The 56529-nt window shown below is 72.8% G+C and carries 58 protein-coding genes and 1 pseudogene (2 of these 59 running past the window's edge); 12 read left to right on the forward strand and 47 right to left on the reverse strand.

Going from position 1 to position 56529, the window contains the following annotated elements:
- Positions 1 to 1168, reverse strand: partial view of a glutamate synthase large subunit gene (gene gltB / locus IF22_RS0120565; protein WP_030334414.1) — the beginning only. It extends 3545 nt beyond the left edge of the window; only the first 1168 of its 4713 coding nucleotides appear in the window; it begins with the start codon at positions 1166 to 1168; the stop codon falls past the left edge of the window.
- A 144-nt stretch (positions 1169 to 1312) separates the two neighbouring features.
- On the opposite strand from gltB, the gene IF22_RS0120570 reads away from it, so the two are divergent.
- On the forward strand, positions 1313 to 2158 hold the full coding sequence (locus tag IF22_RS0120570) for a GNAT family N-acetyltransferase (protein WP_030334416.1): 846 nt from the start codon (positions 1313 to 1315) through the stop codon (positions 2156 to 2158).
- Between the two features lie 36 nt (positions 2159 to 2194).
- Here the strand turns inward: IF22_RS0120570 and IF22_RS0120575 are convergent, their stop codons facing one another.
- Both IF22_RS0120575 and lgt read right to left on the reverse strand, forming a co-directional pair.
- On the reverse strand, positions 2195 to 3382 hold the full coding sequence (locus IF22_RS0120575) for an FAD-dependent oxidoreductase (RefSeq protein WP_030334418.1): 1188 nt from the start codon (positions 3380 to 3382) through the stop codon (positions 2195 to 2197).
- Positions 3383 to 3397: 15 nt separating this feature from the next.
- Positions 3398 to 4576 carry a prolipoprotein diacylglyceryl transferase gene (lgt, locus tag IF22_RS0120580; RefSeq protein WP_036411961.1) on the reverse strand — a complete coding sequence of 393 codons (1179 nt, stop codon included), beginning with the start codon at positions 4574 to 4576 and terminating at the stop codon, positions 3398 to 3400.
- A gap of 102 nt (positions 4577 to 4678) precedes the next feature.
- On the opposite strand from lgt, the gene IF22_RS33885 reads away from it, so the two are divergent.
- Positions 4679 to 5380, forward strand: a complete 702-nt coding sequence (locus IF22_RS33885) for an NUDIX hydrolase (RefSeq protein ID WP_051708663.1) — start codon at positions 4679 to 4681, stop codon at positions 5378 to 5380.
- A 138-nt stretch (positions 5381 to 5518) separates the two neighbouring features.
- Here IF22_RS33885 and trpA read toward each other — a convergent pair whose 3' ends face one another.
- The 3 genes from trpA to trpC are packed head-to-tail and all read right to left on the reverse strand — an operon-like array spanning position 5519 to position 8404.
- Positions 5519 to 6322: a tryptophan synthase subunit alpha gene (trpA, locus tag IF22_RS0120590; protein WP_030334424.1), complete on the reverse strand. Its 804-nt coding sequence runs from the start codon at positions 6320 to 6322 to the stop codon at positions 5519 to 5521.
- Between the two features lies 1 nt (position 6323).
- On the reverse strand, positions 6324 to 7562 hold the full coding sequence (gene trpB / locus IF22_RS0120595; protein ID WP_030334426.1) for a tryptophan synthase subunit beta: 1239 nt from the start codon (positions 7560 to 7562) through the stop codon (positions 6324 to 6326).
- Between the two features lie 38 nt (positions 7563 to 7600).
- Positions 7601 to 8404 (reverse strand): indole-3-glycerol phosphate synthase TrpC, encoded by an 804-nt coding sequence (trpC, locus tag IF22_RS0120600; protein WP_030334428.1) that lies wholly within the window; start codon positions 8402 to 8404, stop codon positions 7601 to 7603.
- Between the two features lie 485 nt (positions 8405 to 8889).
- Between trpC and IF22_RS0120605 the strand changes: the two genes are divergently transcribed.
- Complete coding sequence (locus IF22_RS0120605) at positions 8890 to 9159, forward strand: hypothetical protein (RefSeq protein ID WP_030334430.1); 270 nt, start codon at positions 8890 to 8892, stop codon at positions 9157 to 9159.
- Positions 9160 to 9186: 27 nt separating this feature from the next.
- On the opposite strand, the gene IF22_RS0120610 is transcribed toward IF22_RS0120605, so the two are convergent.
- From IF22_RS0120610 to IF22_RS35995, 4 genes and pseudogenes are all read right to left on the reverse strand, one after another.
- Complete coding sequence (locus tag IF22_RS0120610; RefSeq protein WP_030334432.1) at positions 9187 to 9774, reverse strand: Trp biosynthesis-associated membrane protein; 588 nt, start codon at positions 9772 to 9774, stop codon at positions 9187 to 9189.
- A 55-nt stretch (positions 9775 to 9829) separates the two neighbouring features.
- A complete protein-coding gene (locus tag IF22_RS0120615; RefSeq protein ID WP_030334434.1) occupies positions 9830 to 11383 on the reverse strand; it encodes an anthranilate synthase component I in 1554 nt (517 codons plus the stop codon).
- Positions 11380 to 11814, reverse strand: coding sequence for a phosphoribosyl-AMP cyclohydrolase (gene hisI / locus IF22_RS35990; protein WP_030334436.1), 435 nt, complete (start codon positions 11812 to 11814; stop codon positions 11380 to 11382). The genes IF22_RS0120615 and hisI overlap by 4 nt, the downstream gene beginning before the upstream one ends.
- Positions 11815 to 12045: 231 nt before the next feature.
- Positions 12046 to 12324: pseudogene (locus IF22_RS35995) on the reverse strand (phosphoribosyl-AMP cyclohydrolase); the annotation flags it as partial.
- 598 nt (positions 12325 to 12922) lie between these two features.
- Between IF22_RS35995 and IF22_RS0120625 the strand changes: the two are divergent.
- The 3 genes from IF22_RS0120625 to IF22_RS0120635 all read left to right on the forward strand — a co-directional run bounded on the left by IF22_RS0120625 (position 12923) and on the right by IF22_RS0120635 (position 15123).
- Positions 12923 to 13678, forward strand: a complete 756-nt coding sequence (locus IF22_RS0120625) for an ABC transporter ATP-binding protein (protein ID WP_030334438.1) — start codon at positions 12923 to 12925, stop codon at positions 13676 to 13678.
- Complete coding sequence (locus tag IF22_RS0120630) at positions 13675 to 14430, forward strand: ABC transporter permease (protein WP_030334440.1); 756 nt, start codon at positions 13675 to 13677, stop codon at positions 14428 to 14430. The genes IF22_RS0120625 and IF22_RS0120630 overlap by 4 nt, the downstream gene beginning before the upstream one ends.
- A gap of 96 nt (positions 14431 to 14526) precedes the next feature.
- The gene (locus IF22_RS0120635; RefSeq protein ID WP_030334442.1) at positions 14527 to 15123 is read left to right on the forward strand and encodes a TetR/AcrR family transcriptional regulator; all 597 of its coding nucleotides are present in this window, start codon (positions 14527 to 14529) and stop codon (positions 15121 to 15123) included.
- Between the two features lie 122 nt (positions 15124 to 15245).
- Here IF22_RS0120635 and IF22_RS0120640 read toward each other — a convergent pair whose 3' ends face one another.
- The 3 genes from IF22_RS0120640 to IF22_RS0120650 form a co-directional block, all read right to left on the reverse strand.
- A complete protein-coding gene (locus tag IF22_RS0120640) occupies positions 15246 to 15995 on the reverse strand; it encodes a DUF2470 domain-containing protein (RefSeq protein WP_030334444.1) in 750 nt (249 codons plus the stop codon).
- 84 nt (positions 15996 to 16079) lie between these two features.
- The gene (locus IF22_RS0120645; RefSeq protein WP_030334446.1) at positions 16080 to 17855 is read right to left on the reverse strand and encodes an ABC transporter ATP-binding protein; all 1776 of its coding nucleotides are present in this window, start codon (positions 17853 to 17855) and stop codon (positions 16080 to 16082) included.
- A gap of 115 nt (positions 17856 to 17970) precedes the next feature.
- Positions 17971 to 19854 (reverse strand): ABC transporter ATP-binding protein, encoded by a 1884-nt coding sequence (locus tag IF22_RS0120650; protein ID WP_030334448.1) that lies wholly within the window; start codon positions 19852 to 19854, stop codon positions 17971 to 17973.
- A gap of 171 nt (positions 19855 to 20025) precedes the next feature.
- On the opposite strand from IF22_RS0120650, the gene IF22_RS0120655 reads away from it, so the two are divergent.
- The 3 genes from IF22_RS0120655 (at position 20026) to IF22_RS0120665 (ending at position 23694) form a co-directional block, all read left to right on the forward strand.
- The gene (locus IF22_RS0120655; RefSeq protein ID WP_030334450.1) at positions 20026 to 20655 is read left to right on the forward strand and encodes a TIGR03085 family metal-binding protein; all 630 of its coding nucleotides are present in this window, start codon (positions 20026 to 20028) and stop codon (positions 20653 to 20655) included.
- A 199-nt stretch (positions 20656 to 20854) separates the two neighbouring features.
- Positions 20855 to 21730 carry a terpene synthase family protein gene (locus IF22_RS0120660; RefSeq protein ID WP_245233685.1) on the forward strand — a complete coding sequence of 292 codons (876 nt, stop codon included), beginning with the start codon at positions 20855 to 20857 and terminating at the stop codon, positions 21728 to 21730.
- 137 nt (positions 21731 to 21867) lie between these two features.
- On the forward strand, positions 21868 to 23694 hold the full coding sequence (locus IF22_RS0120665; protein ID WP_030334453.1) for an AMP-dependent synthetase/ligase: 1827 nt from the start codon (positions 21868 to 21870) through the stop codon (positions 23692 to 23694).
- Between the two features lie 45 nt (positions 23695 to 23739).
- On the opposite strand, the gene IF22_RS0120670 is transcribed toward IF22_RS0120665, so the two are convergent.
- Positions 23740 to 25176, reverse strand: coding sequence for a low temperature requirement protein A (locus tag IF22_RS0120670; RefSeq protein WP_425339852.1), 1437 nt, complete (start codon positions 25174 to 25176; stop codon positions 23740 to 23742).
- Positions 25133 to 26587 (reverse strand): MocR-like transcription factor YczR, encoded by a 1455-nt coding sequence (gene yczR / locus IF22_RS0120675; protein WP_030334455.1) that lies wholly within the window; start codon positions 26585 to 26587, stop codon positions 25133 to 25135. Before yczR ends, IF22_RS0120670 begins: the two co-directional genes overlap by 44 nt.
- Before the next feature lie 59 nt (positions 26588 to 26646).
- Between yczR and yczE the strand changes: the two genes are divergently transcribed.
- Positions 26647 to 27348 (forward strand): membrane protein YczE, encoded by a 702-nt coding sequence (gene yczE / locus IF22_RS0120680; RefSeq protein WP_030334456.1) that lies wholly within the window; start codon positions 26647 to 26649, stop codon positions 27346 to 27348.
- Between the two features lie 101 nt (positions 27349 to 27449).
- Positions 27450 to 27911 (forward strand): hypothetical protein, encoded by a 462-nt coding sequence (locus tag IF22_RS0120685; RefSeq protein ID WP_030334457.1) that lies wholly within the window; start codon positions 27450 to 27452, stop codon positions 27909 to 27911.
- Between the two features lie 5 nt (positions 27912 to 27916).
- Here the strand turns inward: IF22_RS0120685 and hisF are convergent, their stop codons facing one another.
- The 12 genes from hisF to hisD form a co-directional block, all read right to left on the reverse strand.
- The gene (gene hisF, locus IF22_RS0120690) at positions 27917 to 28684 is read right to left on the reverse strand and encodes an imidazole glycerol phosphate synthase subunit HisF (protein ID WP_030334459.1); all 768 of its coding nucleotides are present in this window, start codon (positions 28682 to 28684) and stop codon (positions 27917 to 27919) included.
- A gap of 73 nt (positions 28685 to 28757) precedes the next feature.
- Positions 28758 to 29756 carry an NADP-dependent oxidoreductase gene (locus IF22_RS0120700; protein WP_030334461.1) on the reverse strand — a complete coding sequence of 333 codons (999 nt, stop codon included), beginning with the start codon at positions 29754 to 29756 and terminating at the stop codon, positions 28758 to 28760.
- Positions 29757 to 29803: 47 nt separating this feature from the next.
- Entirely contained in the window at positions 29804 to 30235 is a 432-nt protein-coding gene (locus IF22_RS0120705) for an organic hydroperoxide resistance protein (RefSeq protein ID WP_030334464.1), read from the reverse strand.
- Positions 30236 to 30240: 5 nt separating this feature from the next.
- Entirely contained in the window at positions 30241 to 30687 is a 447-nt protein-coding gene (locus IF22_RS0120710; RefSeq protein WP_030334465.1) for a MarR family winged helix-turn-helix transcriptional regulator, read from the reverse strand.
- An 80-nt stretch (positions 30688 to 30767) separates the two neighbouring features.
- On the reverse strand, positions 30768 to 31157 hold the full coding sequence (locus tag IF22_RS0120715) for a RidA family protein (protein WP_030334468.1): 390 nt from the start codon (positions 31155 to 31157) through the stop codon (positions 30768 to 30770).
- Entirely contained in the window at positions 31154 to 31879 is a 726-nt protein-coding gene (priA, locus tag IF22_RS0120720; RefSeq protein WP_030334470.1) for a bifunctional 1-(5-phosphoribosyl)-5-((5-phosphoribosylamino)methylideneamino)imidazole-4-carboxamide isomerase/phosphoribosylanthranilate isomerase PriA, read from the reverse strand. Before priA ends, IF22_RS0120715 begins: the two co-directional genes overlap by 4 nt.
- A 14-nt stretch (positions 31880 to 31893) precedes the next feature.
- Positions 31894 to 32217, reverse strand: coding sequence for a hypothetical protein (locus IF22_RS0120725; RefSeq protein ID WP_030334472.1), 324 nt, complete (start codon positions 32215 to 32217; stop codon positions 31894 to 31896).
- Between the two features lie 36 nt (positions 32218 to 32253).
- Entirely contained in the window at positions 32254 to 32886 is a 633-nt protein-coding gene (hisH, locus tag IF22_RS0120730; RefSeq protein ID WP_030334473.1) for an imidazole glycerol phosphate synthase subunit HisH, read from the reverse strand.
- A 13-nt stretch (positions 32887 to 32899) separates the two neighbouring features.
- Positions 32900 to 33070 carry a hypothetical protein gene (locus IF22_RS35455; protein ID WP_167337319.1) on the reverse strand — a complete coding sequence of 57 codons (171 nt, stop codon included), beginning with the start codon at positions 33068 to 33070 and terminating at the stop codon, positions 32900 to 32902.
- Positions 33070 to 33681 carry an imidazoleglycerol-phosphate dehydratase HisB gene (gene hisB / locus IF22_RS0120740; RefSeq protein ID WP_030334475.1) on the reverse strand — a complete coding sequence of 204 codons (612 nt, stop codon included), beginning with the start codon at positions 33679 to 33681 and terminating at the stop codon, positions 33070 to 33072. The genes IF22_RS35455 and hisB overlap by 1 nt, the downstream gene beginning before the upstream one ends.
- Positions 33678 to 34751: a histidinol-phosphate transaminase gene (locus IF22_RS0120745; protein ID WP_030334477.1), complete on the reverse strand. Its 1074-nt coding sequence runs from the start codon at positions 34749 to 34751 to the stop codon at positions 33678 to 33680. The genes hisB and IF22_RS0120745 overlap by 4 nt, the downstream gene beginning before the upstream one ends.
- Positions 34748 to 36070, reverse strand: a complete 1323-nt coding sequence (hisD, locus tag IF22_RS0120750; RefSeq protein WP_030334478.1) for a histidinol dehydrogenase — start codon at positions 36068 to 36070, stop codon at positions 34748 to 34750. Before hisD ends, IF22_RS0120745 begins: the two co-directional genes overlap by 4 nt.
- A gap of 106 nt (positions 36071 to 36176) precedes the next feature.
- On the opposite strand from hisD, the gene IF22_RS0120755 reads away from it, so the two are divergent.
- Positions 36177 to 36881: an LON peptidase substrate-binding domain-containing protein gene (locus IF22_RS0120755; protein WP_030334480.1), complete on the forward strand. Its 705-nt coding sequence runs from the start codon at positions 36177 to 36179 to the stop codon at positions 36879 to 36881.
- On the opposite strand, the gene IF22_RS0120760 is transcribed toward IF22_RS0120755, so the two are convergent.
- The 20 genes from IF22_RS0120760 to IF22_RS0120855 all read right to left on the reverse strand — a co-directional run.
- Entirely contained in the window at positions 36796 to 37626 is an 831-nt protein-coding gene (locus IF22_RS0120760) for a DUF2567 domain-containing protein (protein ID WP_030334482.1), read from the reverse strand. The two genes, IF22_RS0120755 and IF22_RS0120760, sit on opposite strands and share 86 nt — an antisense overlap.
- A 56-nt stretch (positions 37627 to 37682) precedes the next feature.
- Positions 37683 to 39419, reverse strand: a complete 1737-nt coding sequence (locus IF22_RS0120765) for a MinD/ParA family ATP-binding protein (RefSeq protein WP_245233687.1) — start codon at positions 39417 to 39419, stop codon at positions 37683 to 37685.
- 74 nt (positions 39420 to 39493) lie between these two features.
- On the reverse strand, positions 39494 to 40525 hold the full coding sequence (locus tag IF22_RS0120770) for a hypothetical protein (RefSeq protein ID WP_030334486.1): 1032 nt from the start codon (positions 40523 to 40525) through the stop codon (positions 39494 to 39496).
- 42 nt (positions 40526 to 40567) lie between these two features.
- Positions 40568 to 41512 (reverse strand): RluA family pseudouridine synthase, encoded by a 945-nt coding sequence (locus IF22_RS0120775; protein ID WP_030334488.1) that lies wholly within the window; start codon positions 41510 to 41512, stop codon positions 40568 to 40570.
- The gene (gene lspA, locus IF22_RS0120780) at positions 41509 to 42123 is read right to left on the reverse strand and encodes a signal peptidase II (protein WP_030334490.1); all 615 of its coding nucleotides are present in this window, start codon (positions 42121 to 42123) and stop codon (positions 41509 to 41511) included. The genes IF22_RS0120775 and lspA overlap by 4 nt, the downstream gene beginning before the upstream one ends.
- A gap of 64 nt (positions 42124 to 42187) precedes the next feature.
- The gene (locus IF22_RS0120785) at positions 42188 to 42607 is read right to left on the reverse strand and encodes a TraR/DksA family transcriptional regulator (protein ID WP_030334492.1); all 420 of its coding nucleotides are present in this window, start codon (positions 42605 to 42607) and stop codon (positions 42188 to 42190) included.
- Between the two features lie 227 nt (positions 42608 to 42834).
- Positions 42835 to 44334 carry a potassium/proton antiporter gene (locus IF22_RS0120790; protein WP_030334494.1) on the reverse strand — a complete coding sequence of 500 codons (1500 nt, stop codon included), beginning with the start codon at positions 44332 to 44334 and terminating at the stop codon, positions 42835 to 42837.
- Positions 44335 to 44356: 22 nt separating this feature from the next.
- Positions 44357 to 44662: a DUF167 domain-containing protein gene (locus IF22_RS0120795; protein ID WP_051708665.1), complete on the reverse strand. Its 306-nt coding sequence runs from the start codon at positions 44660 to 44662 to the stop codon at positions 44357 to 44359.
- Between the two features lie 11 nt (positions 44663 to 44673).
- A complete protein-coding gene (locus IF22_RS0120800; RefSeq protein WP_030334498.1) occupies positions 44674 to 45417 on the reverse strand; it encodes a hypothetical protein in 744 nt (247 codons plus the stop codon).
- 80 nt (positions 45418 to 45497) lie between these two features.
- Complete coding sequence (locus IF22_RS0120805; protein ID WP_036411965.1) at positions 45498 to 46307, reverse strand: DivIVA domain-containing protein; 810 nt, start codon at positions 46305 to 46307, stop codon at positions 45498 to 45500.
- Positions 46308 to 46351: 44 nt separating this feature from the next.
- The gene (locus IF22_RS0120810) at positions 46352 to 46657 is read right to left on the reverse strand and encodes a YggT family protein (RefSeq protein ID WP_030334503.1); all 306 of its coding nucleotides are present in this window, start codon (positions 46655 to 46657) and stop codon (positions 46352 to 46354) included.
- A 30-nt stretch (positions 46658 to 46687) separates the two neighbouring features.
- On the reverse strand, positions 46688 to 47380 hold the full coding sequence (locus IF22_RS0120815) for a cell division protein SepF (protein WP_030334505.1): 693 nt from the start codon (positions 47378 to 47380) through the stop codon (positions 46688 to 46690).
- A gap of 191 nt (positions 47381 to 47571) precedes the next feature.
- Positions 47572 to 48315 carry a YggS family pyridoxal phosphate-dependent enzyme gene (locus tag IF22_RS0120820; RefSeq protein WP_030334507.1) on the reverse strand — a complete coding sequence of 248 codons (744 nt, stop codon included), beginning with the start codon at positions 48313 to 48315 and terminating at the stop codon, positions 47572 to 47574.
- A 9-nt stretch (positions 48316 to 48324) separates the two neighbouring features.
- Entirely contained in the window at positions 48325 to 49440 is a 1116-nt protein-coding gene (ftsZ, locus tag IF22_RS0120825) for a cell division protein FtsZ (protein WP_030334509.1), read from the reverse strand.
- 245 nt (positions 49441 to 49685) lie between these two features.
- Positions 49686 to 50504 (reverse strand): cell division protein FtsQ/DivIB, encoded by an 819-nt coding sequence (locus IF22_RS0120830; RefSeq protein WP_030334511.1) that lies wholly within the window; start codon positions 50502 to 50504, stop codon positions 49686 to 49688.
- A complete protein-coding gene (gene murC, locus IF22_RS0120835) occupies positions 50501 to 52066 on the reverse strand; it encodes a UDP-N-acetylmuramate--L-alanine ligase (protein ID WP_030334512.1) in 1566 nt (521 codons plus the stop codon). Before murC ends, IF22_RS0120830 begins: the two co-directional genes overlap by 4 nt.
- Positions 52063 to 53169, reverse strand: coding sequence for an undecaprenyldiphospho-muramoylpentapeptide beta-N-acetylglucosaminyltransferase (gene murG, locus IF22_RS0120840; RefSeq protein ID WP_030334514.1), 1107 nt, complete (start codon positions 53167 to 53169; stop codon positions 52063 to 52065). The genes murC and murG overlap by 4 nt, the downstream gene beginning before the upstream one ends.
- The gene (locus tag IF22_RS0120845; RefSeq protein ID WP_030334516.1) at positions 53169 to 54623 is read right to left on the reverse strand and encodes an FtsW/RodA/SpoVE family cell cycle protein; all 1455 of its coding nucleotides are present in this window, start codon (positions 54621 to 54623) and stop codon (positions 53169 to 53171) included. Before IF22_RS0120845 ends, murG begins: the two co-directional genes overlap by 1 nt.
- A gap of 357 nt (positions 54624 to 54980) precedes the next feature.
- Complete coding sequence (gene mraY / locus IF22_RS0120850; protein WP_030334519.1) at positions 54981 to 56105, reverse strand: phospho-N-acetylmuramoyl-pentapeptide-transferase; 1125 nt, start codon at positions 56103 to 56105, stop codon at positions 54981 to 54983.
- Positions 56102 to 56529: the end of a UDP-N-acetylmuramoyl-tripeptide--D-alanyl-D-alanine ligase gene (locus tag IF22_RS0120855; protein WP_030334521.1), read on the reverse strand. It continues 970 nt past the right edge of the window; the window shows 428 of its 1398 coding nt (coding positions 971-1398); the start codon falls outside the window, past its right edge — the gene reads right to left on this strand; its stop codon occupies positions 56102 to 56104. Before IF22_RS0120855 ends, mraY begins: the two co-directional genes overlap by 4 nt.

Consider the following 56529-nt stretch of genomic DNA (forward strand, 5'->3'; position numbering starts at 1 on the left):
CGCCGACGATCTCGCCGTCGGTGAACGCCACCGAGGCCGGACCGTCCCACGGCTCCATCAGGCTGGCGTGGAAGCGGTAGAAGGCACGCTTGGCCGGGTCCATCCCGGGGTCGTTCTCCCAGGCCTCCGGAATCATCATGAGCACCGCGTGCGGCAGGCTCCGCCCGGCCAGGTGCAGCAGCTCCAGGACCTCGTCGAAGTTCGCCGAGTCGGAGGCGGCGGGCGTGCAGACCGGGAAGATCCGCCGGATGTTGCCCGGCACGTTCGGCGAGCGCAGCAGCGCCTCACGGGCCTGCATCCAGTTGCGGTTGCCCCGGATCGTGTTGATCTCGCCGTTGTGGGCGATGAACCGGTACGGGTGCGCCAGCGGCCAGGACGGGAAGGTGTTGGTGGAGAAGCGGGAGTGCACCAGCGCGATGGCGCTCTCCACCCGCTCGTCGCGCAGGTCGGGATAGAACGCCGGCAACTGGTCCGGCGTGAGCATGCCCTTGTAGACCATGGTGCGGCTGGACAGCGACGGGAAGTACGCCGGAACGCCCCGCTCGGCGGTCTCCCGTTCGGCCTGCTTGCGCAGACAGAACGCCACCCGGTCCAGCTCGATGCCGCGCAGCGGGGAGCCGGCCGGCCCGCCGGGCGCGTCGGTCAGCCGGTGCGCGGCCAGGAAGATCTGCCGGACCCGGGGCATCGCCGCCAGGGCGGTCTCGCCCAGGTCACCCGCGTCGGTCGGCACGTCCCGCCAGCCGAGCAGATCGGCGCCCTCGACCAGCGCGTACTTCTCGACCACCCGCCGGGCACGCGCCTCGGCGGCATCGTCGTCGGGAAGGAACACCAGCCCGGTGGCGTACTCGCCCGCCGGGGGAAGCGCGACGTCGGCCACCGCGCGCAGGAACGCGTCGGGCACCTGGATCATGATGCCGGCGCCGTCGCCGGTGTTCGGTTCCGCGCCGCGGGCGCCCCGGTGGTCCAGCCGACAGAGCGCGCCGAGCCCGTTGGCGACGACCGAGTGGGAACGCCGGCCGTGCAGGTCCGCCACGAAGGCCACGCCGCAGGCATCGTGCTCCTGCGCTGGGTCGTAGAGGCCCTGGGCGGCCGGACGGGGGTGGGGCGTCGGGGACGCCTGCGGGCTGTGCGGGTGCGGCTGTGCTGTGTCCGCGTACGGCTGAGCCACCGGGCCTCCTGTCGTCACTCAGGTTGGATCATGATGGGGACGACGTCGGCCCGTGGGTCTATTGAGTCTACGTTAGGGCCGGGGTCGCACGGCCACCCGAGATTGATCACACCGTCCACTGGCTGGGACGTGTAGTCTCGCGCGGTGGATCCGCTACACAAGCACGTCTTCGACCGGTTGGAACGCTTCTACGACGCGGTGCCCCGCGACGCCGCCGGTGCGGAGGAGCATGGTGGGCTGGTGCTGTTCGTCCGCGATGGCGCCGGGTGGCCGTTCTACGCCCGCCCGCGCATCGACGCCACCGAGCCGCCGTCGCTCGCCGACGTGACGTCGGTCCGCGAGCGCCAGCGGAAGCTGGGTCTGCCGGAAGCCTTCGAGTGGGTGCACGAGACGACGCCCGAGCTGCTGGCGGTGGCCCGCTCGGCGGGGCTGAACGTGCTGGAGGCGCCGCTGATGGTGCTCGACCCCAGCGCGCTGCCCGACCCGGCGACGCTGTCCGACACGGCGGTGCGGGTGCTGGCGGCGGACTCCCCCGGCTTCGCCGCCGATGTCGCCGCCCGGCGTGCGGTGGCAGCGGTGTCGTTCGCCGCCGCCGGCACCGCGCGCGGTGAGGCCGGCCCGGCCGAGCGCGACGCCGCCGTCACCGAACTCGAACTGGCCGCGCTCGACGAGGAGCGCGCCCGGATCGCCGACGGCCGGCGGATCTCCGCGCTGGCCGGCACGCCGACCGAGGGCGCGCTGGCCAGCGGCATGGCGATGCGGGTGGACGACGTCGCGGAGATCGCCGGGGTGGCCACCCTGCCGTCCGCCCGGCGACGCGGGCTGGGCGCCGCGCTCACCGCCACCCTGGCCCGGGAACTGCTGACCGCCGGCACCGACCTGGTCTTCCTCTCCGCCGGCAGCGAGGAGATCGCGCGGGTCTACCTGCGGGTCGGCTTCCGCCGCATCGGCACCGCCTGCATCGCCGAACCCGCCGCCCTCATCTCCTGACCCGCCGCGCCCGCCTGCCCTGCCCGGCGACCGAGGTCAGGTCGGTGGGCGCCACTGCGCGGCGGAGGCGGCGGCGCTGGAGAGCAGCCGCGAGTTGATCGTGCCGAGGGCGGCGTCCCGGGCGCGCAGCGCCAGCCGGCCCCGGGTCTGCAGCACCGCCGACATCCGCCGGGTCTGCCGGACCACCGTCGCGGCCCGGGGACGGCGCACCCGGTCGTACGCCACGACGGCGTCGGGCAGCCGCGCCTCCCGCAGCAGCGAGGAGAGGGTGGCGGCGTCCTCGAACGCGAGGCAGGCGCCCTGTCCGAGGTGCGGCGGCATGGCGTGCGCCGCGTCGCCGAGCAGCACCACCCCACCGGGACCGACCGGAAAGCCGTACGCCCGGGGCAGCGGGCGCAGCTCGCGAACCTCCTGCTGGACCAGGTCGGCCGGGTTGGTGGCCTCGAGCAGCGCGCCGACCGGCGCCGGCCAGTCCGCGTACCAGCGGCGCAGCAGGGCGAGCTGGGTCTCCGGTGGTTCCGGGCGTGGCGCGCCGGCGGCGGTGGCCACCCAGTAGATGCCGCCACGGCTGGACCCGCCCGAGGAACCGCGCTCACCCAGCGACGCGGCCACGAACCGGTAACCCGCGCCGAGAATCTCACCGGCCAACGGCTGGTCGTCGGGGAGTCGAGGGGCCTGGTACCAGGGGATGACGGCCCGCCAGGCGGCGCACCCGGAGCTGACCACCCGGGACTCGGGTGCGAGTTGGCGGCGGATGCCGCTGTCCGTGCCGTCGGCGGCGACCACCAGATCGGCCTCGATGGTGTGCCGCCCGTCGCTGACGCCCGGTCGCTCGCCCGGCTCGACACGGACGTGGCGCACCGTCACCCCGGTCCGCAGCTCGACCCGGTCACCGAGGCCGGCGATCAACGCGTCGTGCAGGTCCTCCCGGTGCACCACCACCGGCATCCGGTCGGCCGGGATCGGCCGGGGCTGCACCAGCCAGTGCCCGTCCGGGCGACGGACGCCACCGTCGGGCAACGGGGTGGCGATGGCGGCCAGCCCGGCGCCGAGACCGAGGGCCTGCAGCGCGCGGACACCGTTGGGCCAGAGCACCACGGCGGTCGGCTCGGGGCGAACCCGTTCGGCGCGTTCCAACACTGTGACCTGCCAGCCGGAACGGGCCAGCGCGCCGGCCACCGCGAGGCCACCGACCCCTGCGCCGACCACCACCGCGCTTCGCATCGGTGCCGCCTCCGCTCAGCTGTCCCGGTCGGCGGGACGCGCGCCAGTGGCGTCGGCCCGCTCGGTGCGCTCTGCGGACGGCTCGTCCGTCGGCTCGTCGTCGCGCGACGCGACGTCGGCGGGAACCGTGTCGCCGGACGGCTCGCCGTCGTCCGGCCGGGCGTCGTCGGCGCTCGTCGGCGGTACGACGCCGGTGTCCCGCCAGGCGGCGTACTGCTCCTCGCTCACCACCCGGTACCCCTCCGGCGCGGCGGCCCGCGCGGGGGTCTCCCGCTCGGAGAGGTCGACCTGGGAGAGGTCGGAGGTGGGGGGCGGGGTCGTCGTCGCCGCGCCCAGCGGGATCAGGTAGTCCCGAGGGCCGCGCACCCGGACGAAGTAGATCAGGGCACCGAGGAAGACCAGGGCGGCGGTCCAGACGTTGAGGCGCACGCCGAGGATCTGGTTGGCCTCGTCGGTGCGCATCAGCTCGATCCAGAACCGGCCGGCGGTGTAACCCATCACGTAGAGCGCGAACGCCCGGCCCCGGCCCAGCTTGAGCCGGCGGTCGAGGATGAGCACCAGGGCCACCACGCCGAGGTTCCACAGCGCCTCGTAGAGGAAGGTGGGCTGGTAGAGGCCCGGTTCGAGGATGGGCTGCCCGGCGTCGTCACGCAGCGCGTGGCCGGGGTTGTCCGGGTCCATCCGATGGATCTCCAGACCCCACGGCAGTGTGGTCCGGGCACCGAAGAGTTCGTTGTTGAACCAGTTGCCGACCCGGCCGACCGCCTGGGCCAGCGGCAGCCCGGGGGCCAGCGCGTCGGCCACCACGCTGAACGGAATGCCGAGTTGCCGGGCGGCGATCCACGCGCCGACCGCCCCACCGGCGACAGCACCCCAGATGCCGAGACCGCCCTCCCAGATGGCGAACGCCTTCATCGGGTCCCCACCGGCGCCGAAGTACTTCTCGGGTGAGGTGATCACGTGGTAGATCCGGGCGCCGATGATGCCCGCGGGCACCGCCCAGACGGCGATGTCGAGCACCGCGCCGGGCGCGACGCCGCGTTGCCGCAGCCGACGCTCCGTCACCCAGCAGGCCAGCACGATGCCGGCGATGATGCAGAGCGCGTAGGCCCGGATCGGCACCGGCCCGAGCTGCCAGACCGCGGTGCTGGGACTGGGCAGGGCCGCCTGGGGAGAGAGCGAGGCGAGGGTCACGGGTGCACACGCTACCGCTGCACACCCCCGCAGCGGCACCCCGGGCGGCGGGAGCGCGCATCCCGATGACTTCTGGTTTGCACCGTCGTAGGCTCTTTGTCCATGAGCGCGCTCACCTGGGCGGTCGCCGCGGTCGTCACCGACGACACCGGTCGGGTGCTGCTCTGTCAGCAGGGCCGGGGCACCCGCCGCTACGCGTTGCCCGGCGGGCGGCTGCGTCCGGCCGAGGGCCCGGTGCGGGCCGCCCTCCGGGACATCCGCGCGGAGACCGGCTGGGACATCGAACTGGTCGACCTGGTCGGCGTCTACCACCTTGCCGGCCCGGCCGGGGTGGCCGCCGCCGGACGCGCCGGGCCGCTGCCGGACGTCCTCGCGCACGTGTTCCGGGCCCGCGCGGCCGGGGTCCGACCCGCCTGCGACCCACCGCCGGGCTGCCGGTTGTCCTGGCACTCCCCCGACGCGCTGCCCGCGGTGGTCACCCCACTCACCCGGGCCGCCGTCACCGACGCGACCGCCGGCCGCTCCGGGGTGCTCCGCGACGTCCCCTGGGCACCCGACACCGCCGACCCCGCGTCACTCCCGGCGGCTCGGCCCGCCGAGGAGGGCCGGCCGCCAGCCGACCAGGGCACGCAGCCGCCGCGGACCAGCCAGGACAGGCAGTCGCCCGGGACCAGCCAGGACGGGCAGCGGCCCGGCACCGGCCAGGACGGGCAGCGGCCCGGCACCGGCCAGGACGGGCAGCCGGGGGCGGGGCAGCCGCCGGAGCAACGCGGCGAGGCCGCGAACCCGTCCCTGCACCCCTGACAAGCAGCAACCGTTCCGAGCTTCGTCGCGTGCCCGCAGACACCTTCGCCGCCGCCTCATGCGAATGAGCGACAGGCAAAATGCCCCCACGCGGCGCGGACGGCCGCCGCGAGCGGCGAGGGGTCGTCGAGGGCGGGCTCAGCGGGTGGGGTTACGGACGCCCTCGGCCAGCTCGGCGCTGAGGGTACGCAGGGCGGCCAGCCCCTCCGCCTCGGTGGGCGCGTCGAGCAGGCACCGGATCAACGCGCTGCCCACGATCACCCCGTCGGCGTAACCGGCGACGGTGCCGGCCTGCGCGCCGGTGCCCACACCAAGGCCGACACCGACCGGCAGGTCGGTCACCGCGCGGGCCCGCGACACCAGCGTCGGGGCGGCGTCGGAGGTACGCGCCCGCGCACCGGTCACCCCCATCACGGCGGTCGCGTAGACGAAGCCGCGGCAGTGCCGCACCGTCATCGCCAGCCGGGCGTCAGTGGACGACGGCGAGATCAGGAACGTGCGGTCCAAACCGTGCGCGTCCGAGGCGGCCAGCCACTCGTCGGCCTCGTCGGGGATGAGGTCCGGGGTGACCAGGCCGGTGCCGCCGGCCGAGGCGAGGTCACGGGCGAAGACGTCCACGCCGTACCGCTCGACCGGGTTCCAGTAGGTCATGGTGACCACCGGGGCACCGGTCGCCGCCACCGCCTCGATGATGCGCATCGTGTCCGCGGTGCGTACGCCCCCGGCCAGCGCGATGTCACTGGCCCGCTGGATCACCGGACCGTCCATCACCGGGTCGGAGTAGGGGATCTCCACCTCGATGACGTCGACGCCGGCCTCGACCATGGCGGTCATCGCGGCGATGCTGCCCTCGACGGTCGGGAACCCGGCCGGCATGCAGCCGACCAGCAGTGCCCGTCCGTCGGCGCGGGCCTTGTCGAAGGCCACCCCGATCCGGCTCATCTCACCGCTCCTTGTCGAGGATGCCGAAGTAGTCGCCGGCGGTGTGCACGTCCTTGTCGCCCCGCCCGGACAGGTTGACCACGATGGTGGGCTCCCGGCCCAGCTCGGCGGCGAGCTTCGGGGCCAGCGCGACGGTGCCGGCGAGCGCGTGGGCGCTCTCGATCGCCGGGATGATGCCCTCGGTGCGGCAGAGGAGCTCGAAGGCGGCCATCGCCTCGTCGTCGGTGACCGGCAGGTAGCTCGCCCGGCCGGTGTCGTGCAGCCACGCGTGCTCCGGCCCGACACCGGGGTAGTCCAGGCCGGCGGAGATCGAATGCGACTCCAGGGTCTGCCCGTCGGCGTCCTGCAGCACGAAGGTGCGGGTGCCGTGCAGCACCCCGGCGGACCCGCCGGTGATGCTCGCCGCGTGCCGGCCGGTGGCCACCCCGTCGCCGCCGGCTTCGAAGCCGTACAGCCGCACCGCCTGATCACCCACGAACGCGTGGAAGATGCCGAGCGCGTTGGAGCCGCCGCCGACGCAGGCGGTGACGGCGTCCGGCAGCCCACCGGTGAGGTCCAGGCACTGCTGGCGGGCCTCGTCACCGATACCCCGGACGAAGTCGCGCACCATCGCCGGGAACGGGTGCGGGCCCGCGGCGGTGCCGATCAGGTAGTGCGTCTCGTCGACGTTGGCCACCCAGTCGCGCATCGCCTCGTTCATCGCGTCCTTGAGGGTGCGCGAACCATTGGTGACCGGAACGACCGTCGCGCCGAGCATCCGCATCCGGGCCACGTTGAGCGCCTGCCGCTCGGTGTCGACCTCGCCCATGTAGACCACGCACTCGAGGTCGAACAGGGCGGCGGCGGTCGCGGTGGCGACACCGTGCTGACCGGCACCGGTCTCCGCGATCACCCGGGTCTTGCCCATCCGCTTGGTGAGCAGCGCCTGGCCGAGCACGTTGCGCACCTTGTGCGCGCCCGTGTGGTTGAGGTCCTCGCGCTTGAGCAGCACCCGCGCGCCGACCTTCGCCGAGAACCGCCGGGCCTCGTAGAGCAGCGACGGTGTGCCGGCGTAGTCGCGCAGCAGCGCGCCGAACTCGGCCCGGAAGGACTCGTCCGCCATCGCCGTACGCCACGCCCCGTCGAGCTCGTCCAACGCGGCCACCAGGGCCTCGGGAACGAACCGGCCGCCGAAGCGGCCGAAGTGACCGGCGGAGTCGGGCTGCGGGCCGGCCACCGGGGCCAGCGCGTCGGCGCTCATCGGGAATCCTCTCGGTGGTACGTCAGGTCGGCGCGGGGTCAGCGCACCGGCCGGGGCGTTGCCGGGTGGTTGCCGGCGTTGACCAACTCGGCGACCGCCTCGCGGGGGCTCTTCTGAGTGACCAGGCCCTCGCCCACGAGGACCGCGTCGGCGCCCGCGGAGGCGTACCGGATCAGGTCGTGCGGGCCACGAACGCCGGATTCGGCGATCTTGACGACGCTGCTGGGCAGACCGGGCGCGATCCGCTCGAACACCGACCGGTCAACCTCCAGGGTACGCAGGTCACGGGCGTTGACCCCGATCACCTGCGCGCCGGCCTCCAGCGCGCGGTCGGCCTCCTCCTCGTCGTGCACCTCGACCAGAGCGGTCATGCCCAGCGACTCGATCCGCTCCAGCAGACCCATCAGGACGTTCTGCTCGAGTGCGGCGACGATCAGCAGGACCAGGTCGGCGCCGTGCGCGCGGGCCTCGTGGATCTGATAGCTGGAGACCACGAAGTCCTTGCGCAGCACCGGCACGGTGACCGCGGCACGGACCGCCGCCAGGTCGTCCAACGAACCGCCGAACCAGCGCCCCTCGGTCAGCACGCTGATCGCCCGCGCCCCACCGGCCGCGTAGTCGACGGCGAGATCGGCCGGATCGGCGATCTCGGCCAGCCGGCCCTTGGACGGCGACGAACGCTTCACCTCGGCGATCACGGCCACGCCGGGCTTACGCAGCGCCGCGTACGCGTCCATGGGCGGCGGCGCCGCCGCTGCCAGTTCACGGATCCGCTCCAGCGGAACCTGCTCCTGGCGTCGGGCGACGTCTTCACGCACGCCGGCCAGAATCTCGTCGAGCACGCTTACGGACGCTGCCTGGCCGGCCTCGTCCCCCTCCGCGTGCGCATGCTCAGCAGTCACGAACGGACTCCCCTCTCCGGGCGTCATGGGCCGATGCTAGGGGCAGCCGACCGACGCCGGACGCCGGGGGTATGGCGCTGCTCACGAAAAGGGCTGCGGCATAATGGCCGACCTGCCGTGAATGGGTTGTCACGCAGCGCCACCTCCGGTATCGACCACCGTCACGCGGTAGGGAGCCTGACGGCCGCAGTCGGACCGGGCCGATCCATCGATCATGCCACCAGTTGCCGCCCGCCGCCCGACGGCAACGATATCGATCGATGCTGTGAGCAAGCTCAAGGCCGAACGGCCGGTCCCAGGTCACGACCGAGGCGGGACAGTTGACCGGGCGGTCACCCCGGCGAAACGTCGACGGGCCAGCATCGTCCTCGGGCAGACTCGATGGCGCGCCTGCCCCACGCCACAACTCCTCGTGCGAGGTGACCATGAGCATTTCCGAACCGCACCCGACCATCGGACTGACCACCATCTCGCGGACGGTCGCGTCACTCGCCGTCGGGGTCGTGCACACCGTGGAACGGGCCGTGGTGGGCGAGGCACGGATGCGGACGGCACGGGGCAACGCCTGGGAGGCGGTCTGCGCCGACCGGGCCCGCGCCGACCAGCGCGCGGAACTCAACCGCCTGGTCGCCGAACTGACCGCCGCCCGCGCCGCGAGTCGCCGCGCCGAGTGGGAGCGCCAGCCGGTCGGCTGACAGCCGCCGACCGCCGCGCCCACCGCGTCAGTCGGCCGTCGGATCCTCGCCCCGGTCCAGCGCGTCCCACGCCTCGGTGGTCCGCCGCCCCGCCAACGGGGTCGACGACCCGGCCGGGTCACCCTGCGCCGACGCCGCCTGCGCAGTGGTCCGCGCCGGACGTTCGTACCGGGCGCCCATCGCCGGCCACTCACCGCCCCGCAACGCCGTCCACCAGCCGCCCACCGCGGCCAGCAGACCGCCCAGCAGGCAGAGCGCCGGCCACTGCCGGCTCACCGCGCCGCCCACGTCGGCCACCAGCCCGTACCCGCCGCCGGCCACCACGGCCAGGCCGAGCACGCCGAGCAGCACACCCAGTGCCCGCCGCAGGCGGCCCCGGGTGGCCAGCACCGCACCACCCCCGGCCAGGGTCACCAGCGCCAACGCCGGCAGCCAGGGCAGCAGACTCGCACCGCTGCGCGTGTCGCGCACCGGCGGCAGCGGCGCCGGACGTACCGACAACTCGACCGACCAACTCCGCGTGGCCGCCCACAGCGCCAGGCCCGCGCCGGCCAGGCAGAGCAGCACGGCGTACGTCAACGCCCGCCGGCCCACGACGGCCCGCTCCCCACTCACTGAGTCTGCCTTTCGTTCGCGACTGCGGGGCTCCGCTGCGCTGCACTCCTCGCGCTCACCGAGCGGGCCGGAGGGTCTCGGCGGCCGCGATCGCGGCCAGCACGGCCGCTGCCTTGTTCCGCGTCTCCTGATCCTCGGCGGCCGGGTCCGAGTCGGCGACCACACCCGCCCCGGCCTGCACGTAGGCGCGGCCGTCGCGGATCAGCGCGGTCCGGATGGCGATCGCCATGTCCAGGTCGCCGCCGAAGCCGAAATAGCCGACGGTGCCGCCGTAGAGACCACGACGAACCGGCTCCAACTCCTCGATGATCTCCATGGCGCGCACCTTGGGTGCCCCGGAGAGCGTGCCGGCCGGGAAGGTCGCCGCCAACGCGTCGAAGGCGCTCTGGTCGTCACGCAACGTGCCGGTGACGGTGGAGACGATGTGCATGACGTGGCTGTACCGCTCGATGGTCGCGAACTCGGGCACCTCCACGCTGCCGGGCTGGCAGACCCGCCCCAGATCGTTGCGGCCGAGGTCGACCAGCATCACGTGCTCGGCCCGTTCCTTCGGGTCCGCGAGCAGCTCGGCGGCGAGCGCCGCGTCGGCGGCGGGGGTGCCACCTCGTGGCCGGGTGCCGGCGATCGGGTGCAGCAACGCCCGGCGCCGCCCGTCCGCGCCGCCGGTGACCTTCAGGTGCGCCTCCGGAGACGAGCCGACGATGTCGAACCCGTCGAAGCGCAACAGGTACATGTACGGGCTGGGGTTGCTGGTGCGCAGCACCCGGTAGACGTCCAGCGGGTCGGCGTGGGTCGTCCGCTCGAAACGCTGGGAGAGCACGATCTGGAAGCACTCACCGGCCCGGATCGCCTCCTTGGCCGCCTCCACCGCCTTCGGGTAGCCGCCCTCCGGCGTACGGCAGAGCACCTCTCCGGCCGGCGGACGCTCGACGGTGGAGATCATCGGCGGGATGGGCCGGGACAACGCCGTGGTCATGGCGTCCAACCGGCCCACCGCGTGGTGGTAGGCGGCGGCGACCTGCGGGGCGCGGTCCGGGGCGTCCAACGGCGGCAGCACCGCGTTGGCGACCAGGATCGCCGAGCCGTCGTAGTGGTCGAGCACCACCAGGTCGGTGGCGAGCATCATGCCCACCATCGGAACGCCCAGGTCGTCCTCGGTCAGCTCGGGCAACCGCTCGAACCGCCGGATCAGGTCGTAGCCGAGGTAGCCGACCATGCCCCCGGTCAACGGCGGCAGACCGTCGGACGGGTCCCCGACCGGCCCGGCCAGCGCCGCGACCGTCTCCCGCAACATCCGCACCGGGTCACCCTCGGTGGGCAGCCCGCTCGGCGGCTGGCCGAGCCAGGTCGCCACGCCGTCGCGTTCGATCAGGGTGGCGCTGCTGCGTACCCCGATGAACGAGTACCGCGACCAGGCCATCCCGGCCGAACCGACGCCCTGCTCAGCCGATTCCAACAGGAACGTGCCCGGCCCACCGGCCAGCTTGCGGTAGACGCCGACCGGGGTCTCCGCGTCGGCCAGCAGCCGCCGGGTCACCGGCACCACCCGCCACTCGGCGGCCAACGCGGTGAAAGTGGCCAGGTCAGGGCTGAGCGAGCCGTCGGTCATGAGTGCGCCTCCGTCCCGGTGACGGGCAGCTCGGTGAAGAAGCAGGTCCGGTGGCCGGTGTGGCAGGCCGCGCCGACCTGGTCCACGCTCACCAGCAGCGCGTCCCCGTCGCAGTCCAGGGCGACCGACCGCACGTACTGGTGGTGCCCTGAGGTGGCGCCCTTGACCCAGTATTCGCGTCGGCTGCGCGACCAGTAGGTGGCCCGGCCGGTGGTCAGGGTGCGGTGCAAGGCCTCGTCGTCCATCCAGGCGACCATCAGCACCTCACCGGAGTCGTGCGCGCGCACCACGGCGGCGACCAGACCGTCGGCGGTGCGGCGCAGCTGGGCCGCGATGGCCGGGTCGAGCCGGGAGGGGCGCGCCGGCGCGGGCGCGGCCAGCTCGTTCGGGTCGCTGGGTACGCCGGTCACCGGCGGGTCAGGTACGGGCACAGTGAGCAATTCTCCCGCACGCGGCGCGGGCACCGCCGACCGCTCCCGCCAGGGCTGCGGCGAGGGCCCCGAGGGCCGGGTCTGCGGCGGGGACGAGGGCTGCGGCGCGGGCCCCGCCGGCCGGGCCAACTGGGCGACGTAGCGATCCAACCGGCCGTCGACCAGGGCGGCGGCCAGGTCCGCGCCAGCCGTGTCGGCGATCTCCTCGGCGTACGGCCGGATCAACGGCAGGGTGCCGGCGACCAACCGGACGGCGGCGGCCCAGAGCTGCCCGGTAGCGCCCGGGCGCAGCCCGAGGCAGAGCAGCATGTCCGACCGGTAGCCCGGTGGGGTCACCGGCAGTTCCAGGGCCGCCGCGAAGGCCGCCCGGCGGGAGTGGACCCGCACGGACGGGTTGGCCGGGCGGAGCACCGAGGGACAGAGCCGCGCCAGGTCGGCGACGGCGAGCCGGACCCCGAGGCGGTCGTTGGCCGCGCGGGCGGCGGCGGCCTTACCCAGCGTGGCGATCATCTCTTCCAGCCGGGGTGGCTCGGCGGGCTGGCACAGCACTGGCAGGTCGATCCGGGGCCGCCAGTGCGGGTCGGCCCAGAGCAGCCGCGCCGGCGCGGTGACCGGTAGCCCGAACGCCCAGTCGGCCGGTTCGCCGAGGCGGTGCACCCAGGACCGGACGTCACGGGCGGCCACCGAGACGTGGGTGAGCTGGCCTGCGGACTCGGCCAGGTAGGCCCGGCGGGCCGCGTACGGGGCGCCGCCGACCAGCACGTCCAGGTCGACGTCGCTGTGCGCGGTGGCGGCGCGGCGGGCGTGGCTGCCGCGCAACAGGATGCCGACGACCGGCCGCTCGGCGGCCTGCCGCAACCGCGCGGCCCAATCCTCGAGAAAACCGCTATCCGGTAACGGAGCGTGACCCACGGCGCCATCGTGCCGCACGTCCGATCGGTGCGCAATGCCCGTTGGCGGACTTCGTGTCCGGTCCGGAGCTTACTGCCCGTTCTCGCACTGGGCGCAACGGTCGGCGCCCAGTTGTCGATTCCGGGCCGTTGCGTGCGGCGCGGTATTTCATCTAGCGTTGAGTTCAACAGGTGATGAGTTTCTGTGGAGGTGTGCGATGGACGATGCGATAGCCGTCCGGGACCTGGTCGTCGACCGGGGTGGGCGGCGGGTGCTGGACGGCATCAGCTGCCGGGTGCCGCGCGGCGCGGTCACCGGGCTGCTCGGCCCCAGTGGCAGCGGCAAGACCACCTTCATGCGCGCGGTGGTCGGGGTGCAGGTGGTCGCCAGCGGGACGGTCACCGTGCTCGGCCAACCGGCGGGCACTCCCGCGCTGCGACACCGGGTGGGCTACCTGACCCAGGCGCCGAGCGTCTACGCCGACCTGACCGTCCGGGAGAACGCCCGCTACTTCGCGACCCTGTACGGGCGTGGGCGCGCCGAGGCCGATCGGGCGATCAGCGATGTCGGGCTGGCCGAGGCGGCCGGTCAGCTGGTCGGCACCCTCTCCGGCGGTCAACGCAGCCGAGCCTCGTTGGCGTGCGCCCTGGTCGGGGAGCCGGAGCTGGTCATCCTCGACGAGCCGACCGTCGGTCAGGACCCGGTGCTGCGCGCCGACCTGTGGGCCCGGTTCCACGCGATGGCCGCCGCCGGCACCACCCTGCTGGTGTCCAGCCACGTGATGGACGAGGCGGCCCGGTGCGACCGCCTGCTGCTGATCCGTCAGGGGCGGTTGATCGCCGACGACAGCCCGGCCGCGATCCGCGCCGCCGCCGGTGTGGACGACCTCGACGAGGCGTTCCTGCGGCTCATCCGGGCCGGCGAGGCCGCCTCCACCAGCACCGACGCGACCGCCGCACGGGAGACAGCATGAGCCCGCGAATCCTCGCCGCCACCACCGGCCGCATCCTTCGTCAGCTCCGGCACGACCGGCGGACCATCGCGCTGCTCGTGGTGGTGCCGGCCGTCCTGCTCACCCTGGTCTACTTCATGTACGCCGACCAGCCGACCCCGCCCGGTCAGCCGAGCACCTTCGACCGGATCGCGCTGGTGATGCTCGGCATCTTCCCCTTCGTGATCATGTTTCTGGTGACCAGCATCGCCATGCTGCGCGAACGCACCTCGGGCACGTTGGAGCGGCTGCTCACCACCCCGCTGGGCAAGCTCGACCTGCTCTTCGGGTACGGCATCGCGTTCGGGCTGGCCGCCGCCGTGCAGGCCGCCGTCGCCGCCGCCGTGGCGTACTGGATCTTCGGTCTGGAGACCGCCGGCAGCATCGGGCTGGTGATCGGGATCGCCGTGCTCGACGCGGTGCTCGGCGTCGCCCTCGGGCTGCTGTGCAGTGCCTTCGCCCGCACCGAGTTCCAGGCAGTACAGTTCCTGCCGGTCGTGGTGATCCCCCAACTGCTGCTCTGCGGGCTGTTCGTGGCCCGCGACCAGATGGCCGGCTGGCTCCAGGCGCTCAGTGACGCCTTCCCCCTGTCGTACGCCATCGAGGCTTTGCAGGAGGTCGGTGCCCACGCCGAACCGACCGGCCGGATGTGGCGGGATGTCGCGGTGGTGCTCGGCGCGGTGGTGCTGGCGCTGGTGCTCGCGGCGGCGACCCTGCGCCGACGCAGCGGCTGACCGCCGACGCCGGGGGCGGCGGCCGGCACGGCTGCTGACCCCGGCGTTGACCGGGCCGGCCCACCACGGGCCCAGGCGGACGAACGAAGGGCGGCGATGACGCGGCGAACCGGCCGGCGACCCGGCAAACCGGGCACCCGGGAGGCGATCCTCGACGCGGCGCGGGCGGCGTTCGCCGAACGGGGCTTCGACGCCGCCTCGATCCGGGCCATCGCCGGCACGGCTGAGGTCGATCCCGCCCTGGTGCACCACTACTTCGGCAGCAAGGACCAGCTCTTCCTGGCCGCGATGAACTTTCCGGTCGACCCCGGTCAGCTGGTGCCGAAAGTGCTCGCCGGTGACCGGGACGCCGTCGGCGAGCGGATGGTGCGTACGTTCCTCGGCGTCTGGGACTCCCCGGCCGGCAGCGCCGCGCAGGCACTGCTGCGCTCCGCGGTGAGCAACGAGTGGACGGCTCGACTGCTGCGGGAGTTCGTCACCACCCAGGTGCTGCGCCGGGTACTCGAAAACCTCGACGTCGATCCGGCCGAGCTGCCGCTGCGGGGCTCCCTGGTGGCCAGCCAGATGATCGGCCTGGCCATGATGCGGCACGTGGTACGCCTTGAGCCGGTCGCCTCGGCCGACCCGGAAACCCTGGCGGTCATGGTCGGCCCCACGATCCAGCGTTACCTCACCGGCCCCCTGCCCACCTAGCCCCCTCGACCCCAACCCCCTCCCGCGATCTTGCACTTTCTGCGCCGACATAAGGGATGCAAATCGCATATCGGCAACCGAAAGTGCAAGATCGGCGCGGCAGAGGGCCGGGGCCTGGGGGGTTAGTGGGGTGGGTGGGTGGCGGCAGTGAGTCGCAGTGGGGGGAGCAGACGGGGGAGGTCGGCCGGGTCGGCCAGCGGGTTCGGGAAGGTCAGCCGGACCCGACGTCGGGCACCGGGTCGACCGAGGGCGACCAGCAGCCCGTAGCGGTCGATGCGCACCACCCGGGGAGGTCCGTCCGGGGTCTGCCCGGTCAACCCGAGCTGCTGGCACAGGTACTCGGTCACCTGGGCGCCGTGGCACTCGGCGAGGTCGGCGAGCAGACGGGCCTCGACCGGGTGCACCGGGTCCGGCTCGGCCTCGGCGTACGCCACCGGGTCGATCCGGTGCACGACGCCGGCCCGCTCCCAACGGACCTCGACCACCTCGAAGCGGAACAACCGGAACCGGGTGCCCAGGTCGAGCAGGTCCCCGGTCGGCTCGACCGCGGCGAAGTCGACAGCGCCCTGGCGGGCCTCGTCGCCGCGCAGCTCGGCCGCCCAGCCGGACACCCAGGCCCGCCCCAGGCCGGGCGCACCGGCGGCGGGCGGCAGGTCGAGCACGTCGAGCACCACCGCGACGTCACCGCTGCCGGGCGCCGGTTGCAGGGCGGCGGCCAGGTGACTGGCCACCGGCACCAGCAACAGCACCCGCCCGTCCGAGTCGGTGACGTGCCGGGCGTGGTGCGGGCCCGGCCGGTGGGCCAGGTGCACCAGACCGGGCAGGCGGCCGGCGACGAGGGTACGGACGATCTCGGCGGAGTTGGGCCGCATGGGCGCGACCTCCTTAGAAGGTTAGGCTTACCTAACCCGGAGCCTAGAGCACCCGACCGTCGGCGTCCACCACACCGCAGCACCTCACCGGGTCTGCTCCAACCAGGAGGCGTAGAGCAGCCCGTACACCGAGTCGGCGTCGCGGACCAGCTCGTCGTGCGGGCCGCGCTGCACCACCCGACCCCGGTCCACCACGATCACCTCGTCGGCGGCCTGCGCCGTGGAGAGCCGGTGCGCGATCGCGAGGGTGGTCCGGCCCCGGGTGACCGCGTCCAGCGTGCGCTGCAACCGCACCTCCGTCGCCGGGTCCACCGCGCTGGTCGCCTCGTCGAGCACGAGCAGATCCGGGTCAGCCACGTACGCGCGGGCCAACGCGACAAGCTGACGCTCGCCGACGCTGAGCGCCTCGCCGCGCTCCCCGACGGGAGTGTCCAGGCCCGCCGGCAGACCCTCCAGCCAGTCCGACAGACCCAGCTCGGTGAAAGCGGTGCTCAGCTGCTCGTCGGTCAACTCCGGCCGAGCGAAACGGACGTTGTCCCCCACTGTCGCGTCGAACAGGAACCCGTCCTGCGGCACCATCACCACGCGCGAGCGCAGCGAATCGAACCGGACATCCGTCAACGGCACCCCGGACAGCAGCACCGCCCCGGCCGACGGGTCCATCAGCCGGGTCAGCAGCTTGGCGAACGTGGTCTTGCCGCTGCCGGTCTCACCGACCACCGCCACCCGACTCTTCGCCGCGATCTCCAGCTCGATGTCGTGCAACACCGGCGGCCCACCCGGATAGGCGAACCGCACCCCGGTGAACCGGATGTCCAGCGGCCCGCCCGGCAACTCCCGCCCCTGCTCCCCCGGGTCGGCCACGTCCGGGGCGACGTCCAGCACGTCCAACACCCGACGCCAGCCGGCAATCGCGTTCTGCGCCTCGTTGAGCACCTCGGTGGCGATCTGCACCGGCTGGATGAAGAGCGTCACCAGGAAGAGGAACGCGGTCAGCTGGCCGATCGACAGCGTGCCGTCCACCCCCAACACCACACCCAGCACCACCACGCCGGCCAGCGCCAGCCCCGCCGCCAACTCCCCGACCGAGCTGCCCACGATGCTGATCCGGATCGCCCGCTGCTGCGCCAGCCGCTGCTTGTCGATCGCCTCGTCCAGCCGCCGCTCCGTACGCCCGGCGATCCCGTACGCCCGGATCACCGGCGCGCCCACCACGCTCTCGCCGATCGCGCCGAGCAGCGTCCCGGTGCGCTGGCGCACCGTCGCGTACGCCGAGCCGAGGCGACGTTGCAACTGCCGGATGACGAACACCGCCGGCAGGAACGCGGCCAGCACCACCAGTGTCAACTGCCAGGAGTACGCCAGCATGACGGCGGTGGTGACCACCAGCTGACCCAGGTTGACCAGCAGGATCACCCCGCCCCACTGGAGGAACTGGGTGATCTGGTCGACGTCGCTGGTCACCCGCGAGACCAGCGAACCCCGCCGCTCCGACTGCTGGTGCAACATCGACAGGTCGTGCACGTGCCGGAACGCCCGCGTCCGGACATTGGCCAGCGCCGTCTCGCTGACCGTGAACAGCCGGCGCATCATCAGGTAGCCGCAGATCGTGGTGATCGTCAGGATCGCCGCGGTGATCGCCACCACCGTCCAGACCACGGTCAGATTCAGACCGCCGACGAGGCCCCGGTCGATGCCCTGCTGCACCGCCACCGGCACGGCGACCCGACCGACCATGTAGACCAACGCCAGGCCCAACGTGCCGGCCAGCCCGATCCGTAGCTCCGGCGAGAGCGCCAGGCCCCGACGCAGGGTCTGCCAGGTCGTCTCCTCCCGCTGCCCGCGCTCCTCGACACTCACCGGGTCACGCCTTTCGTTCGCGACTGCGGGGCTCCGCTTCGCTGCACTCCTCGCGCTCACCGGGCCCGCCTTCCGTTCGCGACTGCGGGGCTCCGCTTCGCTGCACTCCTCGCGCTCACCGGTCCACCTCGATTTCCAGGCCCGACGGCAGCGGCGCCACGTCGTCGCCGTACGAACTCTCCTGCGCGCGCTCGACCTCGGCCTGCTCGTAGGCGGTGACCAGGTCGACGTACCCGGGCACGGTGGCCAACAACTCGCTGTGGGTGCCCCGGGCGACCACCCGTCCCTGCTCCACGTAGATGACCTCGTCGGCGAGCGCGATGGTGGCCCGCCGGTACGCCACCACCAGGATCGACGCGGCCGGAACGCCCGCCGCCGCGGTCGACGACCGCAGCCCCGCCAGGATGGCCGCCTCCACTCGAGGATCGACAGCGCTCGTCGCGTCGTCGAGCACCAACAGGCGCGGTCGGCCGGCCAGCGCGCGGGCCAGGGTGAGCCGTTGGCGCTGACCGCCGGAGAGCGAGGTGCCCCGCTCGCCGACCATGGTGTCCAGACCGTCGGGCAGCGCGGCGACGAACCCGTCCGCCTCGGCCAGCCGCAGCGCCGCCCACACCACCTCGTCGTCGACGCCGGGCCGGTCGAGGGCGATGTTGGCGCGGACCGTGTCGTCGAAGATGAACGGCACCTGGGCGACCAGGGCCACCGTGCCGGCCAGCGAGGCGGAGGTCAGCTCGCGCACGTCCACGCCGTCCAGGCTCACCGTGCCGGAGTCCGGGTCGACGAGCCGCACCGCCAGCGAGGCGATGGTGGACTTGCCGGCGCCGGTGGGCCCGACCAGGGCCACCGTCCGACCGGACGGCACCGTGAAGCCGACCTCGCCGAGGACCTGCGCGCCGGGCGGGTGTGCTTCGGCGGGCGGGTAGGAGTAGTGCACGTCGTGGAAGGTGAGGGTGGCCGGCGCGGTCTCGTTCGGGTCGAGCACCCGCTGCCCGTACGGCATCTCGCCGGTGGCGTCGAGCACCCGGCGGACCCGGTCCCAGCCGGCGACGCTGCGCGGCAGCTCGGCCAGCACCCAACCGATGGCCCGCACCGGAAACGCCAGCACGGTGAAGAGGAAGGCCACGCTGACCAGCTCGGTCACGCTGATCGCGCCCTGGCGCAGCCGGAACGCCCCGACCACCAGCACGGCGAGGGTGCCGAGGCTGGGCAGGGTCTCCAACAGCGGGTCGAAGATGCCGCGCAGCCGACCGACCGCGATCAACGAATCGCGCAGCTCACCGGCTCGGCCCGCGAACCGGGCGGTCTCCTGGGCCTCGCGACCCATCGTCTTGACCACCAGGGCCCCGTCGAAGCTCTCGTGGGCGATGCCGCTGACCTCGGCGCGCAGCCGCTGCGCCCGGGCCTGCCGGGGTGCCATCCGGCGGGAGTAGATGACGTTGAGCGCGAACAGCGCGGGGAAGACCGCGAGGCCGACCAGGGCGAGCGCCCAGTCGGTGGCGAAGAGCGACACGATCGCGCCGACCAGCATCACCAACGTGCCGACGGCGAACGGCAGTGGCGCGATCGGGTACCAGGCCGCCTCCACGTCGGAGTTGGCGTTGGACAGCAGGGTGCCGGTGGAGTTGCGGTGGTGCCAGGACAGCGGCAGCTCCAGGTACCGACGGGTGACCCGGCGGCGGTAGGAGGCCTGGAGGCGGTACTGCATGTAGCCGGCGCCGAGCCGGCGGCCGAAGATGCCCGCGACCCGCAGCACGCTGATCCCGAACAACGCGGTCGCGGCCAGCGCCAGGGTGCCGGCGCCCACCTCGCCGCGTTCGATGGCCGGAAGCGCCACCTCACCGACGACCGACCCGACGACCCGGGCGCTGACGATGATCATCCCGCCGAAGAGCACGCTGCCGACGACCGCCACCGAGAAGATCCGCGGCTGCTCACGGATCGCCTGTCGCAGAACCCCCAGCCCTCGACTGAGAACGTCCCGACTTGTCTTGCTCGCCACGCTCTCCCCCGCCGTAAGCCGTAATTATCTCCCTCATCCTTACCGGTCAGGGCCAGCACCGCCGACCCTGACTGGATATGTCGACCGTCACGTACCGGACGGCGGCGTCCGAGGGCGGCGACCGGCGTCCGTCGGCGCGCGCCGACGGGCCACCGGGCCTACGATCGGGCCATGCCGCGGTACGCCCGAGCCGAGCGCGAGGCGCTGGCCGATCTTCTGCTGGCCCTCGGGCCGGACGCCCCGACGATCAACGAGGGCTGGGCGACCCGTGACCTCGCCGCTCATCTGGTGCTGCGGGAGCGCCGTCCGGACGCGGCGGGTGGGATCCTGCTGCCGCCGCTGCGCGGATACGCCGAGCGGGTCCGGCAGCGCCTCGCCGCACAGGGGTACCCCGAACTGGTGGCGCAGGTACGGCGCCCGCCGCTGTGGAGCCCGGTCAGCAATCCGCTGACCGACGAACTGGCCAACACGATGGAGTTCTTCATCCACCACGAGGACGTCCGACGGGCCGGCTCCGGGTGGCAGCCGCGCGATCTGCCCACCGGTTTGCAGAGCGCGCTCTGGAAACGCGTGGCCCCGATGGCCCGGCTGGCCCTGCGCCGTTTTCCGGCGGACCTCCTCGTGCAGGCGCCCGGCCACGGTGAGATCTCCGTCGGTCGCGGCGGTGAGCCGCTGCGCCTGGTGGGCTCCCCGGGGGAGTTGGTGCTGTTCCTGTCCGGCCGGCAACGGGTGGCCCGGGTCCAACTGAACGGCTCGACGGAGGTGGCGGGACGACTGCGCGACGCCAGCCTGGGAATGTGACCGTCTGTACGGAAACGGTCACTGAATAGCTGTCGGATTCCCCACACCCAGCGAAGCACGCTGATACGCCCTCCCGTACGCTTCACCGCGCCGCGCCGCGCCGGGCGGCACGGAGTGGGGGCACACTGTGCGGGACTTCGCGATTTCGGCGCTGCGGGAACCGCCGTTCCCCACGGGGCGCCATGGTGCCACGGACCAAGTGGCGAGTGAGAGCATCGAGTGGGCACGCACGTTCGGGCTGGTCGATTCCGGCCAACGTGTGTACCGGCTGGAACGGGCCGACGCCGCCGGCCTGGCCGGCCGCGCCTGCCCGGACGGCTCGGTGGAGGGGCTTCGGCTGCTCACCGACCTGATCAGCTGGCTCTTCGTGATGGATGACGCCTGCGACGAGGACGGCCTCGGCGCCGACCCGGCGCGGTTGGGACCGGCGATCAGCACCCTGCTCGACGTGCTCGACCGGTGCGGTGACCCGGACGTGGCACCGCCCGCCGTCGGGCCCCTGGGTGACGCGCTGCACGACCTCTGCCGCCGGACCCGGCTGCACGATCACGCCGGGCTGCTCCTGCGGTTCGTCAGCCAGATGCGGGAGTATCTGTTGGCGCTGCTCTGGGAGGCGGGCAACCGGGAACGTCGGCGCGTGCCCGAGATGGCGGAGTACGTCCAACTGCGCCGGCACATCGGCGGTGTGCACCCCTGCCTCACCCTGACCGACCTGGCGTCGAGGCGACCCTCCGGGCCGACCCAACGCGCCGACCCGGGCCTGGCCACCCTCGACCTACTGGCGGTGGACCTGGTCTGCTGGTGCAACGACCTCTTCTCGTACGGCAAGGAGAGTCAGGCCGACCCGGACGCGCACAACCTTGTCACGGTGATCGCCCAGGACAGCGAGGCGGACGAGGCGACCGCGCTGCGGAGCGCGGCGCACCGGTTCAACCAGGGTTTGGCGACGTACCTGGACGCGGAGGAGGCGCTCCGCGCCACCGGCGACGACCGGCTGCGCGACGCGTTGGTGGTCCGGCGCAACTGGGTCCGGGCCACCTACGACTGGTCAGTGGTGGCTGCCCGGTACGCCTGATCGACCGTACCGGTTGGTGGGATGGGACGGCCGGACGATCACCAGGGCTAGCCGATGCATGGCGACAGGCAATACTCTTCGGTAACCATCATGACGTGACGACCGTCACGCCACCACCCCCGAAGGCGGCTACAGCGATGGCTCTCGATGTACCGTACCGCTCCATCCCGGACATGTTTCTCAAGCGCGTGGCGGCCACCCCCGACCGAAACGCGTTCGCATCCCCGAACCCCGACGACTCGGGGCCCGTCTGGCTGACCTGGGCGCAGGTCGGTCAGCGCGCCAAGGCGGTCGCCGCCGGCCTGCACGGCCTGGGCGTCGGCCAGGAGGACCCGGTCGCGATCCTCGCCAACACCCGGCTGGAGTGGGTGATCGCCGACCTCGGCATCATGTGCGCCGGCGGCGCGACCACCACCGTCTACCCGACCACCGAGCCGACCGACGCGACGTACATCATCGCCGACTCCGGTTCCAAGGTGCTGTTCGCGGAGAACCCGGCCCAGGCGGCGAAGATCGCCGGGGCGACCCTGCCCGCGCTCACCCACGTGGTGCTCCTCGACGGTGCCGCCGACCCGACCGCGGCGATCGCGCAGCTGACGCTCGCCGAACTGGAGGAGCGCGGCGCCCAGGCGCTGGCCGCCGAACCGGATCTGATCGACATGCTGGTGGCCGGCATCGGCCCGGACCACCTGGCCACCCTGATCTACACCTCCGGCACCACCGGGCAGCCCAAGGGCGTCGAGCTGCTGCACGGCGGCTGGTGCTGGGAGGCGGTGGCGCAGGCGGACGTGGGGTTGTTACGCGACGACGACCTGCAGTACCTGTGGCTGCCGCTGGCTCACTCGTTCGGCAAGACCCTGCTCTGCGGCGCCATCCACGTCGGCCTGCCCACCTACGTCGACGGCCGGGTGGACAAGCTGGTCGACCTGCTCTCGGTCATCCGTCCGACGCTGATGTGCGGCGCTCCCCGGGTGTTCGAGAAGGTCTACAACAAGGCGGTGACCACCGCGCAGGGTGCCGGCGGCGCGAAGGCGAAGATCTTCGGCTGGGCGGTCGGCATCGGCAAGGAGAAGGTCACCCTTGAGCAGGCCGGCAAGCCGGTGCCGGCCGGGCTGAAGCTGCGCTACGGGTTGGCCGAGAAGCTGGTGTTCAGCAAGCTCCAGGCCCGCCTGGGCGGCCGGATGCGGGTGCTGGTGTCCGGCGCCGCGCCCCTCAGCCCGGAGATCGCCACCTTCTTCGCCGCCGCGAACCTGCCGATCTCCGAGGGCTACGGCCTGACCGAGACCAGCGCGGGCAACTTCGTCAACCCCCCGGCCGGGCTGCGGATCGGCACCGTGGGCCGGGCGATGGGCGACCTCGAATGCAAGATCGACACCGACGGGGAGATCCTGGTCCGTGGTCGGCCGGTGATGCGCGGCTACCACAACCTGCCGGAGGAGACCGCCGCCGCGTTCACCGAGGACGGCTTCTTCCGCACCGGTGACATCGGCACCCTCGACGAACAGGGTTACCTGCGCATCACCGACCGTAAGAAGGACCTGGTCAAGACCTCGGGCGGCAAGTACATCGCGCCGTCGCACATCGAGGGGATGTTCAAGGCCATCTGCCCGTACACCTCGCAGGCGGTCGTCGTCGGTCAGGCCCGCAACTTCTGCACGATGCTGGTCACCCTGGACCCGGACGCGATCCGCGGCTGGGCCGCCGGCGGCCCCCTCGAAGGGCGCAGCTACTCCGAGATCGTCGCCTCGGCGGAGGCCCAGACGATGGTCGAGGAGTACGTCGCCCAGCTCAACGCCAAGCTCAACCGCTGGGAGACGATCAAGAAGGTGGCAATCCTGCCGCGCGATTTGACGATCGAGGACGGCGAGATCACCCCGTCCTTGAAGATCAAGCGGCGTGGTGTGGAGAGCAACTTCGCCGCCGAGATCGACAAGATGTACGCCGGCACCCTCGCCGAACTCTGACGCCGTCGAGGGCCCCGTGCCCGGCTCCCGGCCGGCACGGGGCCCTCACAGGTGGTGGCCCCGCCACCTCGTCTGGTCCTCCTCCACGGCGAGCTGCTCCGCCAGCGCCACCTCGCGGACCCCGCGTCGGCGCTGGGCGTCGACGATCGTCTGCGCCCCCACTGCCAGCCAGGCGGCCACGGCCAGCATGGTCAACGCGGACAGCTCGGGCAACGACCCGGCCACCGGCACCAGCACGAGCAGCAGCAGGATTCCGCCGATCGTGGGCCAGCGGGGGGCGGCGAGCATTTTCCGGCCGAGCACGATGAGCGCGAGCAGATAGAGCGCGACCCCGCCGTAGAGCGCGAGCAGGTCGAAGCCCGGCAGCGGAACCCCCCAGTTCGGCGTGCTGACGTCGGCTTCGTCGTTGATCAGCCCCTTGAGTCCGAGCGCGAACAGGATGACGCCGGCGATGACCGGCAGGTGCAGGTAGGTGTAGGCGTCGCGGGCCAGAGCGGCGCGGGCGACGGGGTCGCGGGTCCGGTGCAGGGTCTGTTCCATGCCGAGCGCCAGGGTGTCGAAGTAGGCCCACCACAGCGCTGCGGCCACCGCGATGCCGAGCACTGCGGCGATCAGCGCCGGCCAGGTCAGCGGCAGGCCGGCGCTGCCGCCGGGAGCGAACCCGAGCGCGATGATGGCCTCGCCGAGGGCGATCAGGACGATCTGGCTGTGCCGCTCCGCCCAGTGCCCGGCGGAGAGCACCGTCCACCCGGTGCCGCGCAGCGCCAGCCCGGCCCCGTACTCGACGGCCAGGGCGGCGAGCCACAGCGCCAGCCGGAACACCCCCTCGGCGGTGCCGTCGAAGAGCCGCTGCGGCACCAGGGCGGCCACGACGATGAGCGACGTGGCGAGCACCACCGGCAGGGCGAGCATCCGCCAGCGTCGACGCACGCCCCGGTCCCGACGGCCCAGCCACAGGAAGATGGACGTCTCGCCGACCCGGACCAGGAAATAGCCGGCCGCGAAGACCAGCGGGCCGGGCAGCCCACCGGGGCGGTCGGTGAACGCCTTCGGCAGGCTCAGCGCCAGCACGAAGGCGGCGGCCATGGTGGCGAAGCCGACCAGCGGGACGATGCCCTGGTCGGTACGGACCAGGTTGCCCAACACGGCGAATCCCGTCCAGCACCACCAGAGCAGCGCCAGCACCACCAGGCACCGGATCAGCCCGGCAACCGTCGGATTGCCGGCGGTGACGGTGGTGACGTTCAGAAAGGCGAAGACGAAGATCAGGTCGTAGAAGAGTTCGAGGCGGGTCGCCCGGGAGCCAGGCGCGCTCCGCTGGACCCCACGCACTCCCGCGCCCTCGACCACCAGGAGAGTGTGGCAGCCGGACCAGGTCGGATGACATATTCCCGGCATAACGGTGCCGGCGGATGCCCCTGGTGTGTTCGGTGCCGGCTCAGGCGATGACGGCCGGCTCGCGCCACCGCTGACGGGCGGCACGGTCCAGGTCGTAGCGGATCGCCGCGATCCGCCCGACGGCCTCCACGAGGTCCGCTGCGGGCAGGGTGAACGGCAGCCGCAGGAAGCGCTCCAGGGTGCCGTCCAGGCCGAACCGGGGGCCGGGCGCGAGTCGTACGCCGACCTCCTCCGCGGCCCGGGCCAGCGCGCTGGAGACCGGGCCGTCCAACTCGGCCCACAGCGTCACGCCACCGCGTGGCACGGTGACCCGCCACTCGGGCAGTTGGTGCGCCAGCGCGCCGAGCAGGGCATCACGCTGCACGGCCAACTGGACGCGGCGGTCGGCGACGATGGCCTCGGCGTCGGCGAGCAGGTGCACCGCGACCAGTTGGTCCAGCACCGGGCTGGCCATGTCGACTCCGACCCGCACGGCGGCCAGTCGCTGCACCTGCGGCGCGGACGCCCGCACCCAGCCGATCCGCAGGCCACCCCAGTAGGGCTTGCTCATCCCCCCGATGCTGATCACCCGACTGTGCCGGTCGTAGGTGGCGACCGGGGGTGGCGGCTCGGTGCCGTCCATCGACAGGTCCACGAACGACTCGTCGATGACCAGGTCGGTGCCGACCGCGTGCGCGGCGGCGACCACGCGCTCGCGCAGCGCGGCGGGCATCAGGTGCCCGGTCGGGTTCTGGAACTCCGGAATCAGGTACGCCAGCTTCGGCCGGGTCTGCCGCAGACTGCCCAGCAGCAGGTCGGGCTCCCAGCCGGCGTCGGCGGCCAGACCGTGGGTGGTGATCCGGGCCCGCCGGCCGGCCAGCGCGGCGAGGGCGTTGGGGTAGGTCGGGGACTCGACCAGCACGGTGCCGCCCGGGGCGAGGGCGAGCCGCAGCACCAGGTCCAGTGCGTGCTGGGTGCCGCTGGTGACCATGATCTGGTCGGCCGAGGTGGGCAGACCCCGGGCGCTGTACGCGTCGGCCACGGCCTCACGCAGCTCGATGATGCCGGTCGGGTGGTAGCCGGCCCCGCTCAGGTAGCGGGGCAGGTCCTCGGCGGCGGCCCGGGCGGCCGACAGCAGCTGCGGCGGGGCGGCCAGCGCCGCGACGCCGAGGTCGAGCATCTCCCGGTCGTCCAGCGGGGTCCACAGCCCGGTGCTGGCCACCCGGTGGTTGCCGGGCAGCATCGTCCAGCTGCCAGCGCCTCGGCGGCTGGCCAGGTGCCCGCTCTCGCGTAGCTGCCGGTAGGCAGCGGTGACGGTGGTCCGGCTGATCCGCAGCGCCTCGGCCAGTTCCCGTTCGGCCGGGAGGCGGACGCCCAGCGGCAGACGGCCGTCGGCGAGCAGCCCGCGCACGGAGCCGGCCAGCGCGGCGTAGTCGGGGCTGCGTCGCCGACCCGGGAGCGCATGCCACTGCCCGAGCAGACGGGCCAATTGGACACCGCGTACCTGCCCGGTCATGGCCACTCCTCGGATATTGGCTTCTTCCTCAATGAGGATTGGCACCTAGGGTGGCATGCATGGCACTGCTTGGCAATCTGCGGCACCGGCCGGTTCGACGGCTGGTCCAGCTCTACCTCGGGCTCACGCTCTACGGCGTCAGCATGGCCCTGATGATCCGCTCCGACCTGGGCCTCGACCCGTGGGACGTGTTCCACCAGGGGCTCTCCGAGCTGACCCGGCTCTCCTTCGGGACGGTCACCATCGGCGTCGGCGCGCTTGTCCTGCTGCTCTGGATCCCGCTGCGGCAGCGGCCCGGCCTCGGCACGGTCAGCAACGTCGTGGTGATCGGCCTGGTGGTGGACGCCACGGTGGCCCTGCTGCCGGAGGGTGGCCCGCGCAGTGTCCGGATCGCGATGCTGGTCAGCGGGATCGTCGCCAACGGCGCCGCCACCGCTCTGTACCTCGGCGCCCAGTTGGGCCCCGGCCCGCGCGACGGCCTGATGACCGGGTACGTGGCCCGCCGGCCCGGCCGGTCGGTCCGGCTGGTGCGCACCGTCATCGAGGTCACCGTGCTGGCGCTGGGCTGGCTGCTCGGCGGCACGGTCGGGGTGGGCACCGTCGCGTACGCGTTGGCCATCGGTCCGTTGGCCCAGTTCTTCATCCCGCTGTTCGCCGTGCCGGAAGCTCCGGCACCCGAGAGCGCCGTGCCGGAGGGCGGCACACCCGACAGCCCCGCACCGCCACCGGGCAGTCCCGCGCCGGTCACCCCCGCCGGCTGAAACCTCACCGACCGTCCGCGAACCGGTACGTGGTGGTGGTGCTGCACACCGGTTGGCGGGTGGGTGTTCCCTTCCGCGACGCGCGCCGTCATCATCTCTGCATGGGGGAGAACGGTTGGCGCTGGACGGACGCCTGGATCTTCGTGTCGCTCGTCATCGCGAGCGGCGCCGGACGGCACCGTCGGTCGGCGACAAGCCGACGACCGGAGGGCGTTCGCCTGGCCGACGTGCTCTCCACCGCCGACCACCTCAACCACGCGATCCCGCAGCGGCACGAGGTGGAGGCCGCGGTCCAGCGGCTGGTCGGCGCCGGGCTGGTCAGCGTCGCCGACGGCTGGTTCCGGATCACCGCCGAGGGTGAGACGCTCTGGCGTACCCGCCCGCGCGCGGGTGTGGCGACCATGGTGGACACCGTGCAGGGTGTGTTGACCCGCCGGCACGCGCCCGGCAGCGCCGACTGGATCCTGGACGAGGCCGACCACGCGGCGGCTGTCCAGGAGTACGCGGTCCGTTCGATCCCCACCCCGCGTCGGTCACCGGAGGGGCACTCCGGCGAGCGCTGAGCGGCTCAGCGCACCGGGTGGCCGTCGAGGCGCAGCGCGTCCTTGACCTCGGCGACGGTCAGCTCGCCGAAGTGGAAGACGCTGGCGGCGAGCACCGCGTCCGCGCCGGCGCCGATAGCGGGCGGAAAGTGGGCCACCTCACCGGCACCCCCACTGGCCACCACCGGCACGTCCACCACCGCCCGCACCGCGGCGATCAGCTCCAGGTCGAAGCCCGCCTTGGTGCCGTCGGCATCCATCGAGTTGAGCAGGATCTCCCCCGCGCCCAACTCGGCGCTCCGGTGTGCCCACCACACGGCGTCGATGCCGGTGCCGCGTCGACCCCCGTGCGTGGTGACCTCGAAGCCGCTGGGCGTGGCACCGGTCGACGACCGACGCACGTCGAGGGAGAGCACGAGCACCTGCCGGCCGAACCGGTCGGCGATCTCGGCGATCAGCTCCGGTCGGGCGATGGCGGCGGTGTTGACGCCGACCTTGTCCGCCCCGGCGCGCAGCAACGTGTCCACGTCGGCGACCTGCCGGACCCCACCGCCGACGGTCAGCGGGATGAACACCGACTCGGCGGTGCGGCGCACCACGTCGAGCATGGTGCCGCGGTCGCTGGAGGACGCGGTGACGTCGAGGAACGTCAACTCGTCAGCGCCGGCCCGGTCGTACGCGGCGGCCAGCTCCACCGGGTCGCCGGCGTCCCGCAGGTCGAGGAAGTTGACCCCCTTGACCACCCGCCCGGCGTCCACGTCCAGACAGGGGATCACCCGTACCGCCACCGTCATACCGCGAGCCTATCCTCCGCCCGCGGCACGGCGGTCGACCCGATCGGGTCGACCGCCGTGAACGAGGCCTCGGTCACACCTTGACGAGCATCTTGCCGAGGTTGTCGCCGCGCAGCAGGCCGAGGAACGCCGCCGGGGCGTTCTCGATGCCGTCCACGATCGTCTCGTCGTAGGACAGCGTGCCGTCGCGCAGCCAGCCCGCGACGTCGCGCACGAACGCCGGCCGGACGTCGTGGTGGTCGTTGACCAGGAAGCCGCGCAGGGTGAGCCGCTTGCCGATGACCAGCGCCAGGTTGCGCGGCGCGGGCGACGGCTCGGTGGCGTTGTACTGGGAGATCATGCCGCAGATCGCGGCTCGGCCGTGCAGGTTCATGGCCGAGATCGCGGCTTCCAGGTGGTCGCCGCCGACGTTGTCGAAGTAGACGTCGACGCCGTCCGGGGCGGCCGCCCGCAACGACTCACGGACCGGCCCGTCGTGGTAGTCGAAGGCGGCGTCGAAGCCCAGCGCCCGCAGCCGCTCGACCTTGGCCGGCGAGCCGGCGCTGCCGATCACCCGGCCGGCGCCCTTGAGCTTGGCGATCTGGCCGACCAGGCTGCCGACCGCACCGGCCGCGGCGGAGACGAAGACCGTCTCGCCGGGCTTCATCGCGGCCACCTCCAGCAGCCCGGCGTACGCGGTCAGCCCGGTCATGCCGAGCACGCTCAGGTACGCGCTGACCGGGGCGACGCCCGGGTCGACCTGACGGGCGGCGGTCGCGTCGAGCAGCGCGTACTCCCGCCAGCCGAGCCCGTGCTGGACGGTGGTCCCGACGGCGATGTCCGCCGCCTCGCTGGCCACCACCTCGCCGATCGCGGCCCCGTCGAGCGGCGCGTCGAGCGCGTACGGCGGCACGTACGACTTGACGTCGTTCATCCGTCCGCGCATGTACGGGTCGACCGACATGAACTGGTTGCGGACCACGATCTGGCCCGGTCCGGGCGTCGGGACGTCGGTCTCGACGAGCCGGAAGGTGTCTTCGGTGGGCCAGCCCTGGGGGCGGCTGGCCAGGTGGATCTCGCGGTTGCCGGTCACTGGATGGTTGTCCTCTCGTCCGCGGGTGGGGGCCGGGTGCCGCGGTGTCACGCGGGCAGGGTCTCGCGGACGGTCAGCGTGACGTCGACGTTGCCACGGGTGGCATTGGAGTACGGGCAGACCTGGTGCGCCTGCTCGACGAGCTGCTCGGCCACCTCGCGGGACGCGGCGGGAAGGTCGACGACGAGCTGCACGGTGAGCCCGAAGCCGCCGCTGCCGTTCGGGCCGATGCCCACCTCGGCGGCGACCACGGAACCGGTCACGTCGGCCTTGGCCCGGCGGGCCACCACCCGCAGCGCGCTGTGGAAGCAGGCCGCGTAGCCGGCGGCGAAGAGCTGCTCGGGATTGGCCGCACCGCCGGCGCCGCCCATCTCCTTCGGCACGGCCAGGTCGAGCGCGACAGTGCCGTCGGAGGTCTCGACGTGGCCGTCCCGGCCGTCGCCGGTGGCGGTAGCGGACGCGGTGTAGAGAACCTGCATGGTGCTCACTGCTCCTTCTGTCGGTGGATGGTGTCGGTGACCCGGGTGAGGGTGTCGCGCAGCGCCACCAACTCGCCGAGGCCCAGCCCGGTGGCCTGAGCGATCCGCAGCGGGACGTCGCAGAGCTGCTCGCGCAGCGCCCGGCCCTGCTCGGTGAGGCCCACCTCGACCCGCCGCTCGTCGCGGGCCGACCGCCGCCGCACCACCAGGCCCGCCCCCTCCAGCCGCTTGAGCAGCGGGGAGAGCGTGCCGGAGTCCAGCCGCAGCTCGGCGCCCAGCTCGGACACCGTGGGGGCGTCGTCGGGACGCTCCCAGAGCACCAGCAGCACCAGGTACTGCGGGTAGGTCAACCCGACCTCGTCGAGGATCGGCCGGTAGACGTCGGTCAGTGCGCGCGACGCGGCGTAGAGCGCGAAGCACACCTGCCGGCGCAGCACCAGGTCATCGGTCACCGTTGAAAAGTAGCCCACAATTAAGTTGTGCACAACTTATCTGTCCGTGAGCCGGCCGGCAGGCCGACCGGACGCGTACCTCAGCGATCGCCGAGGTACGCCTCCAACTCCACCTCGACCAGATGCTCCGGGTCCAGCAGACCGGCCACCACCACCAGGGTCGCCGCCGGCCGGACCGCACCGAAGACCGCGTTGTGGGCCCGACCCACCTCGTCGGCGTGCGACCGGTCCGTCACGTACATCCTCGTGCGCACCACATCGCCCGGCTCCGCACCCACCTCGGCGAGCGCGGCCAGCCCGATCCGCAGCGCCTGCGCGGTCTGCGCGGCCGGATCACCCACGTGCACCACCCGGCCGTCCACCGTCGCCGTGCACCCGGCCGTCCAGGCCCGCTCACCGGCACGGACCACCCGGGAGTAGCCGTAACGCTGCTCCCACGGGCCACCCGACCCGAGCCGGGTCGTCGTCACGCCTGCGCCAACGTCCGCAGCGCCTCGGCCACCGTGAAGGCACCCGCGTAGAGCGCCTTGCCGGCGATGACACCCTCCACCCCGACCGACTCCAGGGTCGCCAACGCCCGCAGGTCGTCCAGAGTGGACACCCCACCGGAGGCGATCACCGGCCGGTCGGTACGGGCACACACCTCGCGCAGCAGATCCAGGTTCGGCCCGCGCATGGTGCCGTCCTTGGTGATGTCGGTGACCACGTACCGGCTCGCGCCCGCCTTGTCCAACCGCTCCAGCACCTCGTACAGGTCACCGCCGTCGCGGGTCCAACCCCGCGCCGACAGGGTGTGGCCCCGCACGTCCAGCCCGATGGCCACCCGGTCGCCGTACTCCGCCACCACCCGGTCACACCAGACCGGATCCTCCAACGCGGCGGTCCCGATGTTCACCCGGGCCGCCCCGGTGCCCAGCGCCGCGCGCAGCGACTCGTCGTCCCGGATGCCACCGGAGAGCTCCACCTTCACGTCCAACTGGCGCACCACCTCCGCCAGCAGGTGCGCGTTGGTGCCCCGACCGAACGCCGCGTCCAGGTCGACCAGGTGGATCCACTCCGCGCCGTCCCGCTGCCAGGCCAGCGCGGACTCCAACGGGTCACCGTAGACGCTCTCGCTTCCGAGGGCGCCCTGCACGAGCCGGACGGCCCGGCCGTCAGCGACATCGACGGCGGGTAACAGGGTGAGGCTCACGGTCTTCTCCTCGATCAGGTACGACGGTCCAGGGCGATCACGACGATCGCCGGCAGTACGAGCAGCAAGAGCACGATCAGCGCGATACGCAACGCCAGGTTGTCAACGAACGTCCAGATCAGGATCAACGCCGCGCCGGTGAGCAGCACGATCGCGGCCCGCTCACCCCGACTGTGCCGGGCCAGCCGCCCGGAACGACCCCGCCGCAGCCGCGGCGTCAACCGACGGACCACCGCCCGACGGCGCTGCCGGCGAGCGACCTGGCGCTGCCGGACCGCCCGCTCCCGGGCCTGCTCCGCCTCCCGCTGCGCCCGCCGGCGGGCCCGCTCCCGGCTCACCGCGACACCCGCCGACCGGGCACCGCGCGACGACGCTCACCCACCGTTGGGCAACGTGGCAAGCCAGTTGCGCAGCAACGCGGCACCGGTCTCGGCGGACTTCTCCGGGTGGAACTGGGCCGCCGACAACGAGCCACGCTCCACCGCCGCGACGAAATCCGTGTCGTGGTGGGCGGTGGTCACCGTGGCCCCCGCGGCGGCCAGCGCCGCCGGGTCGCCCATCGCGTACGAGTGGACGAAGTAGAAACGGCTCTGCTCCGGCAACCCGGCGAACAGCACCGACTCCCGGGGGGCCCGGACCGTGTTCCAGCCCATGTGCGGCAACCGGGCGGCAGCCAGCCGGGTCACCCCGCCGGGCAGCAACCCCAGCCCCTTGGTCACCACGCCGTGCTCGTCACCGTGCTCGAAGAGCACCTGCATGCCCACGCAGATGCCCAGCACCGGCCGGCCGGCGGCCACCCGCTCGGCGATCACCGGACCGGCGCCCAACGCCTCGATCCCCGCCATGCACGCCGCGTACGCGCCCACACCCGGCACCACCAGACCATCGGCGGCAGCCGCGGCGGCCAGGTCGTCGGTCACCCGGACATCCGCTCCGGCGGCGGCCAGCGCCCGCTCCGCCGAGCGCAGGTTGCCCGAGCCGTAGTCGAGCACCGCCACGTCACTCATGCCGTCACCCCGATCACCCGTTCTCCGGCAGCAGCCGCAGAACCCCGGCGACAGTGGCGAGCACCGCGAGCGCCGCGGTGACGAACACGGCGACCTTCGGCGCGCCCTGCCGGTAGAGCGACCAGGTGCCACCCACCAAGACCCCGGCCAGGATCAACAACAACGTCGGCAACGCCGCACCCATCAGAGGGCACCCTTCGTGCTCGGGATCGCACCTGCCGAACGCGGGTCGATCGAGGTCGCCTCGCGCAGGGCGCGGGAGACCGCCTTGAACTGTGCCTCCACCACGTGGTGCGCGTCCGGGTGACCGCCCGGCCGGGCCGCCCGCAGCACGTCCACGTGCAACGTGACCCGGGCCGCCTGGCCGAAGGACTCCCAGATGTGCCGGGTCATGCTGGTCGCGTACACCGGACCGATGTACGGGGCGAGCACCGGCTCGTCGTGCACCACGTACGGCCGACCGGAAAGGTCCACAGCGGCCCGGACCAGCACCTCGTCCATCGGCACCGTCGCCGAACCGTAGCGCCGGATGCCGGCCTTGTCGCCCAGCGCCTGGTCGAACGCGGCACCCAGGGCGAGCGCGGTGTCCTCGATCGTGTGGTGCGCGTCGATCTCCAGGTCGCCCACGGTCCGCACGGTCAGGTCGAAACCACCGTGCCGGGCGATCTGGTGCAGCATGTGGTCGTAGAAACCGACGCCGGTGCTGATCTCGGCGGCACCGGTGCCGTCGAGGTCGATCTCGACGAGGACCTTGGTCTCCTTGGTGATCCGCTCCACCCGGGCGGTCCGGCTCATTGAACAGTCTCCATCGCAGAAAGGAAGGCGTCGGTCTCGGCGGCGGTGCCGGCGGTCACCCGCAGCCAGCCGGGAAGGCCGACGTCACGGACCAGCACCCCCTGCGCCAGCAGGGCGTTCCAGACTACGGTCTGGTCGCCGCCCACCTCGAAGAGCACGAAGTTGGCGTCACTGTCGGCGACCCGCAACCCCCGCCCGCGCAGCGTCGCCACGATCCGGTCCCGCTGCGCCATGATCGCGCTCACCGTACCGAGAAGGGCGTCGCGGTGGGCCACCGCCGCGCGGGCGGCGGCCTGGGTGAGCGCGGAGAGATGGTACGGCAAACGGACGAGCTGCACCGCCTGCACCACCGCCGGGTCGGCGGCCAGGTAACCCAGCCGGCCGCCGGCGAAGCCGAACGCCTTGCTCATCGTCCGGGTGACCACCAGCCGCGGGTGCCCGGGCAGCACCGCGAGGGCGCTGACCGTCCCGGGCCGGGCGAACTCGGCGTACGCCTCGTCGACGACCACCATGCCGGGCGCGACGTCGAGCACCGCGGCGATCACCGCCGGGTCCAGTGCCGTGCCGGTGGGGTTGTTCGGCGAGCAGAGGAAGACCACGTCCGGCTGGTGCTCGCGGACCTGGGCGACCGCCTCCTCGGCGGTCAACCCGAAGTCGACGCCGCGCTCGACGGGCACCCAGCGGGTGCTGGTGCCGAGGGCCAGCAGCGGGTGCATCGAGTACGCCGGAACGAAACCGAGCGCGCTGCGCCCCGGACCGCCGAACGCCTGCAACAACTGCTGCTGGATCTCGTTGGAGCCGTTGGCCGCCCACACCTGCTCGACGGTGAGCCCGTGCCCGAGATATTCGGCCAGGTCGGCGCGGAGCGCCACCGCGTCCCGGTCCGGGTAGCGGTTCAGCTCGCGCAGCTCGGCCGCGACGGCCTTGCTGATCGCCTCGACCACCGGCTCCGGCACCGGGTGGGAGTTCTCGTTGGTGTTGAGCCGCACCGGCACGTCCAGTTGCGGCGCCCCGTACGGCGACAGTCCCCGCAGGTCGGCGCGGATCGGCAGGTCGTCCAGGCCGCTCACGCCGGCCCTCCCGGGAAGCGGGCCTGGACCGCCTGGCCGTGCGCGGGCAGGTCCTCCACGTTGGCCAGGGTGACCACGTGCGGAGCCACGTCGCGCAGCGCGGCCTCGGTGTATTCGATCAGGTGCACGCCGCGCAGGAAGGACTGCACGGACAGACCGGAGGAGTGCCGGGCACAACCGCCGGTGGGCAGCACGTGGTTGGAGCCGGCGCAGTAGTCGCCGAGTGACACCGGCGACCAGGCGCCCACGAAGATCGCCCCGGCGTTGCGGACCCGCAGCGCCCACTCCCGGGCGTCGACCGTCTGGATCTCCAGGTGCTCGGCCGCGTACGCGTCGACCACCCGCAGCCCGGCCTCCAGGTCGTCCACCAGGACCACGCCGCTCTGCTCACCGGTCAGCGCCGTGGTGACCCGCTCGGTGTGCTTGGTCGCCGGCACCTGCCGGGCCAGCTCCGCCTCGACCGCCTCGACCAACGCCACCGACGGGGTGACCAGCACGCTCGCGGCGAGCGGGTCGTGCTCGGCCTGACTGATCAGGTCGGCGGCCACGTGCGCCGGGTCGGCCGTGTCGTCGGCCAGGATGGCGATCTCGGTCGGACCGGCCTCGGCGTCGATGCCGACCACGCCGCGCAGCAGCCGCTTGGCGGCCGTCACCCAGATGTTGCCGGGCCCGGTGATCAGGTCGACGGGGTCGCAGCGCAGCTCACCCGCCGGGTCCACCGCCGCGCCGTACGCCAGCATCGCCACCGCCTGGGCCCCGCCCACGGCGTACACCTCGTCGACGCCGAGCAGCGCGCACGCGGCGAGCACCCGGGGGTCGGGCAGGCCGCCGTTGTCCTTCTGCGGCGGGCTGACCACCACCAGCGAGCGCACCCCGGCCGCCTGGGCGGGCACCACGTTCATCACCACCGTCGACGGGTACATCGCCAGGCCGCCGGGCACATAGAGGCCGACCCGGTCGACCGGCAGCCACCGCTCGGTGACCGTACCGCCGGGCACCACCTGGGTGGTGTGGTCGGTGCGCCGCTGGTCGGCGTGCACCCGACGGGCCCGGGCGATGGACTCCAGCAGCGCGGCCCGCACCGCCGGGTCGAGCACCCCCTCCGCCTCGGTGATCGCCTCGACCGGCACCCGCAGCACCTCCGGGGAGATGCCGTCGAACCGAACACTGGCCTCCCGGATCGCTGGGTACCCATGCTCACGGACGGCCTCCACCAGGGGCCGGATGCGCTCGACGGCGACGGACACGTCGAGCTGGGCGCGGGGCAGCAGACGGCGCGGGTCTCCGAGACCGTCGCGCAGGTCGATCCGATTCAGCACCCTTGCGAGTCTAGGCGGCCGACCGGAGGTCCACCCGAGCCGCCCGTCCGCCGGGACGGTGAGCCGGGCCACGCCCCGGTGGGCGAGATTGGTTAGGCTCGACCCTGTGACCGCACGGCTGCCGGTGTTCCCGCTCGCAACGGTGCTCTTTCCCGGGTTGGTGCTGCCGCTGCACATCTTCGAGGAGCGCTACCGGGCGCTGGTCCGACACCTGGTCGGCCTGCCCGAGGGCGCCCCCCGTGAGTTCGGCGTGGTGGCCATCCAGGCCGGCTGGGAGGTCGCGCCGGCCGGTCCCGGCGCCCGGGCGACGCCGGGCGTCGGCGAGGTCACCCTGTACGAGGTGGGCTGCACCGCCGAGCTGCGGCAGGTGACCGAGCTGGCCGACGGTGGTTACGACATCGTCACTGTCGGCCGCCGCCGGTTCCGGATCGCCGAGGTCGACGACAGCACCGAGCCCTACCTCACCGCAGACGTGGAGTGGCTGCCCGACCCGGGTGGCCCGGACGAGTTGGCCGACCTGCTGGCCGCCCGGGTGATCGCGGTGTTCCGGCAGTACCTCGGCCTGATCCGCTCCGACCCGGAGGAGATCTCCGAGCAGTTGCCGGAGGACCCGACGGTGCTCTCGCACCTGGTGGCGGCGACGGCGGCGCTCACCGTCGACGACCGGCAACGGCTGCTGGCGATCGACGACACCGCCTCCCGGCTCCGTGCCGAGCTGCGGCTGCTCAACCGCGAGGCGGCTCTGCTGCGTCAGGTGCGGGCGGTTCCGGTGCCGCTGGCGGAGCTGGCGTCCCCGCCGACACCCAACTGAACTCTCCCGGCTCGGGCTCCGGGCGCAGCCCCGGCCACCGTGACCAGCCGGCCAGCAGGGTGTACATGACCGCGGCCCCGAACGCCGGCAGCAGCAGGTTGCCGTGCGGCACCGGCAGCACCCCGAGCAGCCAGTCCACCCCGCCGGCGCGCAGGTCGGCGGGCTTGTTGAAGGCCTGCCCGGCCGGGGCGGTCACCAGCAACCGGTCGAAGGTGGCCAGGCCGATCCGCCGTCCCACCTGCCAGGCCACCGGCGCGGCAACCAGAGTGCCGAGCACCGCGGCGACCAACCCGACCGGGCCCCGCCGCCGACGCAGCACGACCCACACGGCGAGCGCCACGAGCAGCCCGAAGGCGAGCCCGAGCAGGCTGAACCAGCCGTCGGCGGCGATCGGCTGCTCCGGTTGCGGCTCGGCGTAGATCGCCCCCTCGGCGGTCTTCAGCACCGGGGTGTCCGGCGCGAGCGCGGCCCAGAGCAACCCGAGCGGGACACCCAGCGCGGCCAGCGCGAGCACGGCGCCCACCACCGTCGCCACGGCCCGCAGCGGACGACGCGGCTCGTCGAACCGAAGTTCCAAGGAGCTCTGGTACGCCGCCGAGGTGGGCGGCTGACCTGGGTCGAACCCATCCGGCGACGCCCCGGGCGACGGGTCGGCCTGCGGCGGATCCGCCTCCGGCGTGCGGGGTGGCGCGGGTCGGTCGGGCTCGTCGACGGGCCGCTCACTGTCGGGGTTGTCCGGGCTCACCCGATGATCCTCTCAGGCCCGGTGCGGGACCGGGGCTCCGGTGGCGGCAGACCAGCTCACCGGGCGAACGGCTCCACCATCATCGCCGCGGCCCGCAGCCACGCCTGCCGGGTCTCCGGCTGGAGTTGGTGGTACTCGATCGACGACCCGGTCTCCAGAGCCGGGTCGTACGGCACGACGGCGACGCCACGGGTGCGGGTGGCGAAGTGCCGCTCCAGGTCGTCCTGGAGCGTCGAGCGACCCGGGGTGGGGCAGGAGATGAGGGTGATCGCGTTGTCCGCCAACTCACCCATGCCTTCCTCGTGCAGCAGGTCGAGCATCCAGTCCGCGCTGAACGCCGCGTCCTCCCGGGGCACCGTGGTCACCACCAGCTGGTCGGCGGCCTGCATCACCGTGCGCCAGTTGGGGCTCTCCACGTTGTTGCCGGTGTCCACGCAGACCACGTCGTGGGTACGCCGCAGCAACTCCAGCACCCGCCGGACGGTGAACTGGTCCAGTCGTTGGGCGAAGCGCGGGCTCTCCTCGCCGGCCAGCACGTCGTACGAGCCGTCGGAGGCGTGCCGCAGGTAGTCGTCCAGCCGGTCCAGCAGGGTCGCGCCCTCCAGGATCTCGATCTGGGCCAGGTCGCTGATCAGGTGCCGGATCGTCCGGGCGTGCCGGGCGCTGCCGGCGCGCAGGCCGAGGGTGCCGCGCAGTTCGTTGTCGTCCCAGGCCAGCACGCCCTGGCCGCGGACGCTGCCGACCGTCGCCGCGGCGAGCACTGTGGCGGTCGTCTTGTGCACGCCGCCCTTGGGGTTGGCGAAGGCGAACACCCGGGGCGTGCCCAGGTCCCGCTTGAGCACCCCGTTGGCGCGTTCCTGCTCCTGGTCGACGGCCTGCGGCCGCCACTCGATCCGGGCCGGGTAGGCACGTTCGGCGACCGCCGAACCGATCGCCGGGGCGGGTGGCGGAGTGACCGGCGGGACGACCGGCGGTGGCGGGGCGACGACCGGCGGCGCAGCGACGACCGGCGGCGGGGCGACCGGCGGTGGCGCGGCCGCCGGGTAGCCGGTTTCCGGCTGGTAGCCGGTCTCCAGCAGGGCGTACCGCGACTCGACCGACGGTTGACCCGATCGGTAGCCGTTGTCCAGCAGGGCGTAGCGCGACGGGACCGGCTCGGGTCCACGGGCCGGCGGCTCGGGCTCGGCCCGGTACGTCGGCTCGGCCCGGTAGCCCGGCTCAGCCCGGTACTCCGGCGTGACGCGGTAGTCCGGCTCGGCGCGGTAGCCGGGATCGGCGCGGTAGCCCGGCTCGGCCCGGTAGCCGGGCTCGGCGCGGTAGTCGGGCTCGGCGCGGTAGTCGGGCTGCTCGGTCCGGTACGCCGGCTCCGCGCGGTAGTCCGGCTCGGCCCGGTAACTCGGCTCGGCCCGGTAACTCGGCTCGGCCCGGTACGCGGGCTCCGCCCGATAGTCCGGCTCGGCCCGGTAGTCCGGCTCCGCGCGGTACGCGGGCTCGGCCCGGTAGGCCGGGTCGACCCGGTAGCTCGCCTCGGCCCGGTAACCGGGCTCCGCGCCGTACGACAGGTCGGCGGGATGCCCGATGGCCGGTGCCCGCCCGGCGTAGCCGTTCGGGGCCGCCCGCCGGGGCAGCGGGTCTGGCGGCGGCTCCTCGCCGCGCCGCTCGGGCTCGGTCTGCTCGGCGCCGCGACCGCCCAGCCGGGCTCGGTCCAACAACGCGCGCCACCGCGGCGCTGGTTCGGCCGGCCGGCCCCAGCCGGTCTCACTGCCCTCCACGGCCCGCCCTCCCAGCGCCATCGATCTCTGTCTGACAGGCTACGAACCCAACCCTATTCGGACCACACCTCAGAGCGCACACCAGCCGGCGCAGATCACGACGACGGCGACGGCGACGGCGGCTCGGCGACGGTGGCGTCCGGCGAGGTGGTGACGCTCGGCGGCGTCGACTCGGTGGGCTCCGGCTCCGACGGTTCGGGTGACGGGGTCGTCACGGCTGGTGCGGGTTCCGACGATTCGCCCACGGTCGGCGAGGGCGCCGGTGCGCTGATCAGTGGCGCGGGCGGCTCGGACCGGGTCGGTGTGGGGCTCGGCCCGGTGTCGGCCGGTGGGCGTACCACGTCGCGCTGCTCGGGCAGGGGCGGCGTGAAGACCGTGCGGTCCAACCGGTACACCTCGGGGGCGGGGTCGACGGCCCGTACGTCCGGCCGGGTCGCGACGCCGCGCAGCGCCACCGGCGTCGCGCGGACCACCGCCGCGTAGACGCAGGCGCAGCCGGCCCGGTAACCGGCCGCCTCGGCGGCGGCCACCTCCGCGCCGCTGGTGTACTGCTCCCGCAGCTCCCGCTCGCCCTCCCCGTCGCCGTCGACCGCGGCGGCCCTGGCCCGGTAGTCGGCGGCCTCGGTCTCCTTGCGGGCCGCCACCTGTCGCATTCCGGCGACCACGTCGTCGGGCACCCGCATCGCGGGGATCTTGACGATCTCGGTCTGCCGGCCAGGCAGCGGAACCCGCCCGAAGACGGTCGACACCCCGACGTCGCCGAGCACCGTCGCCAGCCGCTGCGGAGGCAGGTACGCGTCGAGCGTGACCAGCGCGTACGTCGTGCCCTCGGCGGCCGGGGTGGACGCCGGCAGCGCCGCCAGGTCGGCCGCGGCCGACCGCAGGTAGGCGGGGACCGAGTCGCCGTCGACGACGCCGACCCGGGTCACCTCACCGACCGTCCGGTCGCCGACCGGGGCGTCATCGACGGCCCAGACGGCGGTGCCCAGCACCGCCGCCGCGGAGAGCACGGCGGCCCAGCTGAGCACGCCGAACCGCGCCGACCGGTCGCCCAGCCGGGCCACGGCCCGGGTCAGCGGCGGCAGCAGCCGCTGGTCCAACTGCCGCAGCAGGTTGCCGGCGCGCACGGGCGGGATCCCCTCTGTGGATCGGTGTCGGGCGGTCGCCGCTCAGTCACGCAGGATCTGGAGCGCACGGTCCAGGTCGTCAGGGTAGTCGCTGACGAACCGGACCTCGTCCCCCGTTCGGGGGTGCAGGAAGCTCAGTTCGCGGGCGTGCAGCCACTGTCGGGACAGGCCGAGACGGGCCGAGAGGGTGGGATCGGCACCGTAGGTGAGGTCACCCACACAGGGGTGCCGCAGGGTGGAGAAGTGGACCCGGATCTGGTGCGTCCGGCCGGTCTCCAGCCGGACGTCGACCAGGCTCGCCGCCGGGAACGCCTCCAGGGTGTCGTAGTGGGTGATGCTCGGCTTGCCGCCGGAGACCACCGCCCACCGGTAGTCGTGGGTGGGGTGCCTGTCGATCGGCGCGTCGACGGTGCCCCGCAGCGGGTCCAGGTGACCCTGCACCACCGCGTGGTAGCCCTTGTCGACCTCGCGGTACTTGAAGGCCCGCTTCAAGGCCGTGTACGCCTGCTCGCTCTTGGCCACCACCATGATCCCGGTGGTGCCCACGTCGAGCCGGTGCACCACGCCCTGCCGCTCGGCGGCGCCGCTGGTGGAGATGCGGTGCCCGATCGCGGCGAGCGCGCCGATCACCGTCGGCCCGGTCCAGCCGGGGCTGGGGTGCGCGGCCACCCCCACCGGCTTGTCGACCACCACGATGTCGTCGTCGGCGTAGACCACGCGCAGGCCGGGCACCGCCTGCGGCACCACTGTCGGCGGTGCGACCGGGGCGGGCAGCGTGACGTCCAGCCAGGAGCCGGCCTTGACCTTGTGCGAGTTGGGCCGGGCGGCGCCGTCGACCAGCGCGTCTCCGGCGTCGACCAGGGCTGCGGCGGCGGTGCGGGAGAGCCCGAACAGGCGGGACACGGCCTGGTCCAGGCGCATGCCGTCGAGGCCGTCCGGAACCGGAAGGGAACGGTGGTCGCCGCCAGCGGCGAACGCGGAGGTCATGCCCGCTCCCGCTGCTCGGCGCCCGACGCGGCGTCCGTGGTGGCCGGGTCGTCGTCGCGCCCCGCCCGCCGGCCGTCACGCTGCCGGCCGGTCAGCTCCAACAGGACGGCCAGCAGCACACCGCAGACCAGCGAGCTGTCGGCCAGGTTGAACACCGGCCAGACCTGACCGTACGGGTCGAAGAGGCTGATCATGTCGACCACGTGCCCGTGGAAGGGGGACGGCGCCCGGAAGATCCGGTCGACGAGGTTGCCCAACGCGCCACCCAGCACCAGGCCGAGGGAGATCGCCCAGGGCAGCGAGCGCAGGCGCAGTGCCATCCAGACGATCCAGCCGACCACACCGATGGTGATCAGCGGGAAGACCCAGGTGTGGTCGGCGCCGATGCTCCAGGCCGCGCCGCTGTTGCGGGTCAGGCTCAGGTAGACGAACCCGCCGAGCAGCCGGACCGGTTCCCGGTCGGTCAGCGCGGCCAGCGCGAGGTGCTTGGTGACCAGGTCGGCCAGCAGGGCCACCAGGGCGACTCCGGCCAGAATCACGACGGCCCGGGGCCGGCGTGTGCCGCCGCCCGGGTCGGTGCGGCCGGGTTCGGCGGACGGTGCTGCGGTCATGCGCTCCCCATCGACAGTCTTGGCGGTGATCGCTCACCGTCTCATCGCCGCCGGGGAGCGGACCTCAGCGCCGCTCCTCCAGCTGCTTGCACGTCACACACAGGGTGGCCGACGGGAAGGCGGCGAGGCGCTCGACCGGGATCGGGTTGCCGCACCGCTCGCACCAGCCGTAACCACCCTCGTCGAGACGCTCCAGAGCGCGCTCCACCTGCGTGATCCGTTCCAGAATGCTGTTGGCGAGAGAGATCTCCTGCTCCCGCTCGAGCGTCTTGGTGCCCGTGTCGGCCTGGTCGTCCCCGGCCGAGTCGGTCAGCCGATCGCGCTGCAGCTCGGTGATCTCACTCAGCGTCTGATCGTACTCGGCACGAAGCTCGTCCCGCCGCGCCGCCAGCGCCGCCCGGATCTTCTCGGTCTCGGCCGTGCTGCGGGTGGCCTTGGCCACCGGCTTGCGCCCGGCGGTCCTGGTGTCGGCTGGCTTCGCCATGGGGTCGCTCCCTCGGCCGGGGAACCGCGCGGTCCGCGGCGCCTGGGTCAGGGGGCGCCGCCCAGGGCGTCCCCAATGTACGAAAAGGGGCGCGCGGCGACGATGGCCGCGCACTCCGGAGGTTGGCAAGAATACGGAACGTACAGGCGTCCGACAACGTGCCGCACCGTCGCACCGTCTAACAGCCCCGAGCCCTGCCAAACTGGGGCAAAGGGAACGCTAGCAGATCAATTGACCACCTCATCCCCGTACTCACCAAACCATCGGGCCAGGTGACCCCGCCGACTGACCGCCCGCAACCGCCGTTCCGCGGCGTCCCGCACCCCGGCGGTCGCCACGATCAGCAGACTGTCGCCGGTCTTCAACCGGGTGTCCGGTGCGGGCACGAAACCCACCCCGTCGCGCAGCACCAGGGTCACCGACGCGCCCAACGGGAGCCGCAACTCGTCGACGTGCACACCCGCCAGTCGCGAGCCCGGTGGCACCTCCACCTGGAGCAGATCCGCCCGCATCCGCTCCAGCGGCGCGGTCTCCACATGAATCTCGGCGGCCTCGGCCGGCGCGGTCACCCGCAACCAGCGGGCGAACGACCCCAACGTCCCGGTCTGCACCAGCGTGAAGATCACCACCAGCACGAAGACCACGTCGAAGAGCCGCTCCGCGCCGGGCACCCGCTCGGAGAGCGGAATGGTGGCCAGCACGATCGGCACCGCCCCGCGCAGCCCGGCCCAGGACAGGAACGCCTGTTCTCGAAGGCCGACCCGGAACGGCAACGCCGAGACGGCCACCGACAGCGGCCGGGCCAGCAGCACCAGCGCCAGCCCGGCGACCACCGCGGGCAGCACCGCCGCGTCCAGCCGGCCCGGCGAGGCCAGCAACCCGAGCAGCACGAACAACCCGATCTGGGCGAGCCAGGCCAGCCCGTCCGCGAAACCGAGAATCGCCTGCCGGTGCGACAGGCGGGCGTTGCCCAGCAACACCCCGGCCACGTAGACGGCGAGGAAGCCCGAGGCGTGCAGAACCGCCCCCGCGGCGTACGCCAGCACCGTGATGCCCACCGCGGCGATCGGGTAGAGCCCGGCCGAGGGCAGGGCCGCCCGGCGCAGCGCCCAGGTGCCGGCGACACCCGCGCCCACCCCCACCGCCGCGCCGACGCCCAGCTCGTAGCAGACCAGCGCGACCTCGTACCACCACGGGTGCGAGAAACCCCGGTGGGACAGCAGCACCACCAGCAGCACCACCGGGGCGTCGTTCATCCCGGACTCGGCCTCCAGCGTCGCCACCAGCCGGGGCGGCAACCGCAGCCGGCGCAGGGTGGCGAAGACGGCAGCCGCGTCGGTGGACGAGAGCACCGCGCCGTAGAGCAGCGCCAACCGCCAGTCCAGCCCCAGCAGCAGGTGCACGGCGACGCCGACCACCACGATGCTGACGATCACGCCCACAGTGGAGAGCACGGAGGCCAGCCCGAGCACCGGACGCAGCGTGGTCCACCGGGCGGTGAGGCCGCCCTCCGCGATGATCACGATCAGCGCGCAGAAGCCGAGGGTCCGGGTCAGCTCGACGTCGTCGAAACGGATGCCCAGCCCGCCCTCGCCGATCGCCACACCCAGCGCCAGATAGACCAGGAGGCTGGGCACGCCGAGGCGGGTGGAGAGTCGCACCGCGCCGACCGCTACCAGCAGCACCGCCGCACCGAGCAGCAGCGCGATGTCCAACCCGGGGGTCACGGCTGCCTTGCCCGGGCTGTCCTCACTCGGCGGATCCGTCGCGCAGGCGGCGCAGCACCTCGGGCAGCTCCGGGCCGGGCCGATCGACGATGAAGAGTTTGTCCCGGCTGGCCGCGCCGGAGCGCAGTGACACCGCGGCCCGCCGGACGCCCAGCGCGCCGGCCAACGCCCGCCGGGCCGCCTCGGTGGCCCTACCCTCCACGGCCGGATCGTGGACCGCGATCACGAGGGCGGGGCCGTGCGGGCCGTCGAAGCGGCCACCCACCCGGTCCCGGGAGGCGCCGGGCTTCACCCGCACCGCCACGGTGAGCGTGTCCTGCGCGGGCACCGGGCGCCGCTTCAGATCGGCCGGACGTCGGCGAGGAGAGCGGTCGCCGGCGCGCAGTGCGCGCACGGCGTGAAGCCGAGCTCCACGGCCTCGGCGACCGGCAACGTCTCGGGCTGCCAGCCAACCAGGTGGGGGCAGGTGGCGAGGTGGTAGCGGGGGCGGCCGTCGACGACCTCGACGGCGTCGTGCAGTCGGGCCACCCGGGCCGCCTCGGCGGTAGTGATCTGCTGGGCGGCCGGCTCGTCGACCGCCGTGACCGCGCCGTCGAACCCGTCGTCGGTCGAGGCCACCGTCGGCGACGCCGGACTGACGGGCCGGGCCCGCGAGGACACCTCGTCGGCCACGACCGGCGACGCCTCGTCGACGCGCGGCGGGTCGTACGGCGACGCCTCGTCGATCGGTGGGACGTGGTCGACCGGCGGCCCGGGTGGTTGCCGCCACCCGGTGCCGCCGGTACCAAACGTCGTGGGCACGTGCTGGACCGGCACCTCCGGCTCGACCAGCGGCGGCCCGTACGCGACATCCGGCGTGGCCTGGCTGGCCGTGCGGGGTGCGTCGGGGTGCCGCCGGTCGGTCCGGCCGGGATCCACCATGGCGCGGTTGGCGGCTGCCTGGCGAGCGCCCACCACCAACGCCACGGCGGCCAGCAGACTGGCCGCGATGGAGATGACCAACAAGAAGCTGGAGCCACCGGCCAGGCCGAGCACCAGTAGCACCACCGCGACGAGGATGAGCAGCAGACTTGCGACTATCACGGCTCACCCCCGCCGCGTCGAACCGTCCAGGCCGGGCCGGCGACCGTCACCATTGGCGGACAGCGATCGCCGGCCGGTGCTCAGCGTCCGGCTTCGAGGGCGCCGGAGCGCCCGCCGCCGCCGTACGAACCAGCGAGGCCCGCTGCGGCCAGCCCGTTGCCGCCGGCGACTCGGCCGGCTTCGGAGCGGGTCATCTCGGCCTCGAGGCCCTGGCCACGACCGTCGAGGTCACGCAGCTGGCTCTCCAGGTACGCCTTGAGCCGGGTGCGGTACTCGCGCTCGAACTGCTTGAGCTCCTCGATGTGCTTCTGCAGGGCCGTGCGCTTGGCGTCCAGGCCGCCCATGGCCTCCTGGTGCCGCTGGCGGGCGTCCCGCTCAAGGGCGTCAGCCTTCGCGCGCGCCTCCCGGGTCACCTCCTCGGCCTTGCTGCGAGCCTCGGACAGCAGCTGGTCGGCCTCGCGGCGCGCGTCGGACACGTGGTCGTCAGCGGTGCGCTGGGCCATCATCAGCACGCGCAGGGCCTGCTGCTCACCGTCACCGGTGACGCCGCCGGCCGGGCCGCCGGTCGCGCGGACCTGCTCCAGCTCGGCCTGCATCGCGCGGGCAGCCTGCTCGGCCGCCGACTTGTCGCGCTGCACCCGGTCCAGCTGGGCCTTGACGTCGTTGAGCTCCGCCGCCAGTCGGGCGTCGCCGCCGGGGCCGGCGGGGGCACCGCCACGGCCGCCGCGCTCCACCTGGGCGCGCAGCTCGTTGTTCTCCTCGATGAGACGGGCGAGCTCGCGCTCGACCTCATCCAGGAAGGCGTCGACCTCCTCCTCGTCATACCCCCGTTTGCCGATCGGCGGCTTTTTGAAGGCGACGTTGTGGACGTCGGCCGGGGTCAGCGGCATCGAAACTCCTCGGGTCAGTTGCGGCCGCGAAAGCGCGTCGGTCATCAGGCAGATGCCCTGATCGACGGCCCTAACACGAACTCCATCAGCACGAACAGGATAACCAGGAGCACAAGGGAGGCCAGGTCGATGCTCACGGTACCAATTCGCAGCGGAGGGATCACACGCCTCAACGCGTTGAGAGGGGGATCAGTGACGCTCCACACGGATTCCAATCCTGCCGATGCTCCACGCCCCGGTTGCCAGCGACGGCCGTACTGCAGGACGGCGCTCAACACGAACCGGGACAGAAGAAGGAGCAGGAAGACATAAAGGATCAGGTACAGCACTTGCAGTAAGATCGACAACACGGTCAGCGACGTCCCTCGGGTCGGGCGGGGTCAACTCAGACTGAAAAAGCCGCCCTCAGCGATCTTGGCTTTGTCCTCAGCGGTGACCTGGACGTTAGCCGGTGAGAGCAGGAACACCCGATTGGTCACGCGCTCGATCGTACCGCGCAGGCCGAACGCCAGCCCGGCGGCGAAGTCCACCAGACGGCGGGCATCGGCCTCATCCATCTCGGTGAGATTGATGATCACCGGGACGCCGTCGCGGAAGTGCTCGCCGATGGTGCGCGCCTCGCGGTACGTGGTGGGGTGCAGCGTCGTGATCTGGTACCGCTGCTCTTCCTCGGGCAGGGCCCGCTCGCGCGCCGTGACCTGCGGCGCGAGAGCCAGGTTGTCCCGGGTGTGATAGGTCAGCGCGCCGGAGGTCTCACCCGCCGACGACCGGGTAATCGACCGTACGCTGGACCGCTCGATCCGCTCCGGACGCTCACCGTCACCGCGCTCGGACTCGCTCAACCGCCCGCTCGACCGCTCGGAGAGTCGGCCCCGCCCGCTGTCGCGCGGCCGCGGAGCCGGCGGCTCCTCGGCGTCGTCCTCGTCGTCGTCGGCGAACTCCTCGGCGTACCGGCTCTGCCGGTAACGCGAGTCGCGGTAGCCACCCTTGTCGTAGCCACCGTCGTCGTAGGCCCGCTCGTCGTCTTCTTCGACCAGACCGAGCCAGACCCCCGCCTTGCGCAGTGCACCCATCCCGCGCCCTTCCGTCCGCCGTGCGGCACGCGCCCCCGTGCCATGTCGCCCGTCGCGAGTGGACAACCATGCCCATCGGACCGGAACGGCAATCCCCCGGCGCGCGATTCGCGTCGCGCGCCACGACCCCCGACTAGGAGACGCCCGCCCCTGAAACAACACTGATGTAATTTGCTTGTCTCGCGGTCAGGCTACCGCAGCGTGGGACGCATTCCGAGCAACGCGCTACCGACGCGGACATGTGTCGCGCCGTAACGGATCGCGATGTCGAAATCTCCGCTCATTCCGGCGGACAACGCGGTCGCTCCCGGATGGACGACCCGAAAGGCGTCGGCGACCTCGGCGAGCCGGGCGAATGCCCGCTCCGGCTCCCACCCCAGCGGGGCGACCGCCATGAGACCGACCAGACGCAGCCCGGGCGCCTCGGCCACCGCCTCGGCCACCGGCTCCAACCCGGCGCCCGGATCCGCCGAGCCGGGCAGTGCCCCGCCCCGGGCCGCGTCGCCGTCGATGCTCACCTGAACCAGGGCGTCGAGCGGCGCCTGCCGTTCGACGGTCGCGGTGGCCAACGCCCGGGCCAGCCGGACACTGTCGACGGAGTGCACCACGTCGGCGTAACGGACCACCGAGCGGGCCTTGTTGCGCTGCAACTGGCCGATGAAGTGCCAGCGGGGACGCACCCCGGCGGCAGCCACCTCGGCGGCCTTACCGGCCGCCTCCTGGTCGCGGTTCTCCCCCATGTCGGTCACCCCGAGCCCGGCCAGCGCCACCACGTCGCTGGCCGGGTAGGTCTTCGTCACCGCGATCATCGTGACCTCGGCGCGGTCCCGGCCGGCCTGCGCGCAGGCGTCATCGATCCGGGACCGAACCTGTGCGAGACCGGCCGCGAGTTCGGCGCGCCGATCCGGTCGTACCGTGGCTGAGCTGTCGGTCATCGGCGGTGCTCAGGACCCGTTCTTGAGGAAGTCGGGAACGTCCACGTCGTCGAAGAGCACGCGACGCGGCGACTGGGCCGGAGCCGGGTTGGTGGCCGGCGCTGGCACCGGGGTGCTCTGCGGTGCCGGCTGGTTGGTGTTGCTCTTGCGGGTCGGCTCGGCCGCCTTGTACGCGGGCGTGCCGCCGTCGAAGCCCGCCGCGATGACCGTCACCCGCACCTCGTCACCGAGCGCGTCGTCGATGACCGCGCCGAAGATGATGTTGGCGTCCGGGTGGGCCGCGTCGGTGACCAACTGGGCGGCATCGTTGATCTCGAACAGGCCCAGGTCGGACCCGCCGGCGATGGAGAGCAGCACGCCCCGCGCGCCGTCCATGCTCTGCTCCAGCAGCGGGCTGGAGATGGCCGCCTCGGCCGCCTCGACCGCGCGGTTCTCGCCACGGGCGCTGCCGATGCCCATCAACGCGCTGCCGGCGCCGCTCATCACGCTCTTGACGTCGGCGAAGTCCAGGTTGATCAGACCCGGGGTGGTGATCAGGTCGGTGATGCCCTGCACACCCGAGAGCAGCACCTGGTCGGCCGTGCGGAACGCGTCCATCATGCTGATGTTGCGGTCACCCAGGGCCAGCAGCCGGTCGTTCGGGATGACGATCAGCGTGTCGCACTGGTTGCGGAGTTCGTCTATTCCCGACTCGGCCTGCACCTGGCGGCGCTTGCCCTCGAAGGAGAACGGCCGGGTCACCACGCCGATGGTCAGCGCGCCGAGCTTGCGGGCGATGTTGGCCACCACCGGCGCGCCGCCGGTGCCGGTGCCGCCGCCCTCGCCGCAGGTCACGAAGACCATGTCGGCGCCCTTGAGCACTTCCTCGATCTCGTCGCGGTGGTCCTCGGCGGCGTTCTTGCCGACGTCCGGGTTGGCCCCGGCCCCCAGGCCACGGGTCAGCTCGCGCCCGACGTCGAGCTTGACGTCGGCGTCGCTCATCAGCAGCGCCTGCGCGTCGGTGTTGATCGCGATGAACTCGACGCCCTTGAGCCCAACCTCGATCATCCGGTTGACGGCGTTGACGCCGCCACCCCCGATGCCGACGACCTTGATGACCGCCAGGTAGTTGTGCGGAGGTGTCATCTCCGGTCCTTTCCTTCGAGATTGGCTTCGGCCGACCGGGTACGGCGTGGCCAGCCCAGCGGCCGACAACAGCTGTCACCAGCGAGGATCAGGGGTGAACCCTAACCCTCTACTAGAGGCTTACAGTTATGTCAACCACTGATCCTCTTCGGGGCAACGTAAGCGCCACCGCCCGATGAGCCAAGGACCCGGGCGGCGTGTCGCCGAGCGGAGCGCGACGGGTCACCTCCCCGCACGCTCACCGGTCAACGGAAGGTCACCACATCCGGCGCACTCACGTCGATCCGGTCGGTGTCCTCGTCGAGCAGCGCGGTGGCCACCCGGGCCTTGTCAGTGCCCCGCGTCGCGTCCCCCCAGATCACCGTCCGGTCCCCCCGCAACCGCAGGCTGATCCGGGCCAGCCCCTCCACGTTCACGTCCACCAGCTCCGTGCGCAGCTGCGGCGTCAGCGCGACGAGCACCTCCAGCCCGGCCCGGGTGCCCGGGTCGTCGGCGGCCGGCCGGGCCACCGTCACCTGCGGCAGGCCGGCCGGGCGTCGCTCCACAGTCCGGAACGCCACCCCACTCCCGTCGATCATGGCGAACGCCTCCCCCTGCGGCACCACCGCCACCGCGGTCCGCTCGGTCACCCGCACCACCAGCGCGTCGGGCCAGTCCCGGGACACCGTGGCCCGCTCCACCACCGGCAGCGCGCCGACCCGTCGGGCCGCGGCGGCCAGGTCCACCCGGGCCAACGGCACCCCGTCCGGAACGCCGACCGCGTCGTGCACCTGCACCGGAGTGGCCAGCTTCGCACCCTCCACCCGCACCTCACGCACGCCGAACAGCCCGGTGCCGAGCACCGTCCAGGCGACCAGCCCGGCCAGGGCGAGCACCCCGGCGGCCACCGCCCACGGCAGCGCCGCACGCATGCGACGCTGCCGGGCACGCGCCATGAACCGGCGGGTCGACGGCGGCACCGCGTCGCGGCCCGCCCGGACCAGCTGCCACCGCCGGGCCGGACCTCGGCGCGGGGCGCCGCCGTCGGCGGCGCTGGTCCGCCCCCGGGCCGGGCCGGGACTCATCCGGCCGTCGGCGCCGAGCCGCCGGGCACGGCGGTGCCACCGAGAGCCGCACCGTCGCCACCGGACGTGGCCCCACCCGGTACCGGATCACCGATCGCCGGGGAGGTGGCCACCGGGTCGACGGTCGCGGTGGATGCCGAGCCGGCCGTACGCTCACCCAGTGCGGCCAGCAGCTCGTCGCCCATCAGCGAGATCGGCGGGGCGCCCATGGTGACCACCACGTCCCCCGAACGGGCCCGACGGGCCACCTCGACCGGGGCCTGCTCCCACGACTCCACGAAGACCTTGCGGTCGGCGGGCAGCTCCACCGCCGCGATCAGCGCCGCCGAGCCCTCGCCGGGCTGACGCAACTCACCCGGCCCGAAGACCTCCAACAGCACCACCTCGTCGGCGATGGCCAACGCCGCGGCGATCTCCGCCTGGTTGTCGCGGGTGCGGTACAGCCGGTACGGCTGGAAGACCACGATCAGCCGGCCGTCCCCGGCGACCTCGCGCAGCGTCTGCATCGCCAACGTCATCGACGTCGGGTGGTACGCGTACTCGTCGTAGACCAGCACGCCGTCCGCGACACCCTTGCGCTCGAAGCGCCGACGCACGCCGGGGAAGACCGCCAGCGCGGCCTCCGCCGCCTCCAGCGGCAACTCCAGCAGGTACGCGGTCAGCACCGCGGCGGCGCTGTTCAGCCCCATGTGCCGTCCCGGCACCGGCAGCCGGAACTCGCCCAGCGACCGTCCGTCGATGGCGGCCAGGTAGCGCACCCCCCGGGCGGAGGAGACCATCTCGGTCAACCGCAGGTCGGCGTCGTCCGCCTCGCCGTAGGTGAACACCCGCCGCCCCTCGGACCGCAGGCTCTCGGCCAGCCGTCGACCGCCCGGATCGTCGGCGCAGGTGATGATGAAACCGTTCGGGTCGGTGAGACGGGCGAACTCCACGAACGCCGCCTCCAGCGTCGCGTAGTCACCGTAGGTGTTCAGGTGGTCCGCCTCGATGTTCGTGATGATCGAGACGTACGGGCGGTAGATGAGGAACGAGCGGTCGCTCTCGTCCGCCTCGACCACGAAATGCTCGCCGGTGCCGTGGTGCGCGCCCGAGCCGACCTCGGAGATCTCCCCGCCGATCACGAAGGACGGGTCCACCCCGGCCTGCTGGAGCACCATCGTCACCATCGAGGTGGTGGTGGTCTTGCCGTGCGTGCCGGCGACGGCCACGGCGCGACGGCCGGTCATCGCCGCCGCGAGCGCCTCCGAGCGGTGCAGCACCCGCAGGCCGCGCCGACGCGCCTCGACCAGCTCCAGGTGGTCCTGGGGAATCGCCGACGAGTAGACGACGGTGTCGACCCCGTCGAGGTTGCTGGCCTCGTGGCTGAGGTGGATGGTGCCGCCGAGCGCCCGCAGGCCCGCCAGCGACGGCCACTCCCGCAGGTCGCTGCCGGAGACCCGGATGCCCCGGGTGAGCAGCAGCCGGGCCACGCCGAGCATGCCCACCCCACCCACCCCGATCAGGTGGACGGCGCCCAGGTCCTCGGCGGTGAGCGTGCCGGCCGGGGTGAACTGCGCGGTCACCGGGCCACCGCCGCCAGCACGAAGGAACGCAGGGCCTCGTCGCCGTCGCGCCGGCCGTACGACGCTGCGGCGGCACCCATCGTGTACAGCCGCTGCGGGTCACGGATGAGCGGGATGACGGTGCGCTCCAGCCAGTCCGGGGTGAGCTCCGCGTCGTCGACCAGCAGCCCTCCGCCGGCCTCCACCACCGGCAGCGCGTTGCGCCGCTGCTCCTGGTTGCTGTGCGGGTACGGCACGTAGATCGTGGGCAGCCCGATCGCGGCCACCTCGGCGACGGTCATCGCCCCGCCCCGGGCCAGCATCAGGTCGGCGGCGGCGTAGCCCAGCTCCATCTCCGACAGGTACGGCAGCGTCACGTACGGCACCGGCAGGTCGGTGGGGATCGGCACCGGCTCGTTGCGGGCACCCATCACGTGCAGCACCTGCACGCCGTTGCGGGCCAGTTCCTTGGCCGCGCCGGAGACCGCCAGGTTGATCGAGCGGGCGCCGGACGAGCCGCCGGAGACGAAGAGCACCGGCAGGTCCGGGCGGAGCCCGAAGTGGGCGCGGGCGGCGTTGCGCAGCGCGTACCGGTCCAGACCGGTGATGGCGCGGCGCAGCGGCACCCCGACCACTGTGGCGTCCCGCAACGACTCGGCCTGGCTCGGCTGGTTCGGGAAGCCGACGGCGACGTTCTTGGTGAACTTCATGCCCAGCCGGTTGGCCACGCCCGGTGGCACGTTCACCTCGTGGATCACCATGGGCAGCTCACGACGCCACGCGGCCAGGTAGGCGGGCACCGAGACGTACCCGCCGAAGCCGACGACCACCTCGGCGCGCACCTCGTCGATCACCTTGCCCGCCGCGCGGGCCGCCGTCCACATCCGGCCCGGGGTACGGACCAGGTTCATGTTGACCGACCGGGGCAGCTGGTACGCCGGGATCTGCCGCAGGTCGTAGCCCTGCGGCGGGATCAGGTCGTTCTCCATGCCCCGGGGTGTGCCGAGGCAGGTGATCCGGACGCCCGGGTCGTGTCGGCGCAGGCAGTCGGCGAAGGCGAGCAGCGGGTAGACGTGCCCCCCGGTGCCACCTCCCGCGAGCACCACCGAACGCAGCGGACCCATCAGCGTCTCCTCTCGCTCGCCGTACCCCTGCGGTTGCGGTCCTGGCGGACCCCGCGCGGCACGGCCTGGTCGTCGTGGCGCCGCTCGCGGGACCGGGGCACTGACCCTCGGCCAGCGGGCGGCGACGCCGGCCGGCGACGCCGGCCGGGAAGCGGCGGCAACGGGGCCCAGAGTAGTCGGACCCACCGGGCCGGCGGACGGGCATGCAGTGCTCTGGCCGCATCGGGTTCGGCGCGGGCGAAGGACGCCAGCATGCCGATGCCGGCCAACGTCACCACCAGGGCACTTCCGCCGTCGGAGATGAACGGCAGCGGCAGGCCGGTGATCGGCAGCAGCCCGACCACCCCACCGATATTGATCACGGCCTGGCTGACCAGCCAGGTGGTCACGGCCGTGGCGGCGAGCCGGCGGAACGGGTCGTCGACCCGTCGGGCGATCCGGAACCCGGTGTACGCGAGGACCGCGAACAGGCTGAGCACCACGGTGCAGCCGATCACGCCCAGCTCCTCGGCGATGATCGCGAAGATGAAGTCGTTGTGCGCCTCGGGCAGCCAGTCCCACTTCAGGCTGCCCTTGCCCAGCCCGACACCGAACCAGCCGCCGTGCTCGATGGCCAGCCGCCCCTGGTAGAACTGCAGGCAGTCGTTGAGTTTGCAGGTCTCCGGGTCCGGTGGGTTGAAGAACATGTCCAGCCGCGCGAGCCGGTAGTTGTCCGCGCCGCGCTCGCCGGAGCCGGCGCCCAGCGAGGCCACCGCGACGAGCAGGCCGATCCCGACCAGACCGGCCGCCGCCAGGGCGCCGAACACCCGCATCCGCACCCCCGCGGCCCAGAGCAGGCCGACGACCAGGGCCAGCAGGCAGAGCATCGTGCCCGTGTCGTTGTAACCGACCAGGACGAAGAGCAGGCCCACGATCGGGAACAGCGGGGTCGCCAGTTCGCGCCACCAGCCCAGCGCGGCGCCCTTGCGGGCGACCAGGTGCGCGCCCCAGAGCACCATCGCGAACTTGGCCAGCTCGGACGGCTGCAGCTGGATCCCGCCGATGAACAGCCAGTTCAGCCGTGCCTCGACCGGGCCGATCTGCCCTGACTCCTGCCGGGTCAGCCGGGCGTAGGCGAGCAGCAGGTTCAGCAGCAGCAACAACCCGATCGAGGTGAACAGCAGCGGCCGGCCCAGCGACCGGTAGGTGCTGGCCGGCAGGCGCTGGCAGATCCAGAAGGCGCCGATGCCGATCACCGCGAAGATGGCCTGCTTGGTCACCGAGGCCGAGGCGTTGCCGTCCTCGGCGTAGTCCTTGACGCTGGTCGCCGAGAAGACCATGGTCAGCCCGATCAGCAGCAGCAAGCCGGCGCAGGACAGCAGCAGGTAGTAGGAGGTCAGCGGTCGGTCCAGCAGGCCGCGCAGCGCGGCGAGGCCACCGGCCGCGTCGATGCCGCGCAGCGGGGTGGCCGCCACGGCCTCCGGCTCGCGTCCCGCCGGCCCGGACTCCCGGGCCGCCGCGCCGGGCTCCGGGCCGCGCGCCCCGGCGGTCACCGGTGTACGCGCCGCGCTCGGCGACCGTCGCGGCCGTCCGACAGTCCCATCCCCGGTGCCGATTTCCTCCCCCACCCCGACATCATCACCGCTGAACACGCCCCACCGCCCCACAACGCCCCACCGGGCGTGTCGAACCCGCCCCACCGCACTCCCACGACACCGCCCACCCACGTCGATCTTGCACTTTCTGTGCCGACAAAACACCCGTGAAAGGACGTTTCGTCAACCGAAACTGCAAGATCGACGGGTGAGAGGGTGGGCGGGGGCGGGGGCGGGTCAGGTCATGTTGGCGAGGAACTCGCTGTAGAACAGGCCCAGGGCGATGGCCACGCCGATGCCGGCGATGATCCAGAAGCGCACCACGATGTTGACCTCACTCCAGCCGGCCAACTCGAAGTGGTGCTGCAGAGGAGACATCCGGAACACCCGTTTACCGGTGGTCTTGAAGGAGATGATCTGGATCACCACGGACATCGTGATGATCACGAAGAGTCCGCCGATGATCGGCAGCAGCAGGATGGTGCGGGTGGACATCGCCATGCCGGCGATCAGACCGCCCAGCCCGAGCGCCCCCGTGTCACCCATGAAGATCCGGGCCGGAGAGGTGTTCCACCACAGGAAGCCCACACAGGCCCCGGCCGCCGCCCCGGCGATCAGCGCGATCTCCAACGGGTCGCGGACCTCGTAGCAGTACGGCTGGGTGTAGTTCGGGTCGGCGCACCAGTGCCGGTACTGCCAGAACGCGATCAGCGCGTACGCGGCGAGCACCATCACCGACGCGCCGGTGGCCAGACCGTCCAGACCGTCGGTGAGGTTGACGCCGTTCGTCGCCGCCATCACCACGAAGATGAAGATGATCACCGCGCCGACCTTGCTGACCTCCAGGAAGTCGATGTCCCGGATGAAGCTCAGCGTGGTGCTGCCCACCGTCTCGGTGTTGGTCGCCAGACCCGAACCGTTGGTCATCGTGCTCGGGAACCACAGCGCGATCACCCCGAAGACCGCACCGACCAGGATCTGCCCGAGCAACTTGCCGCGCTTGTTCAGCCCGGCACTGTTGCGCTTGCGCACCTTGAGGAAGTCGTCGAGGAAACCCACAGCGCCGGAGAAGACCATCAGACCCAGCAGCACCAGGGCGGTGATGGTCGGCTCCACCTGGGCGATCTGCTGGTCCGGCAGGGTGGTCAGGGCGAGGTGCCCGGCCACGTACGCGATCACCGTGGCCAGGATGAAGACCACGCCGCCCATCGTGGGCGTGCCCTTCTTGCCCTGGTGCATGGCGGGGCCGTCGGACCGGATCGGCTGACCGGCCTTGAGCCGGGTGAACACCTTGATCGCGATCGGGGTGCAGAAGAGCGAGACGAGGAAGGCCACCCCGATGGCGACGATGACCGCCCTCATCGAATCGACTCCCCGTCGGCGTCGGCGCGCAGGGCGTCGGCCACCTCCCAGGTCCGGTACCGGGAACCCTTGACCAGGACGACGTCACCCGGTCGTAGCTCGTTCCGCAGCACCTCGACGGCCGCCGCCTGATCGGTGAGCAGCACCGACTCTCCTCCCCAGTTCGCTACCGCTGTCGCGCCTTCGTGGATCGGCGCAGCCGGCTCACCCACCACGAGCAGCCGGTCGACACCCAGCTCGGCCGCGAGTCGGCCGACCTCGGCGTGGCCGTCGTACTCGAACGGGCCCAGCTCGGCCATGTAACCAAGCACCGCGACGGTACGCCGCCCCTGACCCATGCTGGCCAGAGCCCGCACCGCCACCGCCATCGAGGCCGGGTTGGCGTTGTACGAGTCGTCGATCACGGTCACCCCGTCGGGACGGT

The organism is Micromonospora parva (genome assembly GCF_000718515.1).
Taxonomy (GTDB): domain Bacteria; phylum Actinomycetota; class Actinomycetes; order Mycobacteriales; family Micromonosporaceae; genus Micromonospora; species Micromonospora parva.

Bases quoted from the DNA above. Each gene is read 5' to 3' on its own strand.
- lspA (WP_030334490.1), bottom strand. From the start codon at position 42,123: ATGACCGCAGCACCGTCCGCCGAACCCGGCCGCACCGACCCGGGCGGC.
- hisF (WP_030334459.1), bottom strand. From the start codon at position 28,684: ATGACGGTGGCGGTACGGGTGATCCCCTGTCTGGACGTGGACGCCGGG.
- IF22_RS0120685 (WP_030334457.1), top strand. From the start codon at position 27,450: ATGGGGGAGAACGGTTGGCGCTGGACGGACGCCTGGATCTTCGTGTCG.
- trpA (WP_030334424.1), bottom strand. From the start codon at position 6,322: ATGAGCCGGATCGGGGTGGCCTTCGACAAGGCCCGCGCCGACGGACGG.
- IF22_RS0120625 (WP_030334438.1), top strand. From the start codon at position 12,923: ATGGACGATGCGATAGCCGTCCGGGACCTGGTCGTCGACCGGGGTGGG.
- ftsZ (WP_030334509.1), bottom strand. From the start codon at position 49,440: ATGACACCTCCGCACAACTACCTGGCGGTCATCAAGGTCGTCGGCATC.
- hisB (WP_030334475.1), bottom strand. From the start codon at position 33,681: ATGAGCCGGACCGCCCGGGTGGAGCGGATCACCAAGGAGACCAAGGTC.
- IF22_RS33885 (WP_051708663.1), top strand. From the start codon at position 4,679: ATGAGCGCGCTCACCTGGGCGGTCGCCGCGGTCGTCACCGACGACACC.
- yczE (WP_030334456.1), top strand. From the start codon at position 26,647: ATGGCACTGCTTGGCAATCTGCGGCACCGGCCGGTTCGACGGCTGGTC.
- yczR (WP_030334455.1), bottom strand. From the start codon at position 26,587: ATGACCGGGCAGGTACGCGGTGTCCAATTGGCCCGTCTGCTCGGGCAG.
- IF22_RS0120655 (WP_030334450.1), top strand. From the start codon at position 20,026: ATGCCGCGGTACGCCCGAGCCGAGCGCGAGGCGCTGGCCGATCTTCTG.
- IF22_RS0120820 (WP_030334507.1), bottom strand. From the start codon at position 48,315: ATGACCGACAGCTCAGCCACGGTACGACCGGATCGGCGCGCCGAACTC.
- trpB (WP_030334426.1), bottom strand. From the start codon at position 7,562: ATGAGCGCCGACGCGCTGGCCCCGGTGGCCGGCCCGCAGCCCGACTCC.
- IF22_RS0120765 (WP_245233687.1), bottom strand. From the start codon at position 39,419: ATGGCGCTGGGAGGGCGGGCCGTGGAGGGCAGTGAGACCGGCTGGGGC.
- IF22_RS0120775 (WP_030334488.1), bottom strand. From the start codon at position 41,512: ATGACCTCCGCGTTCGCCGCTGGCGGCGACCACCGTTCCCTTCCGGTT.
- hisH (WP_030334473.1), bottom strand. From the start codon at position 32,886: ATGAGTGACGTGGCGGTGCTCGACTACGGCTCGGGCAACCTGCGCTCG.
- IF22_RS0120640 (WP_030334444.1), bottom strand. From the start codon at position 15,995: ATGCGGCCCAACTCCGCCGAGATCGTCCGTACCCTCGTCGCCGGCCGC.
- murG (WP_030334514.1), bottom strand. From the start codon at position 53,169: ATGGGTCCGCTGCGTTCGGTGGTGCTCGCGGGAGGTGGCACCGGGGGG.
- IF22_RS0120605 (WP_030334430.1), top strand. From the start codon at position 8,890: ATGAGCATTTCCGAACCGCACCCGACCATCGGACTGACCACCATCTCG.
- IF22_RS0120805 (WP_036411965.1), bottom strand. From the start codon at position 46,307: ATGCCGCTGACCCCGGCCGACGTCCACAACGTCGCCTTCAAAAAGCCG.
- IF22_RS0120635 (WP_030334442.1), top strand. From the start codon at position 14,527: ATGACGCGGCGAACCGGCCGGCGACCCGGCAAACCGGGCACCCGGGAG.
- IF22_RS0120615 (WP_030334434.1), bottom strand. From the start codon at position 11,383: ATGACCGACGGCTCGCTCAGCCCTGACCTGGCCACTTTCACCGCGTTG.
- IF22_RS0120665 (WP_030334453.1), top strand. From the start codon at position 21,868: ATGGCTCTCGATGTACCGTACCGCTCCATCCCGGACATGTTTCTCAAG.
- IF22_RS0120830 (WP_030334511.1), bottom strand. From the start codon at position 50,504: ATGAGTCCCGGCCCGGCCCGGGGGCGGACCAGCGCCGCCGACGGCGGC.
- IF22_RS0120785 (WP_030334492.1), bottom strand. From the start codon at position 42,607: ATGGCGAAGCCAGCCGACACCAGGACCGCCGGGCGCAAGCCGGTGGCC.
- IF22_RS35455 (WP_167337319.1), bottom strand. From the start codon at position 33,070: ATGGGTGCGGCGTTGCCGACGTTGTTGTTGATCCTGGCCGGGGTCTTG.
- IF22_RS0120815 (WP_030334505.1), bottom strand. From the start codon at position 47,380: ATGGGTGCACTGCGCAAGGCGGGGGTCTGGCTCGGTCTGGTCGAAGAA.
- IF22_RS0120705 (WP_030334464.1), bottom strand. From the start codon at position 30,235: ATGCAGGTTCTCTACACCGCGTCCGCTACCGCCACCGGCGACGGCCGG.
- IF22_RS0120630 (WP_030334440.1), top strand. From the start codon at position 13,675: ATGAGCCCGCGAATCCTCGCCGCCACCACCGGCCGCATCCTTCGTCAG.
- mraY (WP_030334519.1), bottom strand. From the start codon at position 56,105: ATGAGGGCGGTCATCGTCGCCATCGGGGTGGCCTTCCTCGTCTCGCTC.
- IF22_RS0120575 (WP_030334418.1), bottom strand. From the start codon at position 3,382: ATGCGAAGCGCGGTGGTGGTCGGCGCAGGGGTCGGTGGCCTCGCGGTG.